Source organism: Pseudomonas sp. NPDC086251 (assembly GCF_044746405.1).
Taxonomy (GTDB): Bacteria; Pseudomonadota; Gammaproteobacteria; order Pseudomonadales; family Pseudomonadaceae; genus Aquipseudomonas.
Genome location: NZ_JBIVBY010000047.1, coordinates 1 through 43,503 on the forward strand (window position 1 = coordinate 1; position 43,503 = coordinate 43,503).

The 43,503-nt window shown below is 60.6% G+C and carries 40 protein-coding genes; 20 read left to right on the forward strand and 20 right to left on the reverse strand.

Annotation, left to right across the window (positions count from 1 at the left end):
- The first annotated feature begins 280 nt into the window (after positions 1-280).
- On the forward strand, positions 281-1,129 hold the full coding sequence (locus ACIPL2_RS32275) for a cache domain-containing protein (RefSeq protein WP_401364150.1): 849 nt from the start codon (positions 281-283) through the stop codon (positions 1,127-1,129).
- 123 nt (positions 1,130-1,252) lie between these two features.
- Here the strand turns inward: ACIPL2_RS32275 and ACIPL2_RS32280 are convergent, their stop codons facing one another.
- Together ACIPL2_RS32280 and pobA are read right to left on the reverse strand one after the other, a co-directional pair.
- Complete coding sequence (locus ACIPL2_RS32280) at positions 1,253-2,770, reverse strand: MDR family MFS transporter (RefSeq protein WP_401364050.1); 1,518 nt, start codon at positions 2,768-2,770, stop codon at positions 1,253-1,255.
- Positions 2,771-2,845: 75 nt separating this feature from the next.
- Positions 2,846-4,039: a 4-hydroxybenzoate 3-monooxygenase gene (gene pobA / locus ACIPL2_RS32285; RefSeq protein ID WP_401364052.1), complete on the reverse strand. Its 1,194-nt coding sequence runs from the start codon at positions 4,037-4,039 to the stop codon at positions 2,846-2,848.
- 179 nt (positions 4,040-4,218) lie between these two features.
- On the opposite strand from pobA, the gene ACIPL2_RS32290 reads away from it, so the two are divergent.
- Entirely contained in the window at positions 4,219-5,115 is an 897-nt protein-coding gene (locus tag ACIPL2_RS32290) for a helix-turn-helix domain-containing protein (RefSeq protein WP_401364054.1), read from the forward strand.
- A 9-nt stretch (positions 5,116-5,124) separates the two neighbouring features.
- Here the strand turns inward: ACIPL2_RS32290 and ACIPL2_RS32295 are convergent, their stop codons facing one another.
- Entirely contained in the window at positions 5,125-5,301 is a 177-nt protein-coding gene (locus tag ACIPL2_RS32295; RefSeq protein WP_401364057.1) for a hypothetical protein, read from the reverse strand.
- Between the two features lie 215 nt (positions 5,302-5,516).
- Positions 5,517-6,422, reverse strand: coding sequence for a LysR family transcriptional regulator (locus ACIPL2_RS32300; RefSeq protein WP_401364060.1), 906 nt, complete (start codon positions 6,420-6,422; stop codon positions 5,517-5,519).
- Between the two features lie 221 nt (positions 6,423-6,643).
- Between ACIPL2_RS32300 and ACIPL2_RS32305 the strand changes: the two genes are divergently transcribed.
- Together ACIPL2_RS32305 and ACIPL2_RS32310 are read left to right on the forward strand one after the other, a co-directional pair.
- On the forward strand, positions 6,644-7,522 hold the full coding sequence (locus tag ACIPL2_RS32305) for an MBL fold metallo-hydrolase (RefSeq protein ID WP_401364063.1): 879 nt from the start codon (positions 6,644-6,646) through the stop codon (positions 7,520-7,522).
- 174 nt (positions 7,523-7,696) lie between these two features.
- Entirely contained in the window at positions 7,697-8,311 is a 615-nt protein-coding gene (locus tag ACIPL2_RS32310) for an NAD(P)-dependent oxidoreductase (protein WP_401364066.1), read from the forward strand.
- Positions 8,312-8,449: 138 nt separating this feature from the next.
- On the opposite strand, the gene ACIPL2_RS32315 is transcribed toward ACIPL2_RS32310, so the two are convergent.
- On the reverse strand, positions 8,450-9,331 hold the full coding sequence (locus tag ACIPL2_RS32315; protein ID WP_401364069.1) for a LysR substrate-binding domain-containing protein: 882 nt from the start codon (positions 9,329-9,331) through the stop codon (positions 8,450-8,452).
- A gap of 159 nt (positions 9,332-9,490) precedes the next feature.
- On the opposite strand from ACIPL2_RS32315, the gene ACIPL2_RS32320 reads away from it, so the two are divergent.
- From ACIPL2_RS32320 to ACIPL2_RS32345, 6 genes are all read left to right on the forward strand, one after another.
- Entirely contained in the window at positions 9,491-11,128 is a 1,638-nt protein-coding gene (locus tag ACIPL2_RS32320; RefSeq protein WP_401364072.1) for a 5-guanidino-2-oxopentanoate decarboxylase, read from the forward strand.
- Complete coding sequence (locus ACIPL2_RS32325; protein WP_401364075.1) at positions 11,125-12,573, forward strand: aldehyde dehydrogenase family protein; 1,449 nt, start codon at positions 11,125-11,127, stop codon at positions 12,571-12,573. The genes ACIPL2_RS32320 and ACIPL2_RS32325 overlap by 4 nt, the downstream gene beginning before the upstream one ends.
- Positions 12,574-12,867: 294 nt before the next feature.
- Positions 12,868-13,971: an ABC transporter substrate-binding protein gene (locus ACIPL2_RS32330; RefSeq protein ID WP_401364078.1), complete on the forward strand. Its 1,104-nt coding sequence runs from the start codon at positions 12,868-12,870 to the stop codon at positions 13,969-13,971.
- A 195-nt stretch (positions 13,972-14,166) separates the two neighbouring features.
- Entirely contained in the window at positions 14,167-15,075 is a 909-nt protein-coding gene (locus ACIPL2_RS32335) for an ABC transporter permease (protein WP_401364080.1), read from the forward strand.
- Positions 15,072-15,920, forward strand: coding sequence for an ABC transporter permease (locus ACIPL2_RS32340; protein ID WP_401364083.1), 849 nt, complete (start codon positions 15,072-15,074; stop codon positions 15,918-15,920). Before ACIPL2_RS32335 ends, ACIPL2_RS32340 begins: the two co-directional genes overlap by 4 nt.
- A gap of 15 nt (positions 15,921-15,935) precedes the next feature.
- A complete protein-coding gene (locus ACIPL2_RS32345; protein WP_401364086.1) occupies positions 15,936-16,991 on the forward strand; it encodes an ABC transporter ATP-binding protein in 1,056 nt (351 codons plus the stop codon).
- A gap of 143 nt (positions 16,992-17,134) precedes the next feature.
- On the opposite strand, the gene ACIPL2_RS32350 is transcribed toward ACIPL2_RS32345, so the two are convergent.
- Positions 17,135-18,064 (reverse strand): AraC family transcriptional regulator N-terminal domain-containing protein, encoded by a 930-nt coding sequence (locus ACIPL2_RS32350; RefSeq protein WP_401364089.1) that lies wholly within the window; start codon positions 18,062-18,064, stop codon positions 17,135-17,137.
- A gap of 334 nt (positions 18,065-18,398) precedes the next feature.
- Between ACIPL2_RS32350 and ACIPL2_RS32355 the strand changes: the two genes are divergently transcribed.
- On the forward strand, positions 18,399-18,752 hold the full coding sequence (locus ACIPL2_RS32355) for a putative quinol monooxygenase (RefSeq protein ID WP_401364092.1): 354 nt from the start codon (positions 18,399-18,401) through the stop codon (positions 18,750-18,752).
- A gap of 38 nt (positions 18,753-18,790) precedes the next feature.
- On the forward strand, positions 18,791-19,021 hold the full coding sequence (locus tag ACIPL2_RS32360) for a hypothetical protein (protein ID WP_059402244.1): 231 nt from the start codon (positions 18,791-18,793) through the stop codon (positions 19,019-19,021).
- A 1-nt stretch (position 19,022) separates the two neighbouring features.
- On the opposite strand, the gene ACIPL2_RS32365 is transcribed toward ACIPL2_RS32360, so the two are convergent.
- The 6 genes from ACIPL2_RS32365 to ACIPL2_RS32390 all read right to left on the reverse strand — a co-directional run bounded on the left by ACIPL2_RS32365 (position 19,023) and on the right by ACIPL2_RS32390 (position 26,787).
- Positions 19,023-19,652: a flavin reductase family protein gene (locus tag ACIPL2_RS32365; RefSeq protein ID WP_401364096.1), complete on the reverse strand. Its 630-nt coding sequence runs from the start codon at positions 19,650-19,652 to the stop codon at positions 19,023-19,025.
- A gap of 206 nt (positions 19,653-19,858) precedes the next feature.
- The gene (locus ACIPL2_RS32370) at positions 19,859-20,050 is read right to left on the reverse strand and encodes a hypothetical protein (RefSeq protein WP_401364098.1); all 192 of its coding nucleotides are present in this window, start codon (positions 20,048-20,050) and stop codon (positions 19,859-19,861) included.
- A 284-nt stretch (positions 20,051-20,334) separates the two neighbouring features.
- On the reverse strand, positions 20,335-21,654 hold the full coding sequence (locus tag ACIPL2_RS32375; protein ID WP_059402241.1) for an MFS transporter: 1,320 nt from the start codon (positions 21,652-21,654) through the stop codon (positions 20,335-20,337).
- 311 nt (positions 21,655-21,965) lie between these two features.
- The gene (locus ACIPL2_RS32380; protein ID WP_401364101.1) at positions 21,966-23,300 is read right to left on the reverse strand and encodes a sigma-54-dependent transcriptional regulator; all 1,335 of its coding nucleotides are present in this window, start codon (positions 23,298-23,300) and stop codon (positions 21,966-21,968) included.
- Positions 23,294-25,060, reverse strand: a complete 1,767-nt coding sequence (locus tag ACIPL2_RS32385) for an ATP-binding protein (protein ID WP_401364104.1) — start codon at positions 25,058-25,060, stop codon at positions 23,294-23,296. Before ACIPL2_RS32385 ends, ACIPL2_RS32380 begins: the two co-directional genes overlap by 7 nt.
- A 203-nt stretch (positions 25,061-25,263) precedes the next feature.
- Positions 25,264-26,787, reverse strand: a complete 1,524-nt coding sequence (locus ACIPL2_RS32390; RefSeq protein ID WP_401364107.1) for a fumarate hydratase — start codon at positions 26,785-26,787, stop codon at positions 25,264-25,266.
- A gap of 433 nt (positions 26,788-27,220) precedes the next feature.
- On the opposite strand from ACIPL2_RS32390, the gene ACIPL2_RS32395 reads away from it, so the two are divergent.
- Genes ACIPL2_RS32395 through ACIPL2_RS32405 form a run of 3 tightly spaced genes read left to right on the forward strand, consistent with a single transcriptional unit; the run spans position 27,221 to position 30,034 of the window.
- Positions 27,221-28,327, forward strand: a complete 1,107-nt coding sequence (locus ACIPL2_RS32395) for a GGDEF domain-containing protein (RefSeq protein WP_401364110.1) — start codon at positions 27,221-27,223, stop codon at positions 28,325-28,327.
- Positions 28,320-29,255 carry an iron-sulfur-binding ferredoxin reductase gene (locus ACIPL2_RS32400; RefSeq protein ID WP_401364113.1) on the forward strand — a complete coding sequence of 312 codons (936 nt, stop codon included), beginning with the start codon at positions 28,320-28,322 and terminating at the stop codon, positions 29,253-29,255. The genes ACIPL2_RS32395 and ACIPL2_RS32400 overlap by 8 nt, the downstream gene beginning before the upstream one ends.
- Positions 29,256-29,284: 29 nt before the next feature.
- Positions 29,285-30,034, forward strand: coding sequence for an enoyl-CoA hydratase-related protein (locus ACIPL2_RS32405; RefSeq protein WP_401364116.1), 750 nt, complete (start codon positions 29,285-29,287; stop codon positions 30,032-30,034).
- Positions 30,035-30,234: 200 nt separating this feature from the next.
- On the opposite strand, the gene pyk is transcribed toward ACIPL2_RS32405, so the two are convergent.
- Positions 30,235-31,686 carry a pyruvate kinase gene (gene pyk / locus ACIPL2_RS32410; RefSeq protein WP_401364119.1) on the reverse strand — a complete coding sequence of 484 codons (1,452 nt, stop codon included), beginning with the start codon at positions 31,684-31,686 and terminating at the stop codon, positions 30,235-30,237.
- Between the two features lie 173 nt (positions 31,687-31,859).
- Between pyk and ACIPL2_RS32415 the strand changes: the two genes are divergently transcribed.
- Positions 31,860-32,234: a tol-pal system YbgF family protein gene (locus ACIPL2_RS32415; protein WP_401364122.1), complete on the forward strand. Its 375-nt coding sequence runs from the start codon at positions 31,860-31,862 to the stop codon at positions 32,232-32,234.
- 234 nt (positions 32,235-32,468) lie between these two features.
- Entirely contained in the window at positions 32,469-32,828 is a 360-nt protein-coding gene (locus tag ACIPL2_RS32420) for a PilZ domain-containing protein (protein WP_401364125.1), read from the forward strand.
- Positions 32,829-32,997: 169 nt separating this feature from the next.
- Here ACIPL2_RS32420 and ACIPL2_RS32425 read toward each other — a convergent pair whose 3' ends face one another.
- Genes ACIPL2_RS32425 through ACIPL2_RS32450 form a run of 6 tightly spaced genes read right to left on the reverse strand, consistent with a single transcriptional unit; the run spans position 32,998 to position 39,714 of the window.
- On the reverse strand, positions 32,998-34,329 hold the full coding sequence (locus tag ACIPL2_RS32425) for a DUF58 domain-containing protein (protein WP_401364128.1): 1,332 nt from the start codon (positions 34,327-34,329) through the stop codon (positions 32,998-33,000).
- A complete protein-coding gene (locus tag ACIPL2_RS32430; RefSeq protein WP_401364131.1) occupies positions 34,326-35,327 on the reverse strand; it encodes an AAA family ATPase in 1,002 nt (333 codons plus the stop codon). The genes ACIPL2_RS32425 and ACIPL2_RS32430 overlap by 4 nt, the downstream gene beginning before the upstream one ends.
- Positions 35,324-36,487 (reverse strand): DUF4350 domain-containing protein, encoded by a 1,164-nt coding sequence (locus tag ACIPL2_RS32435; RefSeq protein ID WP_401364134.1) that lies wholly within the window; start codon positions 36,485-36,487, stop codon positions 35,324-35,326. The genes ACIPL2_RS32430 and ACIPL2_RS32435 overlap by 4 nt, the downstream gene beginning before the upstream one ends.
- Positions 36,484-38,028 (reverse strand): DUF4129 domain-containing protein, encoded by a 1,545-nt coding sequence (locus tag ACIPL2_RS32440; protein WP_401364137.1) that lies wholly within the window; start codon positions 38,026-38,028, stop codon positions 36,484-36,486. The genes ACIPL2_RS32435 and ACIPL2_RS32440 overlap by 4 nt, the downstream gene beginning before the upstream one ends.
- Positions 38,015-38,992 (reverse strand): stage II sporulation protein M, encoded by a 978-nt coding sequence (locus tag ACIPL2_RS32445; protein WP_401364140.1) that lies wholly within the window; start codon positions 38,990-38,992, stop codon positions 38,015-38,017. Before ACIPL2_RS32445 ends, ACIPL2_RS32440 begins: the two co-directional genes overlap by 14 nt.
- Positions 38,989-39,714 carry an RDD family protein gene (locus ACIPL2_RS32450; protein WP_401364143.1) on the reverse strand — a complete coding sequence of 242 codons (726 nt, stop codon included), beginning with the start codon at positions 39,712-39,714 and terminating at the stop codon, positions 38,989-38,991. The genes ACIPL2_RS32445 and ACIPL2_RS32450 overlap by 4 nt, the downstream gene beginning before the upstream one ends.
- A gap of 185 nt (positions 39,715-39,899) precedes the next feature.
- On the opposite strand from ACIPL2_RS32450, the gene sbcB reads away from it, so the two are divergent.
- Complete coding sequence (sbcB, locus tag ACIPL2_RS32455; protein WP_401364145.1) at positions 39,900-41,330, forward strand: exodeoxyribonuclease I; 1,431 nt, start codon at positions 39,900-39,902, stop codon at positions 41,328-41,330.
- A 101-nt stretch (positions 41,331-41,431) separates the two neighbouring features.
- On the opposite strand, the gene mvaT is transcribed toward sbcB, so the two are convergent.
- Positions 41,432-41,809 carry a histone-like nucleoid-structuring protein MvaT gene (mvaT, locus tag ACIPL2_RS32460; RefSeq protein WP_007933316.1) on the reverse strand — a complete coding sequence of 126 codons (378 nt, stop codon included), beginning with the start codon at positions 41,807-41,809 and terminating at the stop codon, positions 41,432-41,434.
- A gap of 340 nt (positions 41,810-42,149) precedes the next feature.
- On the opposite strand from mvaT, the gene purU reads away from it, so the two are divergent.
- Positions 42,150-42,998: a formyltetrahydrofolate deformylase gene (gene purU, locus ACIPL2_RS32465; RefSeq protein WP_059402225.1), complete on the forward strand. Its 849-nt coding sequence runs from the start codon at positions 42,150-42,152 to the stop codon at positions 42,996-42,998.
- 86 nt (positions 42,999-43,084) lie between these two features.
- Positions 43,085-43,264, forward strand: coding sequence for a hypothetical protein (locus tag ACIPL2_RS32470; RefSeq protein ID WP_401364148.1), 180 nt, complete (start codon positions 43,085-43,087; stop codon positions 43,262-43,264).
- Positions 43,265-43,503 lie beyond the last annotated feature (239 nt).

Below are 43,503 nucleotides of genomic sequence, written 5' to 3' on the forward strand. Positions count from 1 at the left end.
TAGATGAAAGCAAGCCAAACACGCATCAAAAACAGTATTGCAGAAAAGGGGGTAACCATAGATGTAGCAGCTGCCGAAGGCTGCGTTCGGCTGCGAAGCAGCAGCAAAATTAGCCACCGCGTTTTATCAGACAAACCGCGGTGACTGATTTCACGACTGCTGCGCAGCCGAACGCAGCCTTCGGCAGCTGCTACAGAGGCCCACCGCGTTGTCCTGAATGCTCGTGCATATCCCCAAGCCGTCTACGCTCTTCAAACACCAGGAAGAATGGGGATGCGCGATGGGGTTATTGCAGAAGTTGGCCGTGCTGGGCGCAATGCTCTGGCTGTGCCTCGGCCAGGCTCAGGCCGCCGGGACGGAAAAGGAAGACAGCCAGGCCGCCAAGGCCCTGCTGGAAAAAGCCCTGGCCTACTACCATGAGAATGGTGACAAAGCCTTCGCAGCCTTCAGCCGCCAGGGTGAATTTGTCGACAAGGATCGTTATGTCTTTGTGCTCGACACCAAAGGCGTGATGCTCGCCAGCGGCGGGCCGTCTTCGGCGCTGATCGGCCGTGATGTCTCCGAAACCCTCGGGCCGGATTTGCAGAAAGCCTTCAAAGACGCCCTGAAAGTCCCGGAAGGCAATGGCATTCAGCAGGCGGAATACCGTTGGCAAAACTGGTCCGACGGCAAGGTCGAGCGCAAACACGTGTACTACCAGCGTATCGGCCAGCGGATTCTGGCGGTGGGTTACTACCTGCCACGGGCCTCGGCGGAACAGGCGATGGCGTCGCTGAATAAAGCGGCGGCCGATCTGGTCAAGGACGAGAAGGGCACGCTCACGGCGATCAACTCCCTAAAGGGCGGCTATCTGCAGGATGACCTTTATGTGTTCGTCGTCGACCTGAACACCCAGCGTTACGTCGCCCACGGCACCAACCTGCGGTTGATCAACACCGATTTCAGCAAGGTCAACGACCCGGAAGGCAAACCGGTGGGCGAGCCGATCCTGGCCTTGATCGCCAAGCAGGATTACGGCGAATACGAATACCGCTGGAAAAACCCGGTGACCGGGAAGGTCGAGGACAAACATGCCTACCTGAAAAAGGTCGGGCATTTTCTGGTGGCTGTCGGGTATTACAGCCCTTGAATGGCGGTGCCTGAGACACCGCCTTCGCGAGCAAGCCCGCTCCCACATTTGACCGCATTCCCCCGAATGAACCCGGTCAAATGTGGGAGCGGGCTTGCTCGCGAAGGCCGCGACTCGGTCTATCTATCGAACCTTATCCTCGCGCCCACGCAATACCATGTTCGGCATCGCAATCGCCGCCGCCAACCCCAACAACGACACCGCCGCGCTGACCATCAGCAAATGCCGAAAGGTCAGCAGCAGCTCAGCACGCAAGGCGTTCTGCGCATCCCCCGGCGCGGCATTTAACCCGTCCAGCAAGACATTCCCGGAATGGCCCTCGGCAATCAGCGTCGAGCCGGCCAGGTGGGCGAAACTCGAATCCTGCAACAACGCCAGCAGCAGCGCCGACATCAACGCCACGCCCACCGCGCCGCCCAACGAACGAAACAGGTTGGTGGTGCTGGTGGCCACGCCGATGTCCCGTTGCGCCACCGAGTTCTGCGTGCCGACCAACGACGTCGGGAACTGCATGCCCGAAGCGATCCCGCTGAGCAACATGAACAGGCTGCTGAGCACAACGGCTTGAGGCGCACTGAATGCCATCCCCAGAATCGAGATCGGCATCAGTAGGGCGCCGCCGAGAATCATCGGCTTGTAGCGCCCGGTCACCGAGGTCCGGCGCCCGGCGAAATAGGCGCCGATCGGCAAACCCATGGCCAGCGGCAACAGGTGCAGCGCGGCGCTGTCGGCGCCGGCACCGGTGACGCTCTGGAAGCGCAGCGGCATCAGCACGATCAATGAAATCGCCTGGAAACTGGTGAAGAAAATCGTGCACCAGCACAGAATCGCATGACGGTTAGCGAACAGGTGCATCGGCAGCAACGGCTCACGCGCCCGGCGCTCATGCCAGACAAACAGCGCCAGCACCAACACCGCACACCCGAGCAAACCCAGCACCTCGGCGCTGCGCCATGCATAACCCTGGCCAACCTGCGTGATGCCCAGCAGAAAACTGGTCAAGCCGATGATCATCAGCACGGTGCCGAGGTAATCGATGATCGGCTTGCGCTGCGGCACCGGCAGCCCGACCAGCGTGCGATGGGCCACCAGCCACGCGCCGAGGCCCAGGGGCAGGTTGATCAGAAACACCCAGCGCCAGGACAGGTATTCGGTCATGTAACCACCGAATACCGGGCCCGCCACGCTGGCCACCGCGTACATGCTGCTGAAATAACCTTGATAGCGACCACGCTCCCGAGGCGGCACGATGTCGCCGATGATCGCCTGGCTCACCGACACCATCCCGCCAGCACCAATGCCCTGAATAATCCGCGCCAGCACCAATTGCTCCATGCTTTGCGCCATCCCGCAGAACAACGAAGCGATCGTGAACACACCCATGCCGAACAGCATCAACTTGCGTCGGCCGTACAGGTCGCCGAGCTTGCCGTAGATCGGCACCGCCACGGTCATCGCCACCATATAGCCGGAAATCACCCAGGCCAGCAGGCTGACATCCTTGAATTGCGCGGAGATGGCCGGCATTGAAACGGCGACAATGGTCTGGTCCAACGCGGCTAGAAAGATTGCCAGCATCAGGGCGATCAGCACGCTGCGAATGGCCGGTTTGGTTGTTTCAGGCTGGTTGAGATTGGTCACGGGTAAAACCTGCGGTGATGGACCCGCAAGAAGCGCGGCGAGCGGGAATGCTCGCCAGTGTAAGTCGATAGCAGGCTATTCGATAGCCTCGTATGGAAGCCCGACGTAATTTTCTGCAATGGTTTTTCGGCCGGCCTCGGAGTCGACGAAGTACGCCAATTCCGACTCTGTAATGCGCTGGCTGAAGGCGTCGTGCTCATCGAAGCGATGCAGCATCGAGGTCATCCACCAGGAAAACCGTTCGGCTTTCCACACCCGACGCAGGCAGACCTCGGAGTATTTCTCGAGCAAGTCGCCCCGGCCTTCGCGGTAAACCTTCAGCAGAATAGTGAACAGCGTATTGACGTCGCTGGCGGCCAGGTTCAAGCCCTTGGCGCCGGTAGGCGGGACGATGTGCGCGGCGTCGCCGACCAGGAACATCCGCCCGTACTGCATCGGTTCGACCACGAAACTGCGCAGCGGCGCGATGCTTTTTTCGATGGACGGTCCGGTCACCAGTTTTTCCGCCAATGCTTGTGGCAAGCGGCTTTTGAGTTCATCCCAGAAGCGCTGATCGGACCAGTTTTCGATCCGGTCATCCGCCGGAACCTGAAGGTAATAGCGAGTGCGCGTGGCTGAACGCATGCTGCACAAGGCAAAACCGCGCTCATGGCGGGCGTACACCAGCTCGTCGTGGACCGGCGGGGTGTCGGCCAGAATTCCCAGCCAGCCAAAGGGATAAACCCGCTCGAAGACTTTCACGCACGCCTCAGGAATCGACTGCCGCGCCACGCCATGGAAACCGTCGCACCCGGCGATGTAGTCGCAATCGAGGCGATACAGCTCGCCGTCCTTCTCAAAGGTCAGGAACGGTTCTTCGGTTTTCATGCCATGGGGCACGACGTTGCTGGCTTGGTAAATCGTCTGCGCGCCAGCCTCCCGACGAGCGGCCATCAGGTCGCGGGTGACCTCGGTCTGGCCGTAAATCATCACGGTTTTGCCAGCGGTCAGGGCGTGCAGGTCGATGTGTACCTGGCGCCCGCCGAGGGCCAGTTCGAAGCCGCCATGGACCAACCCTTCGGCGTCCATGCGCTGGCCCACGCCGGCCTGGCGCAGCAGCTCTACCATGCCTTGTTCAAGGACGCCGGCACGGATTCGCCCGAGTACATAGTCCGGGGTCTGGCGTTCGAGGATGAGGGTGTCGATGCCCGCGTTGTGCAGCAACTGACCGAGCAATAAACCGGCAGGACCTGCACCGATAATGGCCACTTGGGTTTTCAGCATTTTCATTGTTTTTATGACTCGCAAGCTCCACGCGACCAAGGCCGGTGAATGGTTTTTATGGATCGAGTGCTTGCATTTTTCACTTGCGAGTCCGTCAATTGAAGGTGAAAACTGAGCCGATAGCTGTACATTCTGCCAATCGGTGCGATTATCGCCCGCTACCTCCCGAGGCCTGGATTGAAGTTATGAACAAGCCTGACCTGCCTTCGATTCCAGTGTTCAAACTCTATGGTGAAAGCCTGGACTGGCCGACCCCGGATTTGCTGCACTGTGAAACCATTTCCAAACGCAGCCGCGAGCATCAATGGGAAATCAAACCCCACCGCCACGCTGATTTGTGCCAATTGCTCTTCGTTTTCAAAGGTCAGGCAGAGCTTGAAATCGAAGGCAAACGCACGCAATTGACTGAACCGACAATCCTGATCCTGCCGCCGCTGTCGGTGCACGGTTATCGCTTTTCCGAGGACGTCGAAGGCTTTGTCGTGACCCTCGCCGCGCCGCTGGTGACCCATCTCCAGGCGCAACTGGGCAACTCGGTGAATGCCCTGGCCCAGGCCGAAAGTTACCCGGCGGGCAAGGACGGCGACTACCTCAACAGCCTGTTTGCGGCGCTGCAAAACGAATACACCGGTCATCAACCGGCCCGGGAAATGCTCATGCATTCGCTGGTCAGCGTGATCATGGTGTGGGTCAGCCGTCAGGTGATTCAGCGCCGCTCCGCCAGTCAGCGTCCGCAACGTGCCCGGGAATACCTCAACGGCTTTATCCAGCTGGTGGAAGAGACCTATCGCCAGCACGTCAAGGTCGAGGACCTGGCGCATCGGCTGGGGATTTCGGTGTCGCACCTCAACGGCACGTGCCGTGAACTGGCGGGGCAACCGGCGTTGCAGATCATGCACGAACGTCAATTGCTGGAAGCCAAGCGCTTGCTGACCTACACCAGCATGACCATTTATGAAATGTCCGACGTGTTGGGGTTTTCCGATCCGACCAACTTCACGCGCCTGTTCCGACGTCGTGTGGGGATCTCGCCCAAGGCTTTTCGCGACCGCTTGAAGGCCGATCAGGACAACGAGGCCTGATCCCCTTCGTTACCGGAGGGCATTCAGGGTCGCGTTATGGGGAATGCAGCGCTCGAAATTGCAGCTCGCGTATTCACGGGGCAGTTGTCGCAACTGCTCGACACGCCAGGCCGCCGTGCCATACAACGCAAGCGTGGCCGCGCAGGTGATGAAAATCGCGAGGTATCTTCTTGTTCTGGTCTTCATGGCGTGGACCTCTGAACGAATACCCTGAGGTATTACTTTCAGCATAGGTCAGGGGCGGTGAGTTGCCAGTCACGCAGCCTGCGCATGTAACCCGATATTCAGGCCGCTGATTCCCTGTGGGAGCGGGCTTGCTCGCGAAAGCGATTGTTGATTCAACACCGATGTCGACTGGTCTACCGCTTTCGCGAGCAAGCCCGCTCCCACATTGGATCGGGTTACAGACCGATATCCCATTCGGGTTCTTCGGGAAACCTCAGCACCAGAAAATCCAGCATGCTGCGCAGCGCCGCCGGCATATGTTTGCGTGAGGCATACACCGCGTACACGTTCATCTGCCGGGGTTCGGCCTGGGGCAGCAGGCGGATCAGCTCGCCGCTGTGGATATGCACACCGGCCTGATAGCTGGGCAACATCGCCACACCCGCGCCGGCCATCGTCGCGCGCAACAGCGTGCTGGCCTCGTTGGCGCTGATGTTGCCCTGCACCGGCACCGAGACTGGCTCGCCGTCCTGCTCGAAGTGCCAGAGGCTTTTGCCGAAGTAGGAATGGGTCAGGCAGTTATGCAGGCTCAAGTCCTCGACCCGCTGCGGCGTCGGGTGTTCGCGCAGGTAGGCCGGGGAGGCGCAGATCACCGAGCGACAAACCGTCAGCCGGCGCGCGATCAGGTTCGGGTCCAGGTCATTGCTGGTGCGAATCGCCAGATCGATGCGCTCATCCACCAGGTTCACCGTGCGGTCGAGCATCTGCAGGTCGATGCTGACGCCGGGGTAGCGCTTGACGTACGCCGCCATGGCGTCCGCCAGTTGCGCCTGGCCGAACGAGGTGCTGACGCTGATCCGCAGCAGGCCACGCGGTGCATCGTCCGGTTCGCTGACGGCGGCTTGCATGTCTGTGGATAAGTCGAGCATCTGCCGGCAACGGGGGAGGATTTCGCTGCCGGCGGCGGTCAGGCTCAATTTACGTGTGGTGCGGTGCATCAGGCGCGCGCCGACCCAGTCTTCCAGCTCCGCCAGATACCGCGAAACCACCGGCCGTGACAGGTCCAGATGATCGGCGGCGGCCGACTGGCTGCCGAGGTCGACCACCGTGACGAACACGCGCATTGCTTGTAGACGATCCATGATTTGCCCGCTTTCAGAAACAAACTATGTTCCAGCATCGCATTTTTTGTACTGAGTCAGGCAACTAAGCTCTGTCCCATACGTGCAGGACGTGCACGACGTGTAGGAGCTGTCGAGTGCAACGAGGCTGCGATCTTTTGACTTTGTTTTTTAAAAAGATCGCAGCCTCGCTGCACTCGACAGCTCCTACAGACGGCGACCATTGGACAACGGAGCAACAGATGATCGGATTCACCTCTTTCAAACGCGTTTTTCTAGCCGCCATGCTGGGATTCTCAGCCCATGCCGCAGCGGCATCGACGTTGACGCTGGATGTCTATAACCCCGGCGACAAGGCGATTTTTCCGGTGACCTCGGTACTGGTCAGCGGCGAGAAGGACGCGATCCTGGTCAACGCGCAATTCGGCAAATCCCAGGCCGAGCAAGTAGTGGAAAAAATCCGCGCCAGTGGCAAACGACTGACCACCATTTACATCAGCCACGGCGACCCGGATTACTACTTCGGTCTCGACACCCTGACCCGTGCATTCCCCGACGCCAAGGTGCTCGCCTCGCAGCCGACGGTTGACCACATCAAGCACACCGTCGACGGCAAACTGGCGTTCTGGGGCCCGAAAATGGGCGCTGACGTGCCGACCAAAACCGTCGTGCCGGGCATCCTCAAGGGCGACAGTTTGATGCTCGAAGGGCAGAAGTTGCAGGTGGTTGGTCTTGATGGCAAGCAGCCGGATCGCAGCTTTGTGTGGATTCCGTCGATCAAGGCCGTGGTCGGTGGTGTGGTGGTCGCGGAAAACATTCATGTATGGATGGCCGACACCCAAACGCCACAGTCCCATGCCGATTGGTTGGCTACGCTGCATTCCATCGAATCCCTGAAACCTAACATCATCGTGCCGGGGCATTACTTGGGTGAGAGCGCCCGTTCCCTGGCCGCCGTGCAGTTCACCGCCGAGTACATCCAGGCGTTCGACGAAGAAACCACCAAGGCCAAAGACGCCACCGCGCTGATCGCCGCGATGAAAAAACGCTACCCGACACTGGGCGACGAAAGCTCCCTGGAACTGAGCGCCAAAGTCGCCAAGGGTGAGATGAAGTGGTAACCCGTTTTACCGAACGCACCTGACCCTGTAGGAGCTGTCGAGTGAAACGAGGCTGCGATCTTTTGATCCTGTTTTTTAAAAGCGACGTCAAAAGATCGCAGCCTCGTTTTACTCGACAGCTCCTACAGAGGGCGGTGGTGAGCAAGTTAATTATTTAAGCCAACGGAGTACGTCATGAGCAAAATCGCAATCATCGGTGCCACCGGTCGAGCCGGTAGCCAGCTGTTGGAAGAAGCCCTGCGCCGTGGCCACAGTGTTACGGCCATCGCCCGGGATACCTCGAAGATCGGCCAGCGTGAAGGTGTGGTCAGCAAGAACGTGGATGCCCTCGACGCTGATGCCTTGCAAGCCGCCGTTGCCGGCCATGACGTGGTGATCAGCGCGGCGCACTTCTCGACCCTGCCAGCCAAGGCCGTTATCGGGCCGGTGAAGCAGGCCGGTGTGAAACGTTTGCTGGTGGTCGGCGGCGCCGGTTCGCTATTACTGCCGAACGGAACCCGCGTCATCGACAGCGAAGGTTTCCCCGCGGAGTACAAGGCCGAGGCCGGCGCGGGCGCTGAGTTTCTTGAGACCCTGCGTCAGGAAAGGGATCTGGACTGGAGCTTTTTGTCGCCGTCGGCTGAGTTTGTCGAAGGCGAGCGCACGGGCGTGTTTCGGATCGGCAAGGATGATTTGCTGGTGAGCAGTGCAGGGCGGAGCTGGATTACCTTCGCCGATTTTGCGATTGCGATGATCGATGAAGTGGAAGTGCCAAAGCATTCGCGGCAGCGGTTTGCAGTCGGCTACTGAAGCTCGCCACACCGCCACATCTGTAGGAGCTGTCGAGTGAAACGAGGCTGCGATCTTTTGACTTTGCTTTTAACAAGATCAAAAGATCGCAGCCTCGTTTCACTCGACAGCTCCTACAGGCCTACAGGGCGGGACTCATCACCGCGACTGCGCCTGTTCCACCAACCACCCCATCAATTCGCGTAATTTCGGCGAAGGTCCGGGTTTTTCCGGGAAAACCAGGTAATACGCCAGCCCCGTTTTTACCTTCAATTCAAACGGCATGACCAGTCGTCCAGCACTCAGGTCATCGCCGATCAACGACCAGTCGCCAATCGCCACGCCTGTCCCCTGGGACGCCATCGACATCGCCAGGTCCAGGGTTTCGAAGTGCTGGCCCTTGGCGACATTGCTCAAGCGCACGTCAGCGGTCGCCAGCCAGGCTTTCCAGTCGCGTTCATCCCGGGTCGGATGCAGCAACATGTGCTGTTCCAGATCCTCGGGCGCCAGCAGCGGCACCGGGCCTTCGAGCATGGGCTTGGAACAGACCGGTGTCAGTTGCTCATCAAACAGTTTTTGCGACACCAGTGAACTGTCCGGCGGCGCGCCGTACATCACCGCCGCATCGAACTGCTCACGATGAAAATCCACGCCGTGCTTGACCGTGGTGGTCAATTCCACCGGCACATCCGGACGCTCCCGCTGCCACTGCACCAGCCGCGGCAACAGCCAGCGCATGACGCATGTCGGGGCCTTGAGTTGCAGGGTTTCGCGCTTCTCGCCGACCTGTTCGACCGCCTCGTCGATCAACTCGAAAATCTGCTGGACTCGCGGTAGCCACTCACGTCCTTCGGCGGTCAAGTCCAGGCCCCGGGCCTGGCGAATGAACAGCTCATAACCCAGATGATCTTCCAGCCCGGCAATCTGCCGGCTCACCGCGCCCTGGGTGATGTGCAGTTGCTCGGCAGCCCGGGTGAAGTTGCAGCACTGCGCGGTGATCAGAAAAGTGTGCAGTGCCGGAAGAGGAGGCAGTCGTTTCATTGGGATCCAAGGTATGACGTGAGGACATGGCTAGTATGACTTTTTATCCATTGTTGCGGCTACGTGTCGCCCGTTCCAATGAGGCCATCCCTGGACCTGCCCATCCATCATAAACACTGCGCAGGCCCAGCGTCTCAAACGAACAAAAAGGGCAAAGACATGGCGACGTGCGGCGAAGTATTGGTCAAGTTACTCGAGAATTACGGCGTTGAGCAGGTGTTCGGCATTCCCGGGGTTCACACCGTGGAGCTGTATCGCGGGCTGGCCCGTTCGAGCATCAACCACGTCACTCCGCGTCACGAACAGGGCGCCGGCTTCATGGCCGATGGCTACGCTCGCACCAGCGGCAAGCCGGGTGTGTGCTTCATCATCACCGGCCCCGGCATGACCAACATCACCACGGCGATGGGCCAGGCCTACGCCGATTCGATCCCGATGCTGGTGATCTCCAGCGTGCAGACCCGCAACCAGTTGGGCGGCGGTCGCGGCAAGCTCCACGAGCTGCCGAACCAGAGCGCCTTGGTCGGCGGCGTGGCAGCGTTCTCCCACACCTTGATGTCGGCGTCTGAGCTGCCGGGTGTACTGGCCCGCGCCTTCGCCCTGTTCCAGGCCGGTCGTCCGCGCCCGGTGCACATTGAAATCCCGTTGGACGTGCTGGTCGAAGAAGCTGATGACCTGCTCGCCAGCCTGCCGGTGAACATCGACCGCGCCGGTGCCTCGCCGACCGCCGTTTCGCGCATGACCGAATTGCTGGCCGGTGCCAAGCGTCCACTGATTCTGGCCGGTGGCGGTGCCATCGATGCCGCCGCTGAACTGACTGAACTGGCGGAACTGCTGGACGCTCCGGTGGCGCTGACCATCAACGCCAAAGGCATGCTCGAATCCAACCATCCGTTGCTGATCGGTTCGACCCAAAGCCTGGTCGCGACCCGCGCCCTGGTAGCCGAGGCCGACGTGGTCCTGGCGATCGGCACCGAACTGGCCGAGACCGACTACGACGTGACCTTCGCTGGTGGTTTCGAGATCCCTGGCAAGCTGCTGCGCGTCGACATCGACCCGGACCAGACCGTGCGCAACTACCCGCCGCATGTGGCGCTGGTGTCCGACTCGCGCAACGCCGCCCAGGCCTTGCTCAGCGCGTTGTCGCACAAGTCGCTGGCCGAGCGCCGCAACGATTGGGGCCAGGTGCGTGCCGCGCGTTTGCGTGAAGAACTCGCCGCCACGTGGGACGCTCCGACCCTGGCGCAGACGCGCTTCCTGGAAACCGTCCTGCACGAATTGCCGGACGCGGTCTTCGTCGGCGATTCGACCCAACCGGTGTACACCGGCAACCTCACGTTCAACCCGGAACGCCCGCGTCGCTGGTTCAACTCGTCCACCGGTTACGGCACCCTCGGTTACGCCTTGCCGGCGGCGATTGGCGCCTGGCTCGGCGGCAGCGTCGAAAGCGGTGCGCGGCCTCCGGTGGTGTGCCTGATCGGCGACGGTGGCTTGCAATTTACCCTGCCGGAACTGGCCAGCGCCGTTGAAGCGCGCACGCCGGTGATCGTCCTGCTGTGGAATAACCAGGGCTACGAAGAGATCAAGAAGTACATGGTCAACCGCGCCATCGAGCCGGTCGGCGTGGACATCTACACCCCGGACTTCATCGGTGTGGCCAAGGCCCTTGGCTGTGCAGCCGAAGCCGTCAACGGCGTCGACCAGCTGCGCAACGCATTGCGCGCCGCTGCCGATCGCCAAGGCCCGACCCTGATTGAAATCGATCAGACCGTGTGGATGAAGGCGGTGTCGAAATGACTTTTCCGACAACGTTGGACGGCCTGTTCATTAATGGCCAATGGTCCGCTGGCGACGAACATTTACGCGTGATCAACCCGGCGACTGAAGCCCTGTTGACCACCGTCAACGGCGGCGATGCACACGCCGTTGAGCGCGCCGTCAGTGCGGCGACCCAAGCCTTCGGCGACTGGTCGAAAACCACGGGGGCCGAGCGCGGCGCGATCCTGCGCAAAATCGCCGCCGGCGTGCAAGCCGGTCGCGAGCAGCTGATGCACTTGCAGTCGAGCAACAACGGCAAACCGTTGTTCGAAGCGGCCATCGACGTCGATGACGTGATCGCCACTTTCGAGTATTACGCCAGTCTGGCCGAAGGGCTCGATGCCAAGCAAGACAGCAACGTGGAACTGCCCACCGACGACTTCAGCGCCCGTGTGCGCCGTGAGCCGTGCGGTGTGGTCGGGCTGATCGTGCCGTGGAATTTTCCGATGGTCACCACCGCGTGGAAACTCGCCCCGGCCCTGGCTGCCGGCTGCTGCGTGGTGCTCAAGCCTTCGGAAGTGACGCCGCTGCCGGAACTGCAACTGGCCGCGATCATCGCCGAAGCCGGTTTGCCCAAAGGCGTGTTCAACCTGGTCTGCGGCACCGGCCTGGCCGTCGGCGCGCCGCTGTCGGCTGATCCGCGCATCGCCAAGATTTCCTTCACCGGCAGCAACGCCGTCGGTGTGCAGGTCATGCAGCGCGCGGCGGAAACCGTCAAAGGCGTGAGCCTGGAACTGGGCGGCAAATCCTCGCTGCTGGTGCTCAAGGACGCCGACATCGAACTGGCCGTGGAAGTGGCCTGTGGCGGTGGCTTCTTTAATGCCGGGCAGATGTGCTCTGCCACCAGCCGCGTGCTGGTCGCTGATGAACTGGCGGAAGAATTCCTCAGTCGTCTAAAGGCCCGCGCCGAAGCGATTCGCGTGGCCGACCCGTTCGACCCTGCCGTCGAGATGGGCGCACTGGTCAATCAGGCGCAATACCAGCGTGTACTGGGCCACATCGATCGCGGTTTGAGTGCCGGCGCCACGCTGGTGTGCGGCGGCAATCGTCCCGCAGACCTGACCCGCGGCTATTTTTTGCAGCCGACGATTTTCACCGACGTGCCCCTCGACAGTGCGCTGTGGTGTGAAGAGATTTTCGGGCCGGTGATCTGCGTACGCAGTTTTGCCTCCGAAGCCGAGGCGATTGCCCTGGCCAACGACAGCCAGTTCGGCCTGGTGGCCAGCGTGGTCACCCGCGACAACGCAGCCGCCGATCGCGTCGCCAACGCTTTGCAGGCAGGGCTGGTGTGGATCAACGCACCGCAAGTGATCTTCCCGCAGACCGCCTGGGGTGGCTACAAACAGAGCAGCATCGGCCGCGAATTGGGCCCGTGGGGCTTGCAGGCTTTCCAGGAAATAAAACACGTGATTCGCGCCCTCTGACACCGATCACCTGTAGGAGCGAGCTCGCTCGCGATGAACGTCAACGATGACGCGGGAAGCCAGACAGCCCGCGTCGTTCGTGCCTCTTTCGCGAGCAAGCTCGCTCCTACATGAGGCATGCGTCGGCGTCATGGCTTCAATGAGTTTTTATCGATAGTCAGTCGTTTTGTACAACCTCAGGATGAACTTGCCGGTGTAGCCAAGCCCCGAAAATATGGGGCCAATGCTGATCCGGTCGCGCGGATGCAACAGTTTCGACCTGCCTTATACCTACAAAAACAAAGGGAGTCCGTAATGGGCGAGCATGATCTGAACAGACGTCAATTCATCAAGACCGTGGGCGTAGCCTCGGTTGCTGCGGCCGCCATGAGCTTGCCGTTCGTCAAGGCCAATGCCAGTGACACACGCTTCCAGGGCAAGACCCTGCGTTTGCTGACCTGGTCCGATGACACCGGCCTGGCCGCACTGCGTAACATTGCCGCGACCTTCGAAGACAAGTACGGCTGCAAGGTCATTGCCGACCGCACCGGCAGTACTTCGGAAATGGTCGCCAAACTCAAGGCCGGCGGTGATCGTCCGCAGTACGACATCATCACCCTGGCCGGCGTCGGCGCCGAAGGTCTGGCCGCCGCCAACCTGCTGGAAAAACCCGACCTCAACCGCATCCCGAACCTGGTCGATGTCCCGGAGAAATACCGCACCGGCGCCAATGGCCACGGCATCGGTTACCTGCTCTGGTGCAACAGCCTGGTCTACAGCACCCGCACCATCAAGGAAGCGCCGGACAGCTACGCCGCCCTGTGGGACGCGGAACTGTCGCCGAACATCTTCCTGCCGCCGCCGAACTGGACCGAGGCCATGGACCTGATCATCATCGCCGCCAAACTGGCCGGTGGTGACGAACACAACATTGAGCCGGGCTTCAAGAAACTCGCCGAGCTGAAAGATCGTGTGGTGACGTTGGGTGAAAACCCGAACCAGATCGCCGAACTGTTCCGCACCGGTTCGCTGGACATGGGCGGCCTGTACGCGCCGGCCTTCTTCCCGAAACAGATCCGCGATCCGGCCTACGGCCTGGGCGCCACGTTCGGCATGAAGGAAGGCTTCTACACCGACCTGATGCTGTCGGTGATGCCGAAGAACCGTCCGGGCGACACCGACCTGGCCTACGCCTTCATCAACCACTCTCTGGACCCATTGGTGCAGGGCAAGATGGCGGAAGACATCTACAACGGCCCGGTCAACGCCAAGGCGATCATCTCCGCCGAAGCGCGCAAGAGCCCGTACATCCTCACGCCGGAGCAGATTGCCGAGAAGGCGATCATGCACGACAACGCCTTCCTGGCCACCGTGCATGACCAATGGATTCGTCGTTACACGGAAATCTTTTCTTCCTGATCGAGTGGCGTACGCAAGCCCCAAGAGCACCACAAATCAAATGTGGGAGCGGGCTTGCTCGCGAATGCAATCGGTCAGTCGACATCAATGCTGACTGACCCACCGCTTTCGCGAGCAAGCCCGCTCCCACACTAGAACGTCGTTGCTTCAGGTCTTGTGTTCGTTCAGCTGCTTTCCATTGACGAGACCCTTGCTATGGAACACCAACCTCTGACCCATCCGGTAAGCGCCATTCCAGCGCGTGCCAATCGGGGTGTTTCGCCGACGACGCGCGCCTGGCTTTTTCTCTCGCCGTCGATGCTGTTTCTGGGTGTGCTGATTGCCGCGAGCCTTCTGGTACTGCGCATGAGCGTGGGCACCAAAGGCGCGGAATGGACCGGGTTCAGCCTGGCCAGCTACGCCCAATTGCTGGAACCGTATTACCTCAAATCCTTGCTGCTGACCCTGCGCCTGGCCTTGATCAGCGCAGTGATTGCCGTGGTGCTGGCGATCCCGGTGGCGTACACCATGTCGCGACTGACTTCACCCTTCGTGCGACGGATCTTCCTCGCCGCGGTGCTGTTGCCGTTGCTGGTCAACCTGCTGCTGCAAAGCTACGGCTGGCTGGTGATTCTCGGCCCGGGCGGGATGCTCAATCAGGCGCTGATGGGCCTGGGCCTGATCAAGCGACCGATCATGCTGTTGTACAACCAGAACGGCGTGTTGATGGGCCTGGTGCAAACCGCGTTCCCGTTGGCCGTGTTGCCGATTGCCAGCGCCATGCGCGGCGTCGCCCGTACTTACGAAGAAGCCGCCGCGACCCTGGGCGCCAGTCGCTTTCAGGTGTTCCGCCAAGTGGTGTTGCCGATGAGCATGCCGGGGATCATCACCGGTGCGACGTTGGTGTTCGCCTACAACGCCAGCAGCTTCGTGGTGCCTTTGCTGCTCGGTGGCCGTCGCGTGCCGATGCTGGCGGTGATGGTGCATGACCAGATCGCCCCGTTGATGAACTGGCCCGCCGCCTCCGCTGCCGGTGTCGTGCTGATCGTCACCACCCTCGCGATCATGACCTTGTCCGAATTCATTACTGGCCGTCGTCGGCGCATGCTGGAGGCTTCGCAATGAGCACTGTGACCAAGAAGCGTTATGGGCTGTTGCCCGGCGAGACCGGCAAGTTTGCCGGCATCCTGTCAGGCTTCATCCTGCTGCTGGCGGTGTTGCCGATCCTGACCATGATTGTCATGTCATTCAGTGGTGCATCGAACCTCGACTTCCCGCCGAGCAGCTACAGCCTGCAATGGTACAAAGCCGCCTGGCACACCTTCGTGTCGCCGGATTCCAGCGATGTGCTGAGCCTGGGCAAAGCCATGACCACCAGCCTGATGGTGGCGTGCCTGACCATGGTCTTCGCCACCCTCGTCGCGGTGCCGGCGGCTTACGCGCTGACCCGTTGCGAGTTTCGCGGCAAGGCCGTGGCGCTGCAATTGATGTCGCTGCCGCTGGTGTTTCCGATGGTAGTGTTGGGGCTGGCGTTGCTGCTGGTGTTCGACAGCCTGCCGTTCCAGATGACCACCTCGCGACTGGTGATTGCCCACGTGATCCTGGCCTTGCCGTTCGTGGTGAAAAACTGCACCGCGGCGATGCTCTCCATCGGCAGCGAAGTCGAAGAGGCTGCGCAAATGCTCGGCGCTTCACCGCTGCGGGCGATTGTCGATGTGGTGGTGCCGCTGATGAAGTCGGGGATTCTGGCGGGGATGCTGCTGGCGTTCATCGTCTCGTTCAACGAGTTCACCGTGACCTATTTCCTCTACACCATCGACGTCATGACCGTGCCGATCTGGATGTACAGCCGCACCGTGTCTTCGCTCGACCCCACCGTATTTTCGTTTGCCGTGCTGATCGTGCTGATCGACTTCGTCCTGATCTGGGCGTTGGAGAAGCTGGTTGGTGAAGGTGGCGTTTCGTTCTGATTCTTGAGGTGCAACATGACTGGTCTGATTCTGGAAAACGTCGAGAAACATTACGGCTCGGCCTGCGCGGTAAAGGATGTGAACCTGCATTTGCCGGAAGGCAAACTGGTGTGTTTCCTCGGCCCTTCGGGTTGCGGCAAAACCACTTTGCTGCGGATGATCGCCGGGCTCGAAACCCTCAGCGGCGGCGAGATTCGCCTGGACGGTGAAGACATCGGCCACACCCCGGCGCACCAGCGCAACTTCGGCATGGTGTTCCAATCCCTGGCGCTGTTTCCGCACATGACGGTCGGCGAGAACATCGCTTATCCGCTGAAACTGCGCGGGGTCAGCAAGGCTGATCAGCAAGCGCGGGTGGTGGAGTTGCTTGAGCTGATTCAATTGCAGGAAATGATTGATCGCCCGGTGGCGAAACTGTCCGGTGGCCAGCGTCAGCGCGTGGCGATTGCCCGGGCGATTGCCAACCACCCGAAAATCCTCCTGCTCGACGAACCGCTGTCGGCGCTGGATGCCAAGCTGCGCGAATCGATGCAGGTGGAAATCCGTCAACTGCAACAGCGCTTGAACATCACCACCATCATGGTGACCCACGACCAGCGTGAAGCCATGACCATGGCCGATATCGTCGTCGTGTTGGGCGAGCATCGCGTGCAGCAAGTGGGGACGCCGATCGAGATTTACCGGCACCCGGCCAACGAGTTCGTCGCGGACTTTATCGGTTCGGGCAACATCTTCCCGGCGACTGCGCTGGGCAACGGCAAGATCAGCTTGCCCGGTGGCGATGCGCTGGAAGTGCCGATCTGCAGCAGCATTGTGGTCGGTGAGAAAGTGAAGATGCTGATTCGCCCTGAAGACCTGCAACTGTCGCATCCGCAGGCAACGGCGGGTAATCGCTTGCTGGGCAAGGTGACGTTCGTGCGCGATATCGGCGCGACGATTGAAACGACCGTGGAGTGTTCAGGGGTTTCGTTTACCGCGCTGAGCACGCCGTGCCAGGGCTTTGGGTTGAGCATTGGCAACCCGGTGTCGGTGACCCTTCCGGCCGAGTCTTGCCGCGTCCTCGGGGCCTGACCCTTAGAGGTGGGTTGACTGTACTGGCCTCTTCGCGAGCAAGCCCGCTCCCACATTTGACCGCATTCTCATGAAGGAACTCGGTCAAATGTGGGAGCGGGCTTGCTCGCGAAGGCGTCAGTCGCAGCATCACAAAAACTGAATCAAACCGACAACCGCAACCGCGCCAAATCCCGGAGTGGCGGCGCCCCGAACAAGCGGCTGTACTCCCGGCTAAACTGCGACGGGCTTTCATACCCGACGCGATACCCCGCTGCTGACGCTTCCAGCCCCTCCGCCAGCATCAGCCGCCGCGCTTCCTGCAATCGCAGCTGCTTCTGATACTGCAACGGGCTCATCGCCGTCATCGCCTTGAACCGGTGATGCAACGTCGACACGCTCAGGTTCACTTCCTTGGCCAGATCATCGATGCGCAGCGGCTGCTCGAAATTGCCGTTGAGCCATTTGATTGCCTGGCTGATGCGGTGGCTCTGGCTATTGGCGATGGCAATTTCGTACAGCCGATAGCCCTGCGGGCTGCGCAACAACCGATAGAGAATCTCCCGACGAATCAGCGGCGCGAGCATGGCGATGTCTTTCGGCGTGTCCAGCAGGCGCGCCAGGCGCAGCACGGCGTCGAGCATCGCCGTGTCGATCCGTTCGACATACAGGCCGCGGCCGGTAGGGCGGGTCGGTACGCCCAAGGGGCCGGCATCGGCAATCAGCGCAGTGATTTCCGCCGGATCAATGTCCAGTCGCACCGAGAGGATCGGTTCTTCAGACGTAACATTCACCACCCGCCCGCTCAGCGGCATCGAAACCGAGACCACCAGGTAATTCAGTGGGTCGTAATTGAAATATTCGTCGGCCAGCCTGACCTCTTTGCTCCCCTGCGCCATGATGCACAACGCGGGTTGCGCCAGTACCGGGGCAAAGTCATGGGACTGGCTGTGTTTCGCCATAAACAGCGAGCCGACGGCAGTCGCATAATTGCCATCCTCCATCGTGTTGCGACGGATGATCGCGGCCAGTTCTGCGCGCTGTTTCTCCATATCGGCGTCCAGCGGGGCTTGAAAGTGATCGAGCGACGACATGCACGGCATCCTCGGTGGGGCATGGGTAATGAGTCGAGCTTAAATTTGTGCAAGACGAAGCGGTAGACACATCCTGCCTCAAGCTTGCCTGATTCTGCACTGAGTGCAGCCGCCGTGCCTCTACATCAGGGCAGCCCCAGGCAAACTTGCTTGAAAGCCACGTTTCGTTGATGGGTATGCGTTTACAGGTTGTTACAGGTTTCTCTTGAAGCCGCGCAGGATTGTGCAATACGGCGGCAGGAATCGACTAACCGCAATGGACCGGGCGCCCTTAACCTTTGATCCTGTCGCAGCCCGCCCCACGGCTGCGGTCGACTACCTGGGAGGGTTGAACATGTCTACGCAGATCCCCGTCAGTCATATGGCCTTTGTCCGTGCCCGCGCCGGGCGTTCGTCGGAACTCGGTGCGCGCCTGAGCGCCTTGATCGAGCCGTCCCGCACCGCGCCGGGTTGCCTGAGCTTTGCCTTGCAGCATTCGCAATGCGATCCCGAGTTGTGGCTGGTGTCCGGTTTCTGGACCAGCCAGCAGGCCATGACGGCTTATTTCGGTAGCCCGGCCATGCAGGTTTTTGCCGAGTTGGTGCAAGACCTGGTGGTCAACAGCCTGGATTTCCATACCTTCCGGGAAGTGTCGGCAGCACAAGCACTCGGTCACCCACAGGCACCGGTACACAAACTGGCCGGTTGAGGGTTTGGCCCCATTCTCAATCAGCCAGGATCCGCGACATGGCACGTAAAGCCTTTGATCATTTCGAAGCTGTTTCCGCTGTAGTACCGGGCGAGGGTGGCTACCACGCCGCGATCGCCGTCAAAGCCATCGGTGGCACCGGTGCGCCGCGTTTTCATAAGGTGCTTGAGGAGCAAATCTTCAAGACTGCAAACGAAGCCGATCTGGCCGCCGCCAAAGAGCTGACCCGCCTCAAAGACGTCAAAGAAGACGCTGACCTGCTCTGGTAAGTTATTTTTTCGCCCCCGGGCGATACATTTTGAACAATGCCTCAGGCCCCAGCTGGAAATAATCCGCTGGCCCGCCGCCGCGCAGAATCGGTTCTGCCGCGGCGGTGTCGTACACACCATCCTTCAACAGCCATTTGGCGATATGCACGGCGACCACTTCGCCGAGAATCAGCCAGCTCGGCACCACGTTTCCGTCGGCCCGCTGCAACTGAATGATCTGCGTGACCTTGCACTCGAAGGACACCGGACTTTCGGCCACCCGTGGCACTTGAATGAGGGTCGAGGCAACCGGCGTCAGCCCGGACAGCTCGAATTCGTTGGTGTCGGGCGGGACCATGGCGCTGCTCTGGTTCATTCGCTCGGCCAATGGCCGGGTCGCCAGGTTCCAGGCGAATTCGCCGGTCTGTTCGATGTTGTTCAAGCTGTCTTTGCGCCCGACGCTGGAAAAACCAACGATCGGCGGAATGTAGTTGAAGGCGTTGAAGAAACTGTAGGGCGCCAGGTTCAGGCGACCCTCGGCATCCTGCGAAGAAATCCAGCCGATGGGGCGCGGGCCGACGATGGCGTTGAACGGGTCGTGGGGCAGGCCGTGGCCGTTGGCGGGTTCGTAGTAGTGGATGTCGTCGGGCATGGAAGGCGTTCCTGAGGCTTCATTCGGGATCGCGCCATAGTGCAAGGACGAACGGTTAATTTCCAGTCACCCAGATCCCTGTAGGAGCGAGGCTTGCCCGCGAAGGCGGTGTGTCAGTCAGTTGATTTGTTGGATGTGAAGTCGCCTTCGCGGGCAAGCCTCGCTCCTACAGGTTTTGTGTCAATTTCGGGATTTATGTTCAGCATTCAACCTATAGCCTCTGCGGTGCCGGTTTTATCGAAGCCGTCGGCGGCATAGGTGTCCGAGTGGGTGCGCTCGATGGCGGCGCTGGCTTCGGAGGCGAAAGAGGCCGAGCCGGTTTTGTCGTATCCGTCGGCAGCGAAGGTATTGGCGGCCAGTACGGAAAGGGCCAAGGCGAGGATCAATTGGATTTTCATGATGTGTACTCCAGATTCGTTCGCAGTGAATACGGTTCAGGCGCTGATTCAGGGCCTGTAACGGATATACGTGCGCCGCGTTGATATGGATGCGGTCAGTTGCAGAATGCTGCTGGAGCATTAACCGATCGTTATCTGCTGGAGGGGTGTAGCGAGGTTGTCTTGATACCGAGGTGCGGCCTTCGCGAGCAGGCTCGCTCCCACATTGGATCTGCATACACCAGAACCCTGTGGGAGCGAGCCTGCTCGCGAAGAGGCCGGCACAGCCGACCTCATCCTTACTATCAGTCGGTCTCGATCCGCGAATGCTTGCGGGTGTCTTTCATGGTCACATAGACCAGCAACGACACGGCAATACAGGCAGTGACATACCAGTAGTAACCGGTTTCCATGCCAATGCTCTTGAACCACAGCGCGATGTATTCAGCGGTACCGCCGAAGATCGACACGGTCAAGGCATACGGCAAACCAACGCCCAGCGCACGGATTTCAGTCGGGAACAGTTCAGCTTTGACCACGGCGTTGATCGAGGTGTAGCCGCTGACGATGATCAGCGCTGCCATGATCAGGAAGAACGCGCCCCACCAGGTGGTGATGGTATGGAGGGTGGTGAGGATCGGCACGGTGAACAGCGTCCCCAGAATGCCGAAGGCAATCAGGATTGGCCGGCGACCGATCTTGTCCGACAGCCCGCCCACCAGCGGTTGCAGGCACATGAACAGGAACAGCGTGGCGGCGGAAATCGTGGTGGAGTCGGAGATGCTCATGCCGACGGTGTTCACCAGGTATTTCTGCATGTACGTGGTGTAGGTGTAGAACGCCAGGGTGCCGCCCATGGTCAGGCCGACCACGGTCATCAGTTCCTTTGGATGGCGCATCAAGGTGCGCATCGCGCTTTCCTTGGCCTTGGCTTTCTTGGTGAACGACTCGGTTTCTTCCATGCCACGACGCAGGTAGAGCGCGACCACGGCACACAGGGCGCCGATGGCAAACGGGATACGCCAGCCCCAGGCATACAATTCTTCGGTGGTCAGCACGTTTTGCAGCACGATCAGCACGCCCAGCGCGATGAGCTGGCCGGAGATCAGGGTCACGTACTGGAAACTGGAGAAGAAGCCGCGACGTTCCTTGGTCGCCATCTCGCTGAGGTACGTCGCCGAGGTGCCGTATTCGCCACCGACCGACAGGCCTTGCAGCAAACGCGCGAACACCAGGAGGATCGGCGCGCCGATGCCGATGGTTTCATAACCGGGGCTGAGGGCGATCAGCAGGGAGCCGAAGCACATCAGGTACACCGACGCCATCAAGGCCTTTTTGCGCCCGACTTTGTCGGCATACAGGCCCATCAGCCAGCCGCCGATCGGACGCATCAGGAAGCCCACGGCAAAGATCGCAGCGGTGTTCAGCAGTTGTGCGGTGGTGTCGCCCTTGGGGAAAAAGGCCTTGGCGAAGTACAGGGAGAAGGCGGCATAGACGTACCAGTCATACCACTCGACCATGTTGCCGACCGAGCCACTGAAGATCGATTTGATGCGGCTGGACGTGGTTCTTGCTTTGGCCGGCACGGCAGCCGACCCAAGCGGCAGGGTATTGGAGTTATCCATTGAAGGATCCTTCGTTTAATTGTTTTTGTGGAGCGCGTTCAAACGCAGCCTGCCAGGGCTATAGCAGGAGCTGTGCCAATCGAAGGAAGGCCGGTTTAGAGGGGGTTAGCGGGTTTTGTGAGCGGAAATCCGCTTATTTGATGTTGGGGGCGAGCGGAAAATCGCTTACCCGGCTCGTGGATTGAAGGTGCTTGCACTGGCCCCTTCGCGAGCAAGCCCGCTCCCACATTCGACCGTATTGATCTGATGGAACTCGGTTAAATGTGGGAGCGGGCTTGCTCGCGAAGGGGCCCGATCAAACACTACAAAAATCAACTGACGGGCAAAAACATCTCGCGTGTCAGGCCATGCCGCTGCAGCTTTTCATTAAAGGTTCGGCGTGGCAGTTGCAGCTCTTCGAGCACCGCCTTCACATCGCCTTTATGCCGGGTCAACGCCGCGCGCAAGCAGTGGGCTTCAAACGCTTCCTGCTGGGCCGCCAGCGACTGCCCGGGATCAATGCCCGCCGGTACTGGCTCGCCCAGCCCCAACACCTGGCGCTCGGCGACGTTCGCCAGTTCGCGCACATTTCCCGGCCAGTCGTGGCTCAGCAAATGGCTCAACTGCGGGCCGCTCAACGGCGGGAACGTGCGGCCCAAACGCTCGGCGGCATTCTGCGCAAACGTCTCGAACAACAACGGAATGTCTTCGCGACGCTCGCGCAACGGTGGCAGACGCAACTCCGCCACGTTCAACCGATAGGCCAGATCCTCGCGAAAACGTCCGGCCCGTGCTTCATCGAGCAGATCCGGTTTGGTCGCGGCAATGATCCGTAAATCCACGCGGATGCTCTGATTCGACCCCAGCCGCTCCAGCTTCTGCTCCTGCAACACCCGCAGCAGTTTCACCTGCTGGGCCAGGGGCATGCTTTCGATTTCATCGAGAAACAGCGTGCCGCCATCGGCGTATTCAAGCTTGCCGATGCGCTTGCCCGAAGCGCCGGTGAATGCACCGCTCTCATGCCCGAACAGTTCGGCCTCGAACAGTTGCTCGGGGATCGCCGCGCAGTTCAGCGCCACAAACGGCTTGTCGGCGCGGGGCCCGAAGTCATGCAGGCAACGGGCAACCAGTTCCTTGCCGCTGCCGGTTTCACCACGAATCAGCACGTTGACCGGCAACGCCGCCAAATCCAGCACTTGCCGGCGCAACGTCTGCAAGCCACGGGACACACCCAACAGCGTTGCATCGAGTTTGCTGCGGTTATCGGCCAGCTCGTGCAGTGCCCGGTTTTCCAGCACCAGCTGGCGTTTTTCCAACGCTCGGCGCAGGCTGCCCAACAGGGTTTCGGGGCTGAAAGGCTTTTCGAGGAAGTCGTAGGCGCCATCGCGCATGGCGTCGACGGCCATCGGCACATCGCCGTGGCCGGTCAGCAGGATCACCGGCAAGTCGGGATCGCGCCGCTGAACTTCGCTCAGCAATTCCAGGCCGCTCATGCCGGGCATGCGCACGTCGCTGAGAATCACTCCGGGGAAATGCCCGGGCAACTGCGCCAGGCACTCATCGGCGCGGCTGAACAGCTGCACGTCGAAACCCGACAGGCTCAGCCATTGTTCGACGGCGCTGCGGATGCTGCTTTCGTCGTCGACCACCATCACTGAATTCAGCATGAGCCATGAGCCTCCAGATCGATCGGCAGGGTGAGGGTAAACGCCGCGCCGTTGCCCTGATTTTCCACACTCAGGCGACCGCCTGATTCGTGAACAATGGCGAACGATACCGCCAGCCCGATGCCCAGGCCATCACCCACCGGTTTGGTGGTGAAAAACGGATCGAAGACCTTCGACAGATTTTCTTCGGCGATGCCGCCGCCGTTATCGGCAACGGTCAGGCGCCACAGTTGCTCGTCGGCTTCGAGACGGATCTCCAGGCGTTTGCAGGCTTTATCGTGCATCGCATCGAGGGCGTTGCGCAGCAGGTTGATCAGCACCTGTTCCAGACGAATCGCGTCGCCACGCACCCAGGCCGGACGCGTCAGGTGCAGCACGGTGCTGACCTGTTCGTCGCGCAGCCGGGTGTCGAGCAGTTGCAATGATTGATCCACCACCGCCGCCAGGTCCAGGCGTTCACGCAGACCGCTGGGGCTTTTGCGGGCAAAGGTTTTCAGGTGGCCGGTGAGGGCGGCCATGCGCGTCAGCATGTCATCCACCGGTTTGAGCGCCTTGTAGGCGTCGTCGACCCGGCCGTGATCGAGCAGCAGCCGCAGCGTCGCAAGCTGCATACGCTGGGCGGTCAGCGGCTGATTGATTTCGTGGGCCAGCGCGGCAGACATCTGCCCAAGCGCGGCGAGCTTGGCCGATTGCACCAGACCGTCCTGGGCCGTGCGCAAGTCGCGTGTGCGTTCTTCCACCAGTTGTTCGAGCTCTTCGCGGCTGCGCTGGCGCATTTTCGCCAGGCGCCAGCGCTGGTTGAGAAACAGCAGCAGGAACACCAGCGTCAGCCACACACCGGCGGCGGCCAGTGCGGCGTTGCGACTGTCTTCGAACGCCACTTGCGGGCGGCGCAACAGGTGCAGCGTCCAGCCTTCGGCGCTCAGCGGCAGGGATTCCCACAGGTAATCGGCCTTGCCGTCGGGGCCATCGACCCGCGCCAGGTCACTGTTGTCGTCGAAACGTCGCAGCGAGTGATAATCCAGCAGCGTCAGCGGCTGCTTGTCGTATTGGCGGGTGACCTTGAGTTCGGCGTGATCGCTGTCGTTCAGCGGTTTCAACAGGCGATAGCGCCAGCCCGTCTGGTTGGCGATGAAGATGATCCCGCGCGCATCGCTGACCAGCAGCGTGTCGCTGCCCTGGCGCCATTCGCGTTCGAGCTCGGGGAATTCGAGTTTCACCACCATCGCGCCGAGAAACTGGCCATCGTCGTTGGTGACGGCGCTGGAGAGGAAGTAACCCGGAATACCGCTGGTCACCCCCACGGCGTAGAAACGCCCGGTGCCTTGGGTGCGGGTCTGGCTGAAATAGGGGCGAAAACCGTAATTGTGGCCGACGTAACTGCTGGGCAAACGCCAGTTGCTCGCGGCCACGGCGAGGCCGGTGTGATCGAGCAATTCGAGGGTTGAGGACTCGGCGGCGCCGTTGATCTTTTCCAGTTTGCGGTTCAGTGCATCCTGCTGTTCGGGCGTCACCGGGCCGTTGAGCGCCGAGCGCAATTGCGGGTCCAGCGCCAGCACGGCGGGCAGGGCGCGGTAGCGTTCGATCAAGGTGTGCAGCGATGTGGCGTACAGCGCCAATTGCTGATTGGCGCGGGCGGCGTCTTCCACCAGGGCCTGGCGCTCGGCGTGTCGCATGGCGAAGGTGGCGGCGATGGCGGTGCCGGCCAGGATGAGCAAGGTGTACAGCGTCAGGCGCAGGGGGCGGGAAGACTCGAACATGCGGGGCATAACACAATGATTACAGGGGGCCGCACGATAACATGTCCCTCTGTAGGAGCGAGCTTGCTCGCGAAGGTGTGTCAGCTAAACAGGTGTCGACTGACACTCCATCGCGAGCAAGCTCGCTCCTACAGGGGAGTGGGTGGGCAATAAAAAAGGCGACAGGGTAAGCCCTGTCGCCTTTGCTGGATCAGTCGAAGCGCTTACTGCACTTCCACCGCCAGGCTTTCACTGATCTTTTTCTGCCAGATGGCAGGACCGGTAATGTGGACCGACTCGCCGTTGCTGTCGACTGCAACAGTGACGGGCATGTCCTTGACGTCGAACTCGTAGATCGCTTCCATGCCCAGTTCGGCGAACGCCACCACGCGGGATTTCTTGATGGCTTGCGCCACCAGGTAAGCCGCGCCGCCGACAGCCATCAGGTACACGGCTTTGTGGTCTTTGATCGCGTCGATGGCGGTCGGGCCGCGCTCGGATTTGCCGATCATGCCCAGCAGGCCGGTTTGCTCGAGGATCTGACGGGTGAACTTGTCCATCCGCGTCGCGGTGGTCGGACCGGCAGGGCCCACCACTTCTTCGCGCACCGGATCGACCGGGCCGACGTAGTAGATGAAGCGACCCTTGAGGTCCACCGGCAAGGTTTCACCCTTGTTCAGCATCTCGATCATGCGCTTGTGCGCCGCGTCGCGACCGGTGAGCATCTTGCCGTTGAGCAGGACGGTTTCGCCCGGCTTCCAGCTCTGCACGTCTTCCGGGGTCAGGGTGTCGAGGTTGACACGGCGGGCCGATGGACCGGCTTCCCAGACGATTTCCGGGTAGGCGTCCAGCGGTGGCGCTTCCAGCGAGGCCGGGCCGGAACCGTCGAGCACGAAATGCGCGTGACGAGTGGCGGCGCAGTTCGGGATCATGCACACCGGCAACGAAGCGGCGTGGGTCGGGTAATCCATGATCTTCACATCGAGCACGGTCGTCAGGCCACCCAGGCCCTGGGCGCCGATGCCCAGTTGGTTGACCTTCTCGAACAGCTCCAGGCGCATCTCTTCGATACGGTTGGACGGGCCGCGCTTTTTCAGCTCGTGGATGTCGATGGATTCCATCAACACTTCCTTGGCCATGACCGCCGCTTTCTCGGCGGTGCCGCCGATACCGATGCCGAGCATGCCCGGTGGGCACCAGCCGGCGCCCATGGTCGGAACAGTCTTCAGCACCCAGTCGACGATCGAGTCGGACGGGTTGAGCATGGCCATCTTCGACTTGTTCTCGGAACCGCCGCCCTTGGCCGCCACGTCCACTTCCACGGTGTTACCCGGAACGATGGAGTAGTGGATAACGGCCGGGGTGTTGTCCTTGGTGTTCTTGCGAGCGCCCGCCGGGTCGGCGAGGATCGAGGCACGCAGGACGTTTTCCGGCAGGTTGTAAGCCCGGCGCACGCCTTCGTTGATCATGTCGTCCAGGCCCATGGTGGCGCCATCCCAACGCACGTCCATGCCCACACGAACGAACACCGTCACGATGCCGGTGTCCTGGCAGATCGGGCGGTGGCCGGTGGCGCACATGCGCGAATTGATCAGGATCTGCGCCATCGAATCGCGAGCTGCCGGCGATTCTTCACGCAGGTAGGCCTCGTGCATCGCCTGGATGAAGTCAACGGGGTGGTAATAGGAAATGAACTGCAGGGCGTCAGCAACGCTCTGAATCAGGTCGTCTTGCTTGATCACGGTCATGAGTCGCGCTCCTCTAAAAGACGGGAACATTCAATAAGGTGCTTGCAGCTTGGGTGCATCGGTCGGTTGCAAGCACCTTTCAAGGCACGCCGGGCATGCTGGCGCGACGCTAAAAAGGCGCGGCAGTATAACGCGCCTCGGTCCCGTAAACACCCGCCGACATTCAATCGTTGGTCGCATAAGCCGGCGACGCAGCTGAACCCGCGATGGCGGTCCAGCATTCGACATAAAGGGTGAAGGTGATGGCCCCATCGCGGGCAAGCCCGCTCCCACAGGTTTATGTGAAAATTTGCGGGAATCCGGGTCGTGGTTGAGCCAGCAGTTTTTTCGCCCTGAAAATTGAATGGTCATTTATCGGTCGCGCCACTAAAGTGGCAGCCGGCCTGTAGAGTAGGACACTCTGACAGTCTCCTTTCGCACGGTGAGTCAACGATTGACCCATAACGCTATCCAGCGCCTTTTGCTCAAACGCTTTGCCCTCGCAGCCGGCACCTACGCCCTGGCCTTGCTGCTACTGTGGCTGGCGTTTTTTACCGGGCATTACGATCAACCGCTGTCCAGCGTGGCCGTCGGCAGTGCACTGGTCGTCATCAGCCAGGGCGCCTTGTTTGCCGTGTTTTACAGCGGCTGCAATTTACGTTTTTCCGACCCCAGCCTGACCGAAGTCCAGGTGTTGTTGGGCCTGGGCTGGCAAACCTGGCTGATCGCCAACCTTGACGAGGCCCGTGGCGCGTTTCTGGTGTTCTACGTGCTGATCCTGCTGTTCGGCCTGTTCCACCTGTCGCGCCGGGCCTTCCTGCGTTGTGCAGTGTTGGTGTTCTTCAGTTTCAGCGCGATCACGCTGTGGGAGGGCTACCACTTCCAGTTGCTCGACCCGGCGCTGGCGGCGTTGCAGGTGTGCGTGCTGTATATTGTGCTGGTCTGGCTGGAGCTGTATGCCCGTTACGTCCAGGCTTCGCGACAACGCATGCGCCAACGGCGTTTTGCTTTGCAGGCGCACCAGGACACGCTGCGCGGGATGATGCGCCAGCTCGAAGACCTGGTCGCCACCGACGAGCTGACCGGGTTGTTCAATCGCCGGCACTTCCTGCGCCTGGCCTCCCGCGAGCTCAACGCCATGGACGCCGATGTCGTGCACGGCCTGGCGCTGATCGACCTCGACCATTTCAAACGCATCAACGATGTGCACGGCCACGCCGCTGGCGATCAGGTGCTGCAAGCCTTTGCCGCCGTGGCCACCGCTTGCTTGCGCGAGGGTGATGTTCTGGCCCGCTACGGCGGTGAAGAATTCGTGTTGCTGTTGCCCGACTGCAACGCCGAACGCCTGACTTCGTGCTGCGAGCGGCTGCGGATTGCCTTCACCGATGTCGAACTGATCGGCCTGAATGTCAGCCATCTGAGTTTGTCGGCGGGCATGACGTTGCTGGAGTTGGGCGACGACCTCGACGACGCCTTGCAGCGGGCCGATCAGGCGCTCTATCGGGCCAAGCGTGACGGCCGCAATCGTTGCGCGGCGGCGTGGGAGAACGTCGATGCCTGAACTGCGCGTCGGCGAGCGCCAATGGTCGGTGGCGGCGGGCAGCAACCTGCTCGATGCACTGAATCAGAACGGCGTATCGGTGCCCTATAGTTGTCGCGCCGGCAGTTGCCATGCGTGCCTGGTGCAGTGTGTGCAAGGGCTGCCCAGCGACAGCCGCCCCGATGCCTTGAGCGCCGAACAGCGTCAGCAAGGTTGGCGCCTGGCGTGCCAGTGCCAAGTGGTCGAGGATTTACAGATTCACACCTTTGACCCGCAACTGGACGGTCGCCCGGCCGAGGTGGCGGCGGTTGATTGGCTGAGCGCCAGCGTGTTGCGTTTGCGCCTGACTCCGCAGCGTCCGTTGCGCTACAGCGCCGGGCAACATCTGGTGTTGTGGGCGGGCCTCGTTGCCCGACCGTATTCCCTGGCCAGCCTGCCGGGCGACGACCGATTTCTGGAATTCCATCTCGATTGCCGCCAATCGGGGGCGTTCAGCGATGCGGCCCGGCAATTGCGGATCGGCGATTCGATCCGCCTCGGCGAGTTGCGCGGCGGCGCCTTGCATTACGACGCGGACTGGCACACCCGACCGCTCTGGCTGATGGCCGCCGGTACTGGATTGGGGCCATTGTTCGGCGTCTTGCGCGAAGCACTGCGCCAGGATCACCAGGGCGCCATCCGCGTGATTCACCTGGCCCATGATGCCGAGGAGCATTACCTGGCCAAACCCCTGCAAGCCATGGCCGCGAGCCGCCCGAATCTGAGCATCGAGCTGTGGACCCCGGCCGAGTTGCCAGACGCTTTGGCACAACTGCGGCTTGTTTCCCGGCAAACCCAAGCCTTACTCTGCGGGGCCCCCGATAGTGTCGACGCCTTTGCCCGGCGCCTGTACCTGGCGGGACTGCCGCGCAATCAACTGCTGGCCGATGTTTTCCTGCCTCGCGGTTGAGCGCTGACTTTTCAGACGCGAGACCTGCCATGACCGATGCCATCACTGTTGAGCGCGAACGGGGCCTGCTGACCCTGCGCCTGAACCGCCCCGACAAGAAAAACGCCCTGACCCGCGCCATGTACAGCCATCTGGCCGAAGCGTTGAAGCAGGCGGACACCGACCCCGAAATCAACGCAGTGCTGATCACCGGTTCAAGCGAGTGCTTCACCGCGGGCAACGACATCGCCGATTTCCTTCAACAACCTCCGAGCGACCTCGACAGCCCGGTGTTTCAGTTCATGCTGACGCTGCTTGAATGCCGCAAACCGGTGATCGCCGCTGTGGCCGGCGCCGCGGTGGGTATTGGCACGACGCTGCTGCTGCATTGCGATCTGGTGTATGTCAGCGCGGACGCGCGGTTACGCATGCCGTTCGTCAACCTCGGGCTCTGCCCGGAATTCGGTTCCAGCCTGATCCTGCCGCGATTGCTCGGCCACGCCAAAGCGGCGGAGCTGTTGCTGCTCGGCGAAGGTTTCAGTGGTGAACAGGCGGCCGCGTGGGGCATTGCGACCGAAGCATTGAGCAGTGGCGAAGCGGCGTTGGCCAAGGCGCGGGAGATGGCGTTGCGCTTCGAGTCGCTGCCAGCGGAGGCGGTGCGCATCAGCAAACAATTGATGAAAGCCCCGGACCGCGAGCCGCTGCGCAAGGCCATCGAAGAAGAGGCTGCACTGTTCACCCAGCGGCTGCGTTCGCCGGAAGCGGTGGCGGCGTTGACCGGGTTCATCAAGCGGCATTGATTTTTTGGTGACTGGGCCGGCCCCTTCGCGAGCAAGCCCGCTCCCACATTCGACTGCATTCCTGTTGGAATAACTCGGTTAAATGTGGGAGCGGGCTTGCTCGCGAAGGCGGCAGCCCAGACAACACATTGTCCGGACCAGAAACGCAAAAGCCCCGCCATTCACCATGGCGGGGCTTTTGTTTTTCAGCAACCGATCACTCAGACCATCGGGTCGCCAACGTGCAGGATTTTCATCCCGTTGGTGCCGCCGGTGGTGTGGTAGCTGTCGCCCTTGGTCAGGATGACCCAGTCGCCTTTCTCAACCACGCCGCGCTTGACCAGCTCGTCGATCGCCTTCTGGCTGACTTCGTTCGGTGCCAGAGAAGCCGGGTCGAACGGGATGGTGTACACACCACGGAACATCGCCGCACGAGCCTGGGCTTCGCGGTGTGGCGTGAACGCGTAGATCGGCACCGAGGAACGGATGCGCGACATGATCAGCGGGGTGTAGCCACTTTCGGTCAGGGCGATGATCGCCTTCACGCCCGGGAAGTGGTTGGCGGTGTACATGGTCGCCAGTGCAATGCTCTCGTCGCAGCGCTGGAATTCCTTGCCGATGCGGTGGCTGGAGGTCTTGCTGGTCGGGTGCTTTTCAGCGCCGATGCAGATACGCGCCATGGCTTGCACAGCTTCCAGCGGGTACAGGCCGGCAGCACTTTCAGCCGAGAGCATCACGGCGTCGGTGTAGTCGAGCACGGCGTTGGCCACGTCGGACACTTCGGCGCGGGTCGGCATCGGGTTCTGGATCATCGACTCCATCATCTGGGTCGCGACGATCACCGCCTTGTTATGGCGGCGTGCGTGCAGAATGATTTTCTTCTGAATGCCCACCAGCTCGGCGTCGCCGATTTCCACACCGAGGTCACCACGGGCAACCATCACCGCGTCGGACGCCTTGATCAGGCCGTCGAGGGTTTCGTCGTCAGCCACGGCTTCGGCACGTTCGATCTTCGCCACCAGCCAGGCAGTACCGCCGGCTTCGTCGCGCAGTTGACGGGCGTATTCCATGTCGGCGGCATCACGCGGGAAGGAGACCGCGAGGTAATCGACTTCCATTTCAGCGGCGAGCTTGATGTCGGCCTTGTCTTTCTCGGTCAGGGCCGGTGCAGTCAGGCCGCCACCGCGACGGTTGATGCCTTTGTGGTCCGACAGCGGACCGCCGATCAGTACGGTGCAATGCAGTTCGGTGGCCGTGGCGGTATCAACGCGCATCACCACGCGACCGTCGTCGAGCAGCAGCTCGTCGCCCACGCCGCAGTCTTTGACCAGGTCCGGGTAGTCGATGCCGACCACTTGCTGGTTGCCTTCGGTCAGAGGATGGCTGGTGGAGAAGGTGAATTGATCACCGATCTTCAGCTCGATCTTCTTGTTGGCGAATTTGGCGATACGGATTTTCGGGCCTTGCAGGTCACCCAGCAGGGCGACGAAGCGGCCGTGCTTGGCCGCGAGGTCACGCACCAGCTTCGCGCGAGCCTTGTGCTCGTCGGGGGTGCCGTGGGAGAAGTTCAGGCGGGCGACGTCCAGGCCAGCCAGAATCAGCTGTTCGAGAACTTCCGGCGAGTTACTGGCCGGGCCAAGGGTAGCGACGATTTTGGTGCGACGGACGGACATGCATAGACTCCTGAGTTCAAGCGCTGAGTGAGGCTACTATGGTCGGAAGTTGTAGTCATTGTTCGTGTGCACTACTTATTCGTTGTTTCTTTGAAACGCGCAACTTTCGTTATACAGGCATCCTGAAGATTTCCGCCAACGGGTCGATACAGAGCTCAAGACAGGAGATCCCCATGCGATTCGTGCTCATTGCCGCCCTTGCCCTCAGCGTTACGGGTTGCACCCGTTTCTCGATGAACCATCATTTGAACAATGCCTACAGCGCTTACGACCGAGGCAATTGCGAGCAGGTGACACTCGAACTGTCCAAAGTCGAACGCGCCAGCCGTGCGCGGCCTTATGTATGGCCGGAAGTGTCGATGTTGCGCGGTTTGTGCCTGGAGCGGCAGAAGCTGTTTGTCGATGCGGCCCAGACGTATCAATTCATCATTGCGTCGTACCCGCAAAGCGAATACGCCTATCGTGCCCATGCGCGCCTGGAAACGTTGCAGAGCCTGGGTCACTACCCGTTACGTTCCGCCGCTGTCGTGCGCCCGACCCGGTTTTGATTGCGGTTCTCATTCATTCGCTGGCCGACCGGCGGTGGTGAGCTATAGTCGAATAAATCGTTTTTAGAGTGTTTTTTCTAAACCGAGGTAATACCTGAAACTGGCAGAAGTCAGCGGCGGTGGTTTGTTGGATTGTCGCACCGGGATCGGGGAGAGCGGCCAGCATCGTTGATGCAGGCTCGTTCCGAAGCATTAGTGCGGTCCTGCTTAAGGGCCTTGCATAGCGAATTCAGCATGTTTACCGACCGCCGGATCGAGCGGCATCAACTGCCGTATTTTCTGAAAGTGTTCAACAGCGTCACCGATAAACCGATTGGTTATCTGGGCAACGTTTCCGAGCACGGATTGATGCTCATCAGCCAATTGCCGATGATGATCGGCGCCGATTTCGATTTGCGCCTGAAAATCCCGGCCAGCGACGGCATCCTGCAGGTCATCGATCTGCGGGCGTGTTGCCTGTGGTGCCATGAAGACGCGACCCCCAACCATTATGACGCCGGCTTCAGCCTGCAACAGGCGCCCCCGGAATATGGGCAATTGGTGGATGCGCTGAAGCAGTACTTCAGTTTTCAGCCGTTGCCTGCGTCTGCCTGAGATCAGCGGTGCCTTGACGATCGCCTTCGCGAGCAAGCCCGCTCCCACATTGATCTACTGTGTACACAAAATTTTTGCTCGACATCGATCAAATGTGGGAACGGGCTTGCTCGCGAAGGCGTCAGCTCACACAACCCACCCAGGACGGATAAACGCTAAACCGGGCAACCTAAAACACCCCGGCCTTTTTCCATTCCAGATAACGCGTCACCAGCGTAGCGCCCAGTTCGCGGGTGGTGGCATCCAGCACGGCCACGCCATGCGCATTCAATCGCTCATGCAGTTCGGCCCGTGCGTTCAAGTAATCCACCGTCCCGCAATAGGTCAGCGCCTCAGGCAACGTTTGCACCGGTGTCTGGCGTAGCCGGTCGAGCACCTCTTCGCGCAGGCTGGCCACCAACACCCGATGCTGTTTGCTCAGGCGTTTAACGGCAGTGAGCAATTCGTCGTCGTCTTCGTCCCGCAGGTTGGTCACCAGCACCACCAGGCCCCGGCGTTTCTGTCGAGCCAACAGTTGGGTGGTTGCCGCCTGATAGTCGGCGCTGCGCTGGGTGCTTTTCAGGTCATAGACCGTGTTGAGCAAGACATTGAGTTGCCCGGTGCCTTTTACCGGGGCGAGGTAGCGCGGTTGCTCGACCGCAAAGGTGCTCAAGCCGACGGCATCGCCCTGGCGCAAGGCGATATAACTGAGCAGCAGGCAGGCGTTCAGCGCGTGATCGAAATGCGCCAGCTCCCCGTCCTGACTGCGCATGTGCCGGCCGCAGTCGAGCATGAAAATGATCTGCTGGTCGCGCTCGTCCTGATATTCCCGGGCAATGGGGGTGCGCTGGCGGGCAGTGGCTTTCCAGTCGATCTGGCGCAGGCTGTCGCCTTCGCGAAATTCCCGTAACTGATGAAACTCCAGGCCCAGGCCGCGTCGCTGTTGCTGGCGAACGCCGAGTTGGCTGAGCCAATTGTCCACGGCCAGCAATTGGCCGCCGTAGAGGCGGGCGAAGTCGGGGTAGACGCGGGTGTTGTCGGTCACGGTTGACAGGCGTTTGTCGGACCACAGGCCCAAGGGGCTCGGCAAACTGATTTCACAGCATTCGAAGCTGAAGTGGCCACGCTTGAGCGGGCGCAGGCGATAGTTGATCAGGCTGCGCTGACCGGGCTGAAGCTCGACCGACAGTGGCAGGTTTTCGAAGCTCAGGCCCTCCGGCACATGGTCGAAGACCTCGATGCTCAATGGATGCTGGAAATCATGTTCGACCTCCAGCCGCACGTCGCCCCAGCGACCGAGCGCCAGGCTGCCCGGCATCTGTCGGTGTACGCGGGGAGACGGCAGGCGTTTGAGGCGGATGGCGTCGAGTATCGCCAACGCGAGCAGCGCCAGTAGTAATCCCCAGTTGATCGACAACAGACTCGGTGGAAGCGCGATGTCCAGTGCCTTTAACGTGCCCGACAGGATGCCGATGGCCAGCAGCGTGGCTAACCAGATCAGCAGCAGGCGCGACGGTTTCACAGGCGCGGCGCCGGCACTTGATCGAGCAGTTGGCGCAGAACGTGATCAACTTCCAGCCCTTCAATATCCAGTTCTGGCGCAATGCGCACACGATGGCGCAGCACCGCCAATGCGCAGCCTTTTATGTCATCCGGAATCACGAATTCACCGCCGCGCAGCAAGGCACGCGCCCGGGCGCAACGCACCAGGGCGATGGAGGCCCGAGGCCCGGCGCCAAGGGTCAGGCCTGGCCAGCTGCGGGTGGTGCGGGCCAGGCGCACGGCGTAGTCGAGGACCTGGTCGTCCAGCGGCAAATCGCTGGCGATGCGTTGCAGGGCCAACACATCCTTGGCCTGCAATACCGTGCGCAGCGGTTGAACATCGAGCATGTCGGCCCTGGTCGAGCGACTGACCTGACGAACCATGTCCACCTCCTGATCCGCATCGGGGTAATCCATGCGGACCTTGAGCATGAAGCGGTCGAGTTCGGCTTCCGGCAGCGGGTAAGTGCCTTCCTGTTCAATCGGGTTTTGCGTGGCGAGCACCATGAACGGTTGCACGATCGGCAGGGCACGGCCTTCGAGGGTGACCTGGCGTTCCTGCATAGCTTCGAGCAGCGCTGCCTGGGTCTTCGCCGGCGCGCGGTTGATTTCGTCGGCCAGCAACAGGTTAGTGAACAGCGGACCTTTGCGCAGTTTGAATTGCTCGGTCTGCAAGTCGTACACCGCGTGGCCGGTGACGTCGCTGGGCATCAGGTCCGGGGTGAACTGGATGCGTGCGAATTCGCCGCCGAAGCAACGCGCCAAGGCTCGCACCAGCAACGTCTTGCCCAGTCCCGGCACGCCTTCGAGCAGCACGTGCCCCCCGGCGATCAGTGCCGTGAGCACGTCGTCGATAACCGAGTCCTGGCCGATCAACGCTTTTTGCAATTCAAGGCGCACGGCCTGGGCCAATTGGCTGGCGCGCTGGCGTTGCTGCACGGCGTGACTCGGTGCGCCGGGCTCGATCTGTTGACTCATAAGGCGTTCCTCAAGGTTTGCAGGTGGGCGACCAGACGGCTGAATTCAACGCTGGAAAGCCGCTGCTTCGGTCGCGGGCTCATGGCCTGGCTGATGGCGCGTGTGGGTTGGCCGGTCAGGCGTGCGAGCACCAGCCATTGTTCGGCGACGCCGAGTTGTTCAAAACCGGGATGACGGTGCCGCACGCGGCGCAGAATGTCTTGTTGCAAGGCGTGCAGCAGGTTGCCCTGGCCCTTGCGGCGCAACATGAAATCGGCGCTGGCGCGCAGGTGTTCCTGAAGTTGCCGGCGCGCCCTGGGAGCCGGTTCCAGCACAGGGCCGTGGCGCACGCCGACACGCCAAAACCCGAGACCGATCAGGGCGACGAGTGCGATCAACGCCTGGGGGAAATAGCGCAGCAGCAACGTCAGCAGGCTGTCGTAATGGCTGTTGAACAGCAAGGTGACCTTGGTGTCGGCGGTCAGGTACCAGAGCAGCCAGGCGTTGTCGTATTGGTCGATCGCCGGAGTTTTCCACAGGTCGGCATCGGTCACCACGATGATCGAACCGAGCCCGTGGTTCAGCTGCATCATGTGCGTCGCCTTGCCGCTGTTGGCCCAGGCCTGGGCCAGGTTTTTCGGGTCTTCAAGATGGAACGCGGTGTCGAAGCTGGCGTAAGCCGGCGCGATTTCATCTTCAAGGTACAGCTTGGTCAGTTTCGGGTAGGGGTCATCGAGGATGTCGGGCGGCGGGTCCCGCAGGTCTTTGCTCAACGACTGGTGCAACTGCACCCGGTCGAGCAGCAGGTCATTACTCTGGCCGGTCTTTTCATCCCACAGCGATTGCGCAACAAACAAAAGGCGCCCGCCGGCGCGAGTCCAGTTCATCACCTGATCAATCTGCCGTGGTGTCATGTTGTAGCGGTCCCCGAGCAACAACAGACTGTGTTGACGCGGGTCCAGGGTCGGCAGGATATCCAGGCTGTTGGCATGGCTGACGTCCAGGCCCTGTTTGCGCAGAAAGTGCTCGGCGGCCAGGTAAGGATTGGCCTGGGCTTCGGGAGCGGGGCCGTGATCGATTTCTGCCTGGTAAGGCGTGGCGTTGAGGTACAGGTAAACACTCAACGCGCCCAACAGCACGGCGATAAACACGCCGGCCGCCTGCCACCTCTGCCGGTTCATCGGGCGGCTCCCGAGCCGAACAAGGCACGCCAACCGTCGCAGAGTTCCTGTTGCAGATGCGCGGGTGGCAGACGATGCCCGTAGGCCATGTTCTGCCAGTGACCGGTCAGGTTTTTGCTGAAAGCCAGCAAGGCCGGTTGTTGCAATTGCTCGACGCGTGCCAGCACCTGGCCTTCGGTGTCGGCGACTTTCAGCGCAATATTGAAGTCATGCAGCAAGTGGCTGAGCAGGGCACGATAGAGCAACCCGAGCGCCTCGCGAGGGTTGGACTGCCAGAGACTTTCGGCGCTGGCGGCGATGTCGGCGGGCAGGGTCTCGCGATTGAGGTCCAGGCCAAAAGCCTGCTGCGGTAACGGTCGGGTAATTTTACGGTTCAGGGCCGGTCGACGGCTGACAAAGGCCTGCAACCAATCGCGGTAATACCAGAACAACAGTCCAATGGCCGCGATCACGGTCCCCCACAACATGGCCTCGATCAGCGTGGCCAATGTGCCGAAGTGTTGGCTGTTCAACAGCTTGAACAGTGCCTTCAGCCATTCGGGCGTTTCGCTTTCGTCCGCGCCTTCGGCGGTCGACTGTTCTTCACCAAAACGATAGCGAGTGACCGTTTCCTTGTTCTTGAACGGCGGCTGGTCGAGGATTGCCTTGATGCTGTCCCGGGACGCCTGGCTGGTCAGTGGCTGATCCAGCAGGCGCGGGCTGTCGGGTGAAATGACCGGCTCGGCGGCCCAGGCGGTTGGCGCCGCGGGCGTCAGCAGGAACACTGCCAGCAGCAGGGCCAAACCGGCACCGCTCAAGCGTTGGCGCAGGCGGCGGAACACCAGTTCAATATCCCAGGCTTCCAGCACCGTGCGGCGGTTCAGGTAAAGGCTGAAGCCGCAGGCCACGTAAATCGGTTCCCATACCACCAGCACCAGTGCGTAGAAGGCGTTGGTCAGGTGTTCCAGCCAGCGCCAGTCCTGTGTGGCGGCGGTGATCAGGGTCTGCCAGCTCCAGTCGAGTTCGACCTGTTGCGGCAAGAGCAAATAGAACAGCACCATCAAGCCAATCCACAACGCGCTTTCCAGGTGCACGCCGATGATCGTCAGCCATCGCGAGGCACCGGCGTCACGCTGCAACAACACCTGCAAACGCTGTTGTCGTGCCTCGCCACTCAGGCCTTCGAGCTGCACCACCGGCATCAGGAAACTGCGGCTCGGGCTCAATCGTCGCCAGGTCAGGCTGGCCAACAGTTGCGGCCTGAGCAGCCGCGGCCATTCAAGTAACGCCTGTTTCAACGTGGGTGTTTCACCGAACATGGCTTTGGACAGGATGTACAGCGGCAGGCGGTCGAACGCCGGTTTCAGCCACCAGAAGATGAACACCGCGAGGGACGGCGAATCCCACAGCATCACGCTGAGCAGGGCGAAAACCGGCAAGGTCACCATGGCCCAACTGGTCATCAACAGGTGTCGGTGCCGCTGGCTCAGCAGCACGCCCAGGTCCATGGCTTCCCAAGTCGGGCGCGGGCGGATGACCACACTGGCGTCACTCAGGCGCATGGCGGGTTCGTCCGGCAAACAGCAAATAGGCAATCACTAATAACCAGAGCGCGGCACCGACCAGGTATTTGGTCATGGGTGCAGGCCCGGTCATGGACGACCAGTAGGCTTCAATAAACGCGGCAATCAGCAGAAACAGCATCACCCCGCAAATCAGCAGCACGCTCTTGCGCGCCGCCAATCGCAAGGCCTCGGTGCGACGCAAACGGCCGGGGGCGATCAACGCCCAACCCAGCTGCAGGCCGGCGGCCCCCGCGAGGGCGATGGCGCTCAGTTCAAAGGCACCATGGCCGATCACGAAGGACCAGAAAGTTTGCCCGTAACCGATGTGCGTCAGGTGCCCGGCGACCGCGCCGATCATCAAGCCGTTGAAGAGCAGGAAAAACGCGCTGCCCAGGCCAAACAGCAAACCGCTGGCGAAGGTCTGAAAGGCAATGCCGATGTTGTGCATGATGTAGTAACCGAACATCACCCAGTCTTCACTGGCGGCCCGTTCTACCGAGCGACCGAGGTGCCCGGCATCAGGGTCATACATGCCCTGCATTTCGCTGACCTGCTCGGCCGGGATCAGGTTGTAGACCAGGTCCGGGAACAGATACACCAGCAGCGCGAAGCCGATCAGGCTGCCAAAAAATATCAGGCTGGCGGCAAGCACGAAACGCCACTGTTCACGCACCAGTCGCGGGAAATCGGCCAGGATGAAGCCCAGCACATGGGCACCCAATCGGCTGCGATGCCGATAAAGCTGTTGGTGCCCGCGCAGTACCTGCTGTTGCAACGAATCGATCAGAAAGCTGCTGTAACCGCGCTCCTGGGCCAGCGCCAGGTGTTGGCAAAGACGCCGATAGTCACTGGGAAAACTTCCGGCGTGCGAGGCGTCCTTACCCTGTTCCAGCCGTTCAAGCAGCAGGGAAAACCGCTCCCATTCGGCCTTGTGGCGATTCTCGAAAAGACTTTGCTTCATGCGGGGCCCAACAAGCCGCGGGCGATGCCATTAAGTTCAGCGACCGCCAGTGGCGCGGGAACGTGCAGTGGTTCAGCGAGGATGGCGGCGAGCTCCCTGACCCTGGCGTCGGAGAGCTCGCCCTGGCGTTCGGCAAAACCGAGGATGGCCCGTTGTTCGGTCAGTTTCAGGGCGAATGCCGGGCGCAAAGGTTGGGCATCGGGCAGTTGCGGGCGGGTGAGCGGTTGTTCGCGGTAGATCACCAGCGTGCCGGCGGCCAGGTCACCGAGGCGCTTGAAACTGGGGTGTTGCAGGCAACTGATGGCCCCGAGGAAATAGCCAAACGGCAACATGTCGACCACTCGCAGCAGGTTGCGCAACAGCGAAGCGGACCAGCCGATCGGTGTGCCATCGTCCTGCACCACCCGCAAACCCATCCACTGTTTGCCTGGCGAGCGCCCCTGATTGAGCACTTCGAACAGCACCATGTACCACCAGCTCACGCCGAACAGCAGGATCGAGCCCAGCCCGGCCCCGAGTTTCCCGAGGAACGCCAAGACGATAAACAGCAGGCCGAGAATCAGCCCGCGCAACCCCAGGTCGATGGAGAATGCCAGTGCACGAACCATCAACCCGGCAGGACGCAGTGGCAAGTCGATGCCTTCCGGCGTTTCGACCTGATACCGCGTATCCAGTGGCGGGGACAGCGATGCTTTCCTTGGCAGTGCTGTAGTCTCGAGCATGGGCTACCTGATGATGTGGCCTGATCGGGATTCTCTGTCCGTTCGATGCTAGCAGCCTCTCGGGGAAAAACGACATAACTATGTATTGCACGGTGAGTAGCCAGAGGTGATTGAATGACAAGACTACTGGCCGGGGCGGGATGTGAACGCCTAGACTTCGCCGATCTTCAGTTCAGGAATAGCCCGTGACCTCCATCTTCTGGTACGACTATGAAACCACTGGCATCAACCCCCGTTGCGACCGCCCGCTGCAAATGGCGGGGCTTCGCACTGACTTTGAGCTCAATGAGATAGACGAGCCGGTCAATCTCTACTGTCAGCCCAGTGAGGACATCCTGCCGCATCCGGCGGCCTGCGCGATCACCGGCATTACGCCAACTGTCCTGGCCGACCAAGGCCTGGGTGAAGCCGATTTCATGACCCGCGTGCATGCCCAACTTGCCGCGCCCGGCACCTGTGGCGCGGGGTACAACACCTTGCGTTTCGACGACGAGATGACCCGCTACAGCCTGTACCGCAACTTTTTCGACCCTTATGCGCGTGAGTGGCAGGGCGGTAACAGCCGTTGGGACCTGATCGATGTGGTGCGTGCGGCCTATGCCTTGCGCCCCGATGGCATCGTTTGGCCGACGGATGAAGAAGGGCGGGTGACGCTCAAACTCGAACGCCTGACCGCCGCCAATGGCATTGATCACGGCAATGCCCACGAAGCGTTGTCGGACGTTCGCGCCACCATCGCCCTGGCGCGCCTGATTCGGCAAAAGCAGCCGAAACTGTATGACTGGCTGTTTCAATTGCGCGGTAAACAAAAGGTCATGGATCAGATTCGGCTGTTGCAGCCGATGGTGCATATTTCCGGGCGCTTTTCGGCGGCACGCAGCTATGTCGGTGTGGTGCTGCCATTGGCCTGGCACCCGCGCAACAAGAACGCCTTGATTGTCTGTGACCTGCACCTGGACCCACAGGGTTTGCTCGACCTGGATGCCGACACCTTGCGCCAGCGGTTGTATACCCGTCGCGATGACTTGGCCGAGGGCGAGTTGCCGGTGCCGCTCAAGCTTATCCACATCAACAAATGCCCGGTGGTGGCGCCGTTGTCGGTACTTCGTCCTGAAGACCAGCAACGCCTGGGGCTCGATATGGCGCTCTATCAGGAACGTGCGCTGCGGCTAAGTGACGCACAAAAAGTGTGGCGAGATAAAGTTCTGGCGATTTATGCCAGCGAGGACTTTTCATCAAGCCAAGACCCCGAGCAACAGTTATACGCCGGTTTTATCGGTGATCGGGATCGGCGTCTATGCGAGCAAGTCAGAGCAGCCGACCCTGCGCAATTAGCGCAAGAGCAATGGCCGTTCGATGATGAACGCTTGCCTGAATTATTGTTTCGATATCGCGCACGCAACTTCCCCGATACGTTGAGTTTCGAAGAGCAAGAGCGCTGGCGAATATTCTGTCAGCAACGTCTGTCAGACCCTGAATGGGGTGCACCCAATACACTGGAAACTTTTGTAGAGGCTGCCGCCCAATTGACGGTTGCTGCTACATCGTTTCAGCGAGAGGTGCTTGATCAATGGCAGGATTATGTAGAGGGGTTACGCAAACGTTTAAATCTTTGAAAACGAAAATACCCATGGCCTGAAAGTCGCGCATAAAAAAACGCCAGCATTATGCTGGCGTTATTTTTTGTCGCGGATAAGTCTTTGACAAGCTCTGCGGCTTAGCCCAGCAGAGTAGCCCAGCCTTCAACCACGTCACCGCCCCACTTGGCTTTCCACTCTTTCAGCGTCTTGTGGTTGCCACCTTTGGTTTCGATGACTTCGCCGTTGTGCGGGTTTTTGTATTGTTTAACTTTACGAGCACGTTTCGTGCCAGTAGTTTTTACTGCGCCGCCGCGTGGAGCCTTGGTTTTAGACTCTGGATCCAACAGCGCGATGATGTCACGCAGGGACTTGGAGTATTCGCCCATCAAGGTGCGCAGTTTGCCTTCGAATTCCAGCTCGGTTTGCAGTTTGTCGTCTTGGGACAGGTTCTTCAAACGGGCTTGCAGCTCTTTGATAGCTTCTTCGGTGGCGCGGTATTCGTTGATCAAGGACATGAGGACTACCTTATGTTGGGCGCTGGATGGCAGGTGACAGTGGCGCAATAATAGTCAGGGTGTTTCATCAAGTAAACATTAAACCGGAGTTTATTTAATTTAGTTGCGATGTGTCGGGCGCAAATTGGATGTGCAGTTAAATAAAGTGTCATGCAGTCATCACGAATATTCACAATTGCGCTCTTGAAGATTGGCTTAAGAGCACCAACGCGCGGGCAGCGCGTACCGCCGGAACCTGCGTCGCCGACCCTTTGTGCAACGTGCGGCGTCATCAATACTGCAGTTTTGCTGCGCAATCGCTAGAATGACGGCCTTTGCGAAGTTCTGGAGTTTCCCCCTCATGCGCACTTTTCGGCTGGTGATTGCTTGCCCGGACCGCGTCGGCATCGTTGCTAAAGTCAGTAACTTTCTGGCGTCACATAACGGCTGGATCACTGAAGCGAGCCATCACTCGGACAATCTCAGTGGCTGGTTCTTCATGCGTCACGAAATTCGTGCCGATTCGTTGCCTTTCGGTATCGAAGCGTTTCGCGAAGCGTTTGCACCGATTGCCGAAGAGTTCTCGATGAACTGGCGCATCACCGATACCGAGCAGAAAAAGCGCGTGGTATTGATGGCGAGTCGCGAGTCTCACTGCCTGGCCGACTTACTGCATCGCTGGCACAGCGATGAACTGGATTGCGAAATTTCCTGCGTGATCTCCAACCATGACGACTTGCGCAGCATGGTTGAGTGGCACGGTATTCCTTACTACCACGTACCGGTCAATCCGCAGGACAAGGAACCTGCCTTCGCCGAAGTCTCGCGGCTGGTCAAACAGCACGATGCCGAGGTGGTGGTACTTGCCCGCTACATGCAAATCCTGCCGCCCGAGTTGTGCAGCGAATATGCGCACAAGGTGATCAACATTCACCACAGCTTCCTGCCATCGTTCGTGGGCGCCAAGCCGTATCATCAGGCATCGTTGCGGGGGGTGAAGTTGATTGGCGCCACTTGCCACTATGTGACCGAAGAGCTGGACGCCGGTCCGATTATTGAGCAGGACGTGGTGCGGGTCAGCCACAGCGACAGTATCGAAGACATGGTGCGTTTCGGGCGCGATGTCGAGAAGATGGTGTTGGCTCGCGGTCTGCGTTATCACCTGGAAGACCGGGTGTTGGTGCATGGCAATAAAACCGTGGTGTTCTGATAGTCATACGGCACGGTTGAAATTCGAAGGGCCTGGGCGTTCGATCGCTGCAGGCCCTTTGTTGTTTCTGACCTGAGGATAGGTTTATGGCTGATCCACTCGATAAAGCGACTTCCCGGGCACCTGCCACGTTGGGGGAAGGGTGTTTGAGTCGTTATGACCCGGATGAGCTGGGCGCCGAGGATGGCACTGAGTTTCCGGGGGCGGTGGAGTTGTGGGAGGCGTTGAATTCTGAGCCTGAGGTTGTGCCTGCTGAAGAGGCGTGAAGTCTGGTTGAGTGGGCGCTTTGATGGTGTGCATATCCGTTATGTCGGTAACGGCTGCTATTGGTTCCGCCCTTACGGCGGGTCACTTTCGAAAAGCGCGAAAGTAACCAAAGCGCTTTTGCCCTTACGTTCGGTGCCTCGCTAAGGCTCGGCATGCCCTCGCTCCGGTCCTGCTCCGTGGGCCCGCCGCCATCGGCCATCCTTGGCCGGGGGCGGCTAACCCGGCATCCATGCCGGGT

Excerpts from the sequence above, each read along its gene's own strand:
- ACIPL2_RS32275 (WP_401364150.1), top strand. The coding sequence starts at position 281 with ATGGGGTTATTGCAGAAGTTGGCCGTGCTGGGCGCAATGCTCTGGCTG.
- pobA (WP_401364052.1), bottom strand. The coding sequence starts at position 4,039 with ATGAAAATGCTGAAAACCCAAGTGGCCATTATCGGTGCAGGTCCTGCC.
- ACIPL2_RS32290 (WP_401364054.1), top strand. The coding sequence starts at position 4,219 with ATGAACAAGCCTGACCTGCCTTCGATTCCAGTGTTCAAACTCTATGGT.
- ACIPL2_RS32295 (WP_401364057.1), bottom strand. The coding sequence starts at position 5,301 with ATGAAGACCAGAACAAGAAGATACCTCGCGATTTTCATCACCTGCGCG.
- ACIPL2_RS32300 (WP_401364060.1), bottom strand. The coding sequence starts at position 6,422 with ATGGATCGTCTACAAGCAATGCGCGTGTTCGTCACGGTGGTCGACCTC.
- ACIPL2_RS32305 (WP_401364063.1), top strand. The coding sequence starts at position 6,644 with ATGATCGGATTCACCTCTTTCAAACGCGTTTTTCTAGCCGCCATGCTG.
- ACIPL2_RS32310 (WP_401364066.1), top strand. The coding sequence starts at position 7,697 with ATGAGCAAAATCGCAATCATCGGTGCCACCGGTCGAGCCGGTAGCCAG.
- ACIPL2_RS32315 (WP_401364069.1), bottom strand. The coding sequence starts at position 9,331 with ATGAAACGACTGCCTCCTCTTCCGGCACTGCACACTTTTCTGATCACC.
- ACIPL2_RS32320 (WP_401364072.1), top strand. The coding sequence starts at position 9,491 with ATGGCGACGTGCGGCGAAGTATTGGTCAAGTTACTCGAGAATTACGGC.
- ACIPL2_RS32325 (WP_401364075.1), top strand. The coding sequence starts at position 11,125 with ATGACTTTTCCGACAACGTTGGACGGCCTGTTCATTAATGGCCAATGG.
- ACIPL2_RS32330 (WP_401364078.1), top strand. The coding sequence starts at position 12,868 with ATGGGCGAGCATGATCTGAACAGACGTCAATTCATCAAGACCGTGGGC.
- ACIPL2_RS32335 (WP_401364080.1), top strand. The coding sequence starts at position 14,167 with ATGGAACACCAACCTCTGACCCATCCGGTAAGCGCCATTCCAGCGCGT.
- ACIPL2_RS32340 (WP_401364083.1), top strand. The coding sequence starts at position 15,072 with ATGAGCACTGTGACCAAGAAGCGTTATGGGCTGTTGCCCGGCGAGACC.
- ACIPL2_RS32345 (WP_401364086.1), top strand. The coding sequence starts at position 15,936 with ATGACTGGTCTGATTCTGGAAAACGTCGAGAAACATTACGGCTCGGCC.
- ACIPL2_RS32350 (WP_401364089.1), bottom strand. The coding sequence starts at position 18,064 with ATGTCGTCGCTCGATCACTTTCAAGCCCCGCTGGACGCCGATATGGAG.
- ACIPL2_RS32355 (WP_401364092.1), top strand. The coding sequence starts at position 18,399 with ATGTCTACGCAGATCCCCGTCAGTCATATGGCCTTTGTCCGTGCCCGC.
- ACIPL2_RS32360 (WP_059402244.1), top strand. The coding sequence starts at position 18,791 with ATGGCACGTAAAGCCTTTGATCATTTCGAAGCTGTTTCCGCTGTAGTA.
- ACIPL2_RS32365 (WP_401364096.1), bottom strand. The coding sequence starts at position 19,652 with ATGCCCGACGACATCCACTACTACGAACCCGCCAACGGCCACGGCCTG.
- ACIPL2_RS32370 (WP_401364098.1), bottom strand. The coding sequence starts at position 20,050 with ATGAAAATCCAATTGATCCTCGCCTTGGCCCTTTCCGTACTGGCCGCC.
- ACIPL2_RS32375 (WP_059402241.1), bottom strand. The coding sequence starts at position 21,654 with ATGGATAACTCCAATACCCTGCCGCTTGGGTCGGCTGCCGTGCCGGCC.
- ACIPL2_RS32380 (WP_401364101.1), bottom strand. The coding sequence starts at position 23,300 with ATGCTGAATTCAGTGATGGTGGTCGACGACGAAAGCAGCATCCGCAGC.
- ACIPL2_RS32385 (WP_401364104.1), bottom strand. The coding sequence starts at position 25,060 with ATGTTCGAGTCTTCCCGCCCCCTGCGCCTGACGCTGTACACCTTGCTC.
- ACIPL2_RS32390 (WP_401364107.1), bottom strand. The coding sequence starts at position 26,787 with ATGACCGTGATCAAGCAAGACGACCTGATTCAGAGCGTTGCTGACGCC.
- ACIPL2_RS32400 (WP_401364113.1), top strand. The coding sequence starts at position 28,320 with ATGCCTGAACTGCGCGTCGGCGAGCGCCAATGGTCGGTGGCGGCGGGC.
- ACIPL2_RS32405 (WP_401364116.1), top strand. The coding sequence starts at position 29,285 with ATGACCGATGCCATCACTGTTGAGCGCGAACGGGGCCTGCTGACCCTG.
- pyk (WP_401364119.1), bottom strand. The coding sequence starts at position 31,686 with ATGTCCGTCCGTCGCACCAAAATCGTCGCTACCCTTGGCCCGGCCAGT.
- ACIPL2_RS32415 (WP_401364122.1), top strand. The coding sequence starts at position 31,860 with ATGCGATTCGTGCTCATTGCCGCCCTTGCCCTCAGCGTTACGGGTTGC.
- ACIPL2_RS32420 (WP_401364125.1), top strand. The coding sequence starts at position 32,469 with ATGTTTACCGACCGCCGGATCGAGCGGCATCAACTGCCGTATTTTCTG.
- ACIPL2_RS32430 (WP_401364131.1), bottom strand. The coding sequence starts at position 35,327 with ATGAGTCAACAGATCGAGCCCGGCGCACCGAGTCACGCCGTGCAGCAA.
- ACIPL2_RS32435 (WP_401364134.1), bottom strand. The coding sequence starts at position 36,487 with ATGAACCGGCAGAGGTGGCAGGCGGCCGGCGTGTTTATCGCCGTGCTG.
- ACIPL2_RS32440 (WP_401364137.1), bottom strand. The coding sequence starts at position 38,028 with ATGCGCCTGAGTGACGCCAGTGTGGTCATCCGCCCGCGCCCGACTTGG.
- ACIPL2_RS32445 (WP_401364140.1), bottom strand. The coding sequence starts at position 38,992 with ATGAAGCAAAGTCTTTTCGAGAATCGCCACAAGGCCGAATGGGAGCGG.
- ACIPL2_RS32450 (WP_401364143.1), bottom strand. The coding sequence starts at position 39,714 with ATGCTCGAGACTACAGCACTGCCAAGGAAAGCATCGCTGTCCCCGCCA.
- mvaT (WP_007933316.1), bottom strand. The coding sequence starts at position 41,809 with ATGTCCTTGATCAACGAATACCGCGCCACCGAAGAAGCTATCAAAGAG.
- purU (WP_059402225.1), top strand. The coding sequence starts at position 42,150 with ATGCGCACTTTTCGGCTGGTGATTGCTTGCCCGGACCGCGTCGGCATC.
- ACIPL2_RS32470 (WP_401364148.1), top strand. The coding sequence starts at position 43,085 with ATGGCTGATCCACTCGATAAAGCGACTTCCCGGGCACCTGCCACGTTG.